Genomic DNA, 57,671 nt, shown 5'->3' with positions numbered 1-57,671 from the left:
CAGCACAGCTTGAAATTTAGCCCGCTATGGACAGGCTTTGCGCTCATGAGCAGTGCTTTGGTCACTGGATTATGTAGCCAGCCTGCGGGCAGATATCTGGATCGGTACGGCGCAGCAAAATTAATGAGTCTCGGCATGATTATCACAGCATTGTCATTTGCCTTACTGGCATGGGCACCAGTGCAAAATGTTTGGTTCATTATTTTTTGTATGGTGCTGCATGGTTTTGGTATGGGATTGTCTTATATGCCATCTACCACAGCTGGTCTAAATAGTTTGCGTCAACAGCAGCAGCATCTGGTGACACAAGCGGCGGCCTTAAACAACCTTTGCCGTCGCCTTTTTGCTGCTGTTGCTGTGGTTCTGGCCGCTTTATACCTGCAATTACGCGAAGATATTTTTCAGACGAGTGCTGCCCCTGAGCTGGATTCATTCAAGGGAATTCAGGAAATCTTTATCTTCTGTACTTTACTTATATTGTGCGCTTTGCCTTATGCATGGCGCTTTCCAGATCAGCACAAAATCAATGAATTAAATAAATAGGATTATCATCATGGGACAATTACACCCAGTTTTATCAAATACACACATTATTCAAAATACCTTTGATGCATGGCAAAAACCACAATCTGATCAAGTAAAACAGGTTGAGCAACGTGTAATTAAACAATTACTGCAAGCGCTCATTTTTGAAGAGATTATTTCTGCTGATCATGATGGGCAAAGTTTTGTGGTCGAGGTACAAGATCGACAACAGCACAAGATTCGATATATTGCACCAGGTCAGAGACAATACAGTTATAAGTTGGTTCGACTGGCTCGTGATCAGGATGTATTACGTCAGGATGAACATGGCAAGCAGCAACCAGCACGTTTAAATCAAGTGATTGATGAAATCTTGAGATTAATTGCTGATGCTGCAAAGGTTGAAGATTTTATTTTTGAATTAAAGCGAACCTATATTCATGACCTACAGTCACAGGTGTGCTTTGAAAACTATTCTTTGCCTGCCATTCAATATCCATATGATATTTTAGAATCATATTTAATGGATGGCCATCCATATCATCCTTGCTATAAGTCTCGTGTTGGCTTTAGTTTGCAAGATAATGTTCGCTATGGTGTAGAGTTTGCACAGCCTATCGCTTTGGTTTGGTTGGCGGTAGACAAGTCTATTGTTGCAGAAAATTATTCAAACAGTATCGAAGCAAAGCCGTTTTTTGAACAACAATTAAATGCGCAGGATTTAGAAAGATTTCAACAGTATCTCGCCAAACAAGAGATTGATACAGATCAATACGTTTGGATTCCTGTTCATCCGTGGCAATGGGAAAACCATTTAATTTCAATTTTTGCTGAAGAAATCGCAGACCAGAAAATTATTTATTTAGGACAAAGTCAGGATCGCTATTTGGCTCAACAATCTTTGCGAACTGTGACCAATTTACAGCATCCAGAAAAACCTTATATCAAACTTTCGATGAGTTTGACCAATACATCTAGCTCAAGAGTTTTGGCTAAACACACAGTCATGAATGGCCCAATCATTACCGACTGGCTGCAAAGTTTGATCGATCAAAGTGAAACTGCTAAACAATTAGATTTTGCAGTGCTACGTGAAGTATATGGTTTGAGCGTGGACTTTACCCGCTTGCCAACGTCGCATGCGCAGCAGGCTTATGGCACGATTGGTTGTTTATGGCGTGAAAGCGTACATCAATATTTACGAGAAGGTGAAGATGCCATTCCATTGAATGGGGTCAGTCACATCCAAAAAGATGGGCAAGCCTTGATTGCACCATGGTTACAGCAATATGGGGTTGAACAATGGACACGCCAGTTGCTGAAAGTTGTGATTACACCACTGATCCATTTGCTTTTTGCAGAAGGTATTGCAACCGAATCCCACGGTCAGAATATTATTTTGGTGCACAAACAAGGTTGGCCAACACGTATTCTGTTAAAAGATTTCCATGATGGTGTGCGTTATAGCCCTGCACATTTAACACATCCAGAATTAGCACCTGAGCTAGATCAGTTACCGCCAGAACATGCTAAAACCAATAGTATGTCATTTATTTTGACGGATGATTTGAATGGAATCCGTGATTTTAGTTGTGCTTGTCTGTTCTTTGTCGCTTTGACTGATATTGCGATTTTTCTCAATCAAAATAGCAATCTAGTCGAACAGGATTTTTGGAAATGGGCTGCAGAGGTGATTCAAGATTATCAACTACAGCATCCTGAACATCAGGAGCGTTATCAAATCTTTGATGTGTTTGCCGAGACGTTGCGCATTGAGTCGTTAACTAAACGTCGCTTATTTGGTGATGGTCGTATCCAAATCAAATTTGTCGATAACCCATTAGCACCTTTTAAAGCTAAGGTGAAGTGAGGTTAGTTATGAATGCACTTCAACCTGTTTATCAATTGGTAGACCGAACGATTTTACAGGACTTTGTGAATGCGCTTCTGGTTGAGACATTGATTCCTGAGTCAGCAATCATGAATTCAACAGCAGCTCAAGCTGAGTTGTATCAATATGATTATGATTTGAAAAATCAGCCTGAAATCGGCTCTGATCAGCAATACTTTGTATTGCTGCCTGAGCAAAATCAGCAACGTTTAGTGATCTTTGCTGTAAAAAAAGGCATTGCTCAAGCATGGTGTTTTGATGCGGACTCTGAAATCCTGTTATTAGACCGAAGCCATGATCAAGTTCAGAACAATTCGATTGAGTTATTCGAATTGTTTGAGTATCTGCAAAACGCTGGGCTATTTAAGCACTGTCATGCAGATAAGCTACAAGGCTTTGCAAACCAGATCCAAAAATGCTTAAAACAATATAGCTTGTTATCACAGCATCAAGTTAATGCTCATGATTTGATTAATCAGAATTCGGCACAAGTCTTTCGTATTTTAGAGCAGTACGCGGGGTATCGTGACCGGCCATATCATCCTTTGTCTAAGCTTAAGGAAGGATTGAGCCAGCAGGAATATGTGCAGTATTGTCCAGAATTTGCACACGAACTCAGTATCCATTGGGTTGCTGTGCATAAAGATAAAATGATGTTTGGTGCTGGGGTAGATGACATTTTTACCCAGCAACCCAGCCAGATTTTTATTAACCGTACTGAACGGCATCAATTAAAGCAGGAAATGTTTCAGCGTGGGTTAAGCGAAACTCATATTGCGATGCCAGTACATCCTTGGCAATACCAACATTTATTTGATCAATTTTATGCGGATGATGTCACAGCTGGTATTTGTCAGCCTTTGAATTTCATCTCAAAAGGCATGTATGCCAGTGCTTCAATGCGTAGTTTACTGTCTGAAGAAATTCCACAAGAAAGTCTGAAATTGCCCATTGGGATTAAGGCACTTGGTTCATTGCGTTTCTTGCCTATCGTGAAGATGATTAATGGGGAAAAGAACCAAAAATTGTTACAGCAAGCACAGCAAATAGATCCTGTATTGCAACAAAAATTATGGCTCTGTGAAGAAACACAATGGTGGTCTTATTTACCTGAAAAGCAACAGGACAGAACGGCTGATAATGAATGGTTATTTGTGGAAAAACCAACGCATTTAGCTGCCCAACGCCGTCATATTCCTGTGGAATTATTACAGCAACCTTACCAACTGATTCCAATGGCGAGTTTGGGTCATAAGATTCAAGGTCAACCTGCAGTTTTTGATTATATTCTGCAATACCAGCAAATCGAGAATAGCCCTGAACATGTTCTGAATCAGTTTGCACGATTATGTTCATGCTTTTTTGAGGTGAACTTACGTTTGTTTCGTTTAGGCCTAATGGGAGAAATCCACGGGCAAAACTTATGTTTAGTACTTAAAGATGGACAATTTGATGGTCTGATGTTTAGAGATCATGATTCCTTGCGTATTTATTTGCCTTGGGTTCTTCAAAATGGTTTGCATGATCCTGACTATTTAAGTCCCCATGATTTTAGAAATACGCTTTATCATGATTCGGTTGAAGCGTTACTGTTTTATATCCAGACTTTAGGTATACAGGTTAATTTGGGTTGTATTGTTGATACTTTGGCAAAGCATTACCAAATTGTAGAACTAGAACTTTGGCGCGTACTGGCGGAGCAGTTGCAAGATGTACTCGCGAAGTTAGATTTCCCACCTGAGATCCAAAGTCAATTACAGAGCTTATTATTTGAGTCGCCCCAGTGGCCTTATAAGCAGTTACTTAGACCATTACTGGAGCAGGATACACGCATTGGTAGTATGCCATCTGGGATAGGGGAAACCCAAAACCCATTATGGCAAATCTCAGCCGATAGAGATTAATCGCTGATGAATATGTGTAGTCATTTTCAAGCAGAGTTAGCAAGTTCATTTGCTGTGATACAGCAGCAGATGAACTTAGAGATTCGATGTCTGGACACGAATCATATACAGCTGGCTGAATTACTTGATGAGTCTGTCTGTCAAGAAATTCTGCATGATTTTGCTACACGTATTCATGCTAAGAACTTAACCTGTGCGAGTTCACTTTTTATTAAATATTGGTCAACCATTTGGATTTTGCCTTTTTTGTATTGTCAGGCAGCTGCTGTGCCATTTGTGAAATGGCAAAGCTCTGCCTTGGCAGTCAATTTACCAGAAGGTTGGTATTGGGACAGAACATTACAATTGGTTGATTCAAAATCATTATCTCTTCAAATCATGACGCTGAAAGATATTGAAAGCATGTTGACGTATTTTAATTTGCTATTTATAAAAATTGCCAGAGTTGGGCGGGTACCCTATGCATTACTTTGGGAAAATGCAGCTGTTCGAGTCGTGCAGCTCTATCGTTCTTTGGCTCAACAAAATTTGACGAAAGAGATGCAAGATCGTTTGCAACAACAGCAGTGTTTACTCAGATCAAGATCGGCCAGCAGTTTTAATTTGACTGAAAACCCTTTTCTACAACTTTGGAATAACTGGCATCCTGAATTTAAAACCTATATGAGAAAAAAGTGCTGCTTTTATTTTCAGTTGGAGCAAGCTGAGCAAAAATTATGTAGTAATTGCCCTCTGCAGGTAAAAGATTTAAAAGAGAATAAATTATGAATCAAATTGATCGCTCAGAAGAACTTGTCGCAGCTTACAAAGAAATTGCGACATCGACAATTGGCCATGTATTAGATGTTGGGCATATCCCGCATGTTTTTCCAATGTCACCTGAGCAACGCGTCGTTGGCATTGTAAGAACAGCAAGGCTTGAGTCAAAGAATGCAAGCAACTTAAGGGAGGTACTCATGAGTTGTCAACCAAACGAAGTGCTTATTATTGATGCCAGATTTGATTTACAACGTGCCTGTTGGGGAGAGCAAAGAAGTGTGGCGGCGATTCATTGTGGTCTAGCTGGTGTTGTGGTATTGGGAGCGATTACTGACCGTCAGGCATTATTGAAATTGAAACTACCTGTTTTTGCACATGCGATCAGTTGCCTGACGACTCGAAATGAAGGCGAAAGCCTTGTTGAAATAGATACAGAAATTTCTATCAATGCATTTGAAGTACGATCAGGGGATTTATTAATTGCTGATGCAGATGGCGTTTTTGTTTTAAAAAAAGATATCGCTCATCAGTATTTGGAGCAGTTCCAACAACTCGAACAGGCGGAAAAAAACAAGAAAGACAATTTTTTTATTCATGAGAGGATAGAGGAATATTATTTTTAATAGAAATCATTCTCATCAAAGTTTAAATTTAGTATGATGGCCTGCCTTTTGGATATTTTTTGAGTGATATTAGGGCTCTGGAGAAACGAGAAAATGAAAGTCAATAATGAGTTTAGAGCAAAACAAGTACTTTTTAAAATGACACCGTGTTGTCTCGCTGTCATGGCAATGTTTGCACAGCAAGCTTATGCAGAAGAAACTGTTTCAGGAAACGTAGCTGTCACAGGTGAATCGGTACAAAAGCCAGTGACACAATTAGAAAAGATTGTTGTAACAGCGACACGGACACCAAAAAATATTGCTGAAATTGCAGGGACTGTCCAAACTATTGAGCAGAAGCAAATCGAACAACAAAGTGGAGCAGGTCGCAAGGTTGCAGATATTTTAGCGCAACTTGTTCCTTCTCTAGCACCAAGCAGTGGTACAACCAGTAACTACGGTCAAACCATGCGAGGTCGTAATGTCTTGGTTATGATTGATGGCGTATCACAAACGGGTTCACGTGATGTTGCTCGTCAGCTGAATAGTATTAGCCCAAGTATGATTGAGCGTATTGAGGTTATTTCAGGTGCTACAAGTATTTATGGATCAGGTGCAACGGGTGGTATTATCAATATCATTACCAAACGTGGTGATGCTTCAAAACCTTTAAGCTTTGAAACTAAATTAGGAATTACCTCTTCTGATACATTTAGAGGAGATGGTTTAGCCTATGAAGTTGGTCAATCTGTTTCATTCAATAAAGACAATATAAATGGCTCCTTAGGCGCAAACTTTACTAGTCGTGGTTCACAATTTGATGGTCATGGCGACCGTATTGCTACTGATCCATACCAAACAAGTCGTGAAGATACCGATACCATTGATGTCAATGGACGTTTAAACTTTGATTTAACCGATAATCAAACATTAAGTTTCGGTGCTCAATATTATAAAGATAAACAAGATACCGAATATGGCCGTGATTATACGGGCGATGTCGTGAATAACCCCTCGTATAAAGCGATTAAAGGGCTAAAACTTGATAATCAACCATTTACTGAGCGTTATTTGGTAAATTCTCAATACCAAAATAAAGATGTTTTAGGACAGACACTAAACTTAGAAGCTTATTATCGTAAAGAAAAAGCACGTTTCTTCCCTGTATATGCATTGAGCAATTTTGCAAGCCAATCTGAATCGAATGTGGAAGTTGCAGGATTACGTTCAACACTTCAAAAAGATCTCACAGTTGCTGACCGTCAATTGAAGCTCACGTATGGTGTGGATTATGATCATGAAAAAGATAGTCAGTTCTATGATTTACTGAATGCTTCAAATAATGGTCTAACTTATACAGATACAGGCAAAAGCTATGGCGCTGGTCCTGATACGACGATTCAAAACCTTGGTGCTTTTTTACAAAGTGACCTAGCGTTAACTGATCGTTTAAATATTCAGGCTGGTGCTCGTTATCAATATATCAAGGCAGAGACGGATGCATATCTTCCAGCGAGACAGGGGCAGCGTGCTGCACAAGGGCAGAGTGCAGATTTAACCCTTGCCCCAAGTGATTCGACAAGTGATAGTAAGGTCTTATTTAATCTTGGTGCAGTTTATAAACTCACAGATGTTCAGCAAGTCTTTGCTAATTTTTCACAAGGGTTTAGTTATCCAGATGTACAACGCATGTTGCGTGATGTTGCAATTGTAAGTGTTTCATCAGCAAATATTGAGCCAATTGCAGTGAATAGTTATGAACTAGGTTGGCGCTTACAAGAGGATCAAGGCCTTAATCTGGGTATTACAGGCTTCTATAATACATCAGATAAAGTCGTACAATTTAGTGCGGATCGTTCAGCAAGTTTAGCAGATACCGATCAACGTGTTTATGGTACAGAGTTGACTGCAAGTTATCCATTTATGGAGAGCTTTAAAGTTGGTGGAACTTTAGGCTATACACGCGGGCAATATAAAGATGGTGCTGGTAAATGGCGAGAGCTAAATGCTTTTCAAGTTTCTCCAACCAAAGGTACCGTATTTGCTGAGTGGGATAATGATGAGGGGTATGGTGTACGTGTACAAGCTTTAGCAGTGAAAGGAACGGATGAAGCATTTAAAGATGATCAGTTTGCCGTGAATAATAATAATGTTGTACCGAATAAGGCTGCTGATATCAAAGGTTATACAACAATGGATGTATTAACTCATTTTCCTGCTGGGAAAGGGCGTGTAGACTTTGGCGTGTTTAATGTATGGAATAAAGATTACCGTACAGTTTATAGTCAGCAATCGGCCATTACGTACGCAAAACTTTCTAGCCTTCCTGCTGAAGGACGTACTTACGGACTAAGCTATACGATTAATTATTAAAACGTATAGCGTAAAGAAATATCTGTATTAATATGGATATTTCTTTACCTTTTCTGTTTTGAAATCTCAAGGCGTTGCAGATGAGTCAGTTAGAAAAACCAGAAAAATTTAACTTTACTTATCGCAGAGTGTTTTTCATCTGTTTTGCTGCCTATTGTTATAGTTCTTGGTTGAGTCTGGTTTTAGCGGATTGGCTTCCATTTGCTAAAGCAGAAAATGTCTATTTTGCCGTTTTTCTTAGTTTTATCTTTTTTATCTTTTATGTCATTTTTATCAGTGCAGTCATTTCTAAACTTTGGTTTTGGACAATAAATAGTCTAGGTTTGGTTTTGCTGTTAGGCTATTGGTTATTCAGCAAACAAGGAATTGTTTGAAATGAATTTTCGTCAGATACAAGCCGTCCTACATAGCTGGTTTGGCATCGTTGTTTTATGGGGGATATTTTTTATATTTTTAACGGGATCAATTGCTTATTTTCGAACTGAACTAAATGTTTGGGCTCAGCCTGAAGCGATTAGCAAAATCCAATATATTCCTTCAACACAACAGTCAGCTCAAACCGCTTTCGACTATTTAAATCTGCACGCATTTGATGCGAAACGTTGGCGTGTAACAGTTGCGAATGAACGTATGCCTGTTAATTTACTGCAATGGCAGGACAAAGAAGGAAAGCATCAACAATTACAAAATCCAATAACAGGCGAGTTATTAACCCCAGTGCGTGATACTTTGGGTGGTGATTTCTTTTTCAAATTGCACTATACCTTGTATCCTTTGCCGAGCAAGCTGGGTAGTTCTGTTGTTGCAATCATTGCGATCATTTTTTTAATTAGTCTCATTACGGGCATTATTACGCATAAAAAAATTCTTAAAGAGTTTTTTGTTTTTAGAGCATATAAAGGTCAACGTTCTTTACTTGACCTGCATCATATAACTGGGGTGATTACATTTCCTTTCTATTTGGTGATGGGATTTACTGGGTTACTGATCTTGTTCTATTTAGTTTTACCTTGGGGGCTGTCAAAACATTATGGCGAGGCAGGAATCCCTCAGTTCTATAATGAAATGCAGTTTTTAGAAAGAGCAAAGTCCAAATTAGAGTCTTCTGCAGAGACGATGCGACCATTTAAAAAATTTATAGAACAATTGCCAGAGCGGACACCAACAGGAGCGGTTTTAGATAAATTTGAGGTCCAAAAGCCGAATACGCCTGATGCAATCATTACATTTGAATATAACTATAAAAATATTATTACATTAAATACGCCGCAATATATTTTTGCTGCCAATACAGCTGAACCACTTGATCAGCCGAGAAATCTAAGTGCGATTGCTCAATTGGCCTCATCAACTTACGGGATTCATCTGGGATATTTCTCATCTATGTGGATGCGTTTTATTTTGGCTTGTCTTGGTATGATCGGATGTGTCATGTTGGCAGCGGGCGCTTTGTTGTGGCAGAAAAAACGGATCAAACAACAGAGCCAATTTAGTTATAAACTGGTACAACAGTTAAATCTTTTTACCTTTCTAGGACTGCCTTTTGCTGTGGTTACTTATCTATTGATTGGTCGGCTATTCGCTGCAACATTTGAAGCTCGAAGTCGTTATGAAGTCATGGCATTCTATTTTGCGTGGTTACTGGGTTTTGGTATTGGCTTAGTCTGTAGGGTGCATAAAGCTATTTTATTCTTCCTTCTAAGTACTGCATTGCTTTTGTTCATGATCCCAATCAGTACTTTCATTACAGTTCCCGAAGCATCGTTATTCAATAGCTTAACTCACAGGCAATGGTCGCTTGCAGGTGTTGATCTTACCTTTATATTTATTGGATTGATGTATTTCGGAGCCAGCTATTTTTATTACAATAAATTTTTCTCTAATGGAGAGACCAAATGAGTTTAGCAGCATTATTTTGGGCGATTGCTGCTCTAATACAATGCTGCATGCTAAGCCAATTTGGACAAAAGCAACTTCAATATCAATGGTTAAATGCAAGTCGAAAAACGGCTATGTCATGTGTGACCGTTATATTTTTAGGACTTTCATTTGTGATGAACCGCCTTTATGAAGGCACATCGGTTGGCCCCTTAACCTGGTTATTTATAATAATACCAACCGCGTTCTTTATACAAGTGATTAGCTTTTACTTGTTGAAGGGAGCTCTTATCTTCATTTGGTTAGGCTCTATCATCTGTGCCTTAATTTTCACCATTGTCGAATATATCAACTAAAGCATTACCTTGAGAAAGGTTCTATTTTCAATTGAATTTTACTCGCCGTGAAACAATTAACAAAAAATAAGAAAAATAAACTTTTTACTTTAATAAAATTGATTATCATTATCATCTGTTAATAAAAGCAAGGATCTCTCAATGCTTACATTGTCACAAAAACTCCCCGATTATTTTGAATACTATGAAGATGGGACACAATATTATTTACGCCAAGTACAATACCCACAAGACATTCCGTTATTACATCAATGGATGCATGAACCGCATGTAATTCCACAATGGCAGCTCAATAAATCTGAACTTGATTTACAAGTTTATTTCGACAAGATGTTGGCAGATGATCATCATCGTTTATTAATTGTGGGCATAGATGGTAAAGATGTCGGTTATACCGAGATTTATGAAGGAAAACGAGATCGTTTAGGGCGGTACTACGATGGCGATGACAATGATTTAGGTTGGCATTTGTTATTTGGGGATAAATCTGTTTTTGGTAAAGGCTTTTTACGTCCGACTATTCGTTTACTCAGCTTTTATATCTTTGAAAACTCTGCGGCGAAAAAGATTGTGGGTGAGCCAGATCATACGGTGAAACCTTATGCGGCTGTGGTCGCGGAGCTTTGTTATGAGAGTCAACGCTTAATTCCAATGCCAGAAAAAACGGCAATGCTGTACTACTGCTTTAGAGAAACCTTCTATGACAAGTTTGGAGAACATTACCAAGCGTCACAGCAGCAACGAGCAAACCAGCAGGCTAAAGATCTTAGTATGAGTTAAGTTTAAGATTTAATAAAAAAACCTCAACTTTTGTTGAGGTTTTTTTATTGTCTAATGGTCTTGTCAGAAATAAATAATATATTGTTTTATAAATAAAAAATTTTACATTAACAAAATAAAAATAGTGTTTCTATATATTTTTACATATAACGTAAATAGATTACAAATTAAGTAATTTTAAATTATGAATAATGTGTAGAGCAACATGGAGAAGGGATCACCATGAAAGAAGTTGCATTAAATGATTTGATTGACCAGCAAGTGATAGGGCGTTATCAAAAATTTATTCTGTTTACCTGTTTATTACTGATGATCATGGATGGCTATGACATTCAGGCAATGGCGTATGCGGCCCCGATGATTATAGGAGAATGGGGCGTAGAAAAAACCATGTTAGGGGTCGTGTTTAGTGCCAGTTTATTTGGATTGTTTGTCGGGTCATTTGTTTTAAGTTCGCTTTCAGATCGTTTAGGACGTCGTCCAATCTTATTGATATCGACTTTAGTATTTTCGGTATTGATGTTAGCGACGCCTCATGTCAGTAATATTGAACAGTTAGCTACTATACGCTTTGTTACGGGTATTTTTTTAGGTGGGATCATGCCCAATGCCATGGCTTATAGTTCTGAAATTGTGCCGCATAAATATCGTATTTTGACCATGATGGTGATTTCCTGTGGTTATACTGTCGGCGCAATGTTGGGTGGCGGTATATCTGCTTTACTAACGCCCTTAGGAGGATGGCAGGCAATCTTTTATTTTGGCGGTATTATTCCTTTAATTATTTTCTTTATTATGCTGTTTAAGTTGCCAGAGTCATTGTATTTTTTAGGCGAAAATAAAAACAATGAGAAAACAATCGTATTTTGGCTGAAAAAATTTTATCCAACTTTAGCACTCAGCCCAGCAACGAAAATAATAGGAAGTACAGGTCCTAAAATCAAAAAATCTCCACTAGAATTATTTAAAAATAAGCGTGCATTTTTTACTTATTCGATCTGGGTGATCAGTATTTTAAACATGATCAGCTTATATTTTCTTGCCAATTGGTTGCCGACCTTATCAAAAGAAGCGGGCCTCTCATTGAATCAGGCATTGATGATAGGCTCAACCTTACAATTGGGTGGCACAATTGGCACTATCGTGATGGGACTAAAAATTGACAAGATTGGTTTTTATAAGGTTTTAATTCCAGTATTTATAGTAGCCGTTGTTAGCGTAGCCTTAATTGGTTATTCGGTCAGTCATATTGTCTTACTCTTTATGGTGGTATTTATTGCGGGTTTTGCCATAGTTGGAGGACAACCTGCGATTAATGCGCTATCTGCAAGCTATTATCCCGTTTCATTACGTACAACTGGGGTGGGTTGGAGTATCGGTATTGCCCGTCTCGGTTCTGTAATAGGACCCTTATTTGGGGGATATTTGGCAAAATCTTTGCTCATCAGCCATTTATTTGTTATTGCTGCAATCCCGTCCTTATGCGTGATTGTGATGCTCATGGTTCAGGCAAAATATAAACAATCCGCTTAAGTTTCGAGGCCGCTTTATGCGGCTTCAATCCATGTTTTATCCTACCGTTTATATGGATATTGAGTATTCAAAAAATATTCCATTTCTTTGTTTTGGAACTTATTCATTGAACATGTACTATGCGGTTATATCCTATAAAGTAGAAAATAATGGATAAAAAACATTCATTTTTTTGGTTGTGATGCAAGTAATCTTTACAAAATTAGTCAACTATAAGCTTTAAAAAGCAATAATTGATGGTTTTTTGATCAAATTTATTTCATTTATTAACGAGTCGGATTCTCGCCTCTTTTTTGAGTACCCTATAAAGCGTCATAACAAGATCAAAGGAGTAAAGATGCTTATTTTTCATGATTATCCTGTTCAAGGAGCACTTTTTGACATGGACGGAACAATGTTTGATACCGAGCGATTACGCTTCCAAACATTGAAACAGGCATCAAAAGAGCTCATTGGACAGGAGTTTTCAGATGAATATTTGATGCAGTGTTTAGGGTTGAGTGCGAAAGCATCTGAACAGCTGGCACAAAAGTTTTACGGTGCAGATGTTCCTTATGCCGCAATTCGTAAACGTGCGGATGCAGTGGAATTAGAATCTGTTCGTAATAATGGGGTACCGATCAAAAAAGGTTTGATTCAAGTTTTAGAGCGCTTAAGAAAATCAGGCTTAAAAATGGCTGTTGCGACGTCCAGTCGTCGGGCAATTGCCGAAGAATATTTAATAAATGCCAATGTCTATAAATTTTTTGACTTATTGGTCTGTGGGGACGAAGTTGAAAAGGGTAAACCCCATCCAGAAATCTTTTTAAAAGCCGCACAAAAATTAAATTTGCAGCCTCAACAGTGCTTGATGTTTGAGGATTCAGAAAATGGGATTTGTTCAGCGCATGCCGCTGGCGGGATTACGATTTTATTCAAAGATATAAAAGAACCCAATGACAGCATGCTTGCCAAAGCAAATTTCTATTATCAGGATATGTATGAGTGCCTGAATGCTTTGGATCAATATATTCCTGAAATGGGAATGCCACAATTACAAGAATTATTTCCACAAAGTTCGAATCAATTGACGGTGGGGATTCATGGTTTTGGTGCAATCGGTGGTGGTTACATTGCACAAATCCTATCGCATTGGGATGGTTATACGCGACCCAAACGTATTTTGGCATCGACCCGAAATCGTCTTTATTTGGAATCTGTGAATAGTTTTGGACGTTACAGCATCCGGTATGGGCAATCTTCTTATGATGAGCGAATTGAAAATCTAATCGCGATTGATGCAGATAATGAACAGCAGATGCTGGAAATGTATATGCAATCGAGCTTAATTGCCTTGTGTTTGCCTGAACAGGCGATTCAGGCTGAGGCGAAAACCATCGCCAAGGGCTTGCTCGCTCGGTTTATGTCAGCAGACGCAGAGAATAATGAACCGATCACTTTTTTGATTATTTTAAATAAAGTCTGTGCCAAATATCTGGTGCTAAAACATATTCGTGAAGCTTTGCTGGAAATAACAGATGAAGATATTGCAGAGCATATTTTAAGTGAACATTACTTTTGCGATACCGTGGTCAATCGAATGGTCTCCAAGCTCACTGATCAAGCCTTATATCGTCAGCTTAATATTAAACATAACTTGTTTAAGCAGTACCAAAATGAGTTAAATCCTGAAACGATTGAGCTGTCAGATGAGACAGCCTTAACTGAAAAGCAGGAACAACAGATCACACACTGTTTAGAAGACATGCGCGGACAATTTCAAACAGGGCAATTCTTGCAGAATATGGATTTAATTTTGTTCCATAGTGAAACAGATATGCCGATTTACGTTGAAAATCGCAGTCCATTGCTCAATAAGATGCGACAAATGATTTTAGTCGATCAGATTTCTGAGATTCAAATTATCAAAAATCGGTTATGGAATGGTTGCCATGCCATGGTGGCTTGGTATGCCAGCGCGCTTGGACATGAAACCATCGGTATTGCTATGGCTGATCCAAACATCATGAAATATGCAGAACGAGTGGTAGACGAAGTAAAATTAGGTCTGGCAAATCTGATTCCTAATCAAGCCAAAGAATTGGACCGAATGGCCGAAAGTTTTCTACACTCATGTCGATCGGCTTATAAAGACCCTTGCGAACGTGTGGCACGTGATCCGCTTAGAAAACTCAATTTAAATGAGCGGGTGTTAGGCAGTTTAGAATGTCATGTGCAGCAGCAGCTTCCTTATCAAAAGCTGATACAAGGTGCAATTTATGGTTATGCTTATGCGCTGAAAATGCTTGAGGTCGATGAAATTAAAATCGTCAAACATATTCAGACCAACATTGAACATATGGACATCAATGAGAGTCAAAGGAAAGCATTATTAAATCAGCTTTATAAAGGGATTCAGGCTGAACTCGATGACGATGCGTTCTTATCACAACTCGATGAGTTAAAACCTCAGTCCGCTTAAGTCTCTATAATTGGTGGTAAAGAAGCCTTAACTTCTCAATTGCTTTATGTTTGAATAACACAACTTTAAAATGATTTAGACGTTGTGTTATTACAAGCAGCAACTGAACTGATTGCAACAGAAGTACGTGATTATCCTGAATGGCATTTCGGGCGTTCAAACTATGCTTTGTGGTATATCGACGTTGATCAACCTGAGTTGATCGAATATTTGGATGAAATCCAAGCTCAGTTTTCAGATCTGCTTCTCCCAAATCCACAACGTCAATTTCACATCACGATTTTTGTTTGTGGTTTTTTGACTTCCACTATAAAACAATACGATGATGACTTTCAGATTCAACAATTACAGCAACATATAGAATTAATTGAAGCATTGCAGTTTGCACCCTTTGAGTTAGAAATTACTCAGATCGATAGTTTCAGCAGTGCTCTATTTTTGCAGATTAAAGACCAAGATCACGTGCTGGCTCAGATACGTCAGCAACTCGTTCCAGTATCAAATGAAATAGCCGCACTTGAGTATTGTCCGCATATTACTTTAGGTTTGTATCGCCAAGCATGGCAGAGTGATGTGGTGTTAGAGCGAATACAACGCTTGCCGATAAAAAACCTCAAGATTCAGGTCAAGAAATTAACTTTCGGCTATTATAAGGCACAGATTTTACAAGGATTACTGTATCCTTATCGGCAAATTGAATTAGGTTAAATATGTTGCAACTGATTTTAGGTGGCGCACGCTCAGGGAAAAGTCGTTTGGCTGAACAAATCGCCAAAGATTCTGGTTTGGCAGTTGTGTATATCGCGACAGCGCAAGCATTAGATGAAGAAATGCAGCAGCGAATCGAGCATCATCGACAGCAACGTCCAGAACATTGGCAAGTGTGTGAAGAACCGATTTATCTTGCCGAGCAAATTTTGCAACTCGATCAACCCAATCAGCTGATTCTGGTCGATTGCCTGACTTTATGGTTGAGCAATTTGTTGTTGGCTGAAGACATAAATTTGCAGCAGCAACAGATGCAAAAACTATTCGATATATTACCTCAGCTGCAATCCCGAATAATTCTAGTCAGCAATGAGACTGGGCTTGGGGTCGTGCCGATGGGGGAAATCAGTCGCCGTTTTGTCGATGAAGCTGGGCGGTTGCATCAGACCTTAGGTCAACTTGCTCAGAAAGTTGTATTTTGTGTGGCAGGCTTTCCAATGATTCTAAAAGATGAGAAATAACATGACTGAACAACAATGGTTTTTAGCCGCCGTTCAACAACCTAATTTAGCTGCGAAGCAACAAGCCGAACAACGACAACTCGAATTGACCAAACCAACCGGCGCTTTGGGAGAGCTTGAACAGATTGCAATTCAATTGGCAAGCTTACAAGGCACGGTACATCCGCAGATTCAGCGGCCTTGGATTACCATTTTTGCTGGCGATCACGGTGTGGTTGCTGAAAATATTTCGGCTTACCCCCAAGCAGTCACTCGCCAAATGCTACAAAATTTTGCCTTAGGCGGTGCAGCGATTAGTGTGATTGCCAAACACCATCAAGCGCATTTACAAGTTATTGATTGCGGCACGGTGGGTGATGCCTATGATTATGCTGGTGTTGAACGGCATTGTATTCGTGCCGGTACTGCCAATTTTGCTCAACAGGCAGCAATGACGGAACAGGAGTGCTTAGCGGCTTTACAACTGGGTAAAGACAGTGTTGATCAAGCCAATGCACAAGCTGCTGATATTTTTATTGCAGGAGAAATGGGCATAGGGAATACCTGTTCTGCTTCAGCATTGGCTTGTTTATTATTGAATGAAGATGCTGCACAACTAACCGGTGTGGGTACAGGAATTAGCAATCAACAGCGACAGCATAAGATCAAGGTGATTGATCAAGCGGTAAAGCTTCATCATACAAAAGTTAAAAATGATGCCTTAAACATTCTAGCAGCCGTTGGCGGTTTAGAGATTGCGGCAATGACCGGGGCTTATTTACGATGTGCACAAATTGGCTTACCGATTGTGGTGGATGGCTTTATCAGTTCAGTGGCGGCTTTATGTGCAGTCCGTATTCAACCACTGAGCCGTGCATGGATGTTGTTTGGACACCAATCAGCAGAGTATGGCCATCACCGTATTTTGAATGAGTTAAATGCACAGCCTATTTTAAAAATGAGTTTACGTTTAGGTGAAGGCAGTGGTGCAGGTGCAGCATTGTCGATGATCGAACTTGCATGTGTGTTGCATAACCAAATGGCAACTTTTGCAGAAGCCGCTGTAACGGGTGACAAAGTTGCACCTTGATTTACTGCGCCATGGTGAAACCACACTCAGCCATACATTACGTGGGCATCTTGATGATGCATTGACTGAACAAGGTTGGCAGCAGATGCAAAGCACTGTTCAGCAGCATTTGGATAACCAGGTAAAATGGGATGTGATCGTTAGTTCACCATTGCAACGCTGCCAAGCCTTTGCACGCAAATTGGCCAAACAACTTGAATTACCTGTGCTGCTGAATGCTGACATCAAGGAAATGTATTTTGGTGATTGGGAAGGGGTTTCTACCCGAAGCATTTATGAAACAGAACCTGAATTATTGGCAAATTTCTGGCAATTTCCGACGCAGTTTCAGGCACCAAATGGAGAGTCTTTACTGGAATTTCAACAAAGGGTTCTAGTCGGCTTTGAGCAGATACATATGCAGATGCTGCGGCAAAACTGGAATAAGGCCTTAGTGGTGACGCATGGTGGAGTAATTAAATTGCTGACATGCATCGCACGTCAGAGAAGTTTGGATGACTTGCTCACAATGCCTGCTGAGCTTGGAAAATTATATTCACTTGAACTGACTCATCACTGTGATGAGATTCAATTTGTAGAAAAATCTGCGAATGGAAAATGATAAAAGATCGTTTCATTTTTTCAGTATTCATGAGCGTCATATCGATGTAATCGAACTGTCATTAGCACTGCCTATGATACAGGTCAATTTCTTGACCTATAATCAAATCAATCATGAATATATTATTGAAAAGTAGTGTGTTATGCGCAAGTATTTTATTAGCAGCATGTAATAATGATGACCAACAACAGAATCAGACCTCATCTGAAACCATTACCGAATCAAAATATTATCAAACCAAAACACCCTACCAACCACAACAAGACCTGAAGAAATACGAAGCCATTCCGCAAGGTTTCCAGCCTGTATTTACTGAGTTGGTTGCACGTCATGGTTCACGCGGTTTATCCAGTATCAAATATGATCTCGCACTATATAACCTATGGAAACAAGCCAAAGCAGAAAATGCATTAACACCATTGGGTGAAAAACTTGGTGCTGATTTAGAAAGCATGATGAAAGCCAATATCTTGCTGGGCTATAGCGTGGAAGGAATTCGTCAATTTGGTTATGGCAATGAGACTATGACTGGGATTCAGGAACATCGTGGGATCGCAGATCGTTTATTACAGCGTTTACCAGATTTATTTAAAACAGCTTCGACTCAGTCTGCATCAATTTTAGTGCAAAGTTCAGGCGTCGATCGCGCAGTAGACAGTGCCAAGTTCTTTACCGCAGAATTGATTCAACAGCAGCCTCAACTGAAAGCGAACATTACCCCAATGTCATACACCAGTTTAGCCAGTAGCAGTGTGCCAACGGTTGAAGATGGTGGGGTTGATCGATTTAAACTGTATTTTCATAGTTTGAATAAAGAGCAGGATTTAGCAACACCATTATCGGCATCTCAACAAGCCATTTATGATGCGAGTCAAGCTTATCAAAAGTTTGAAGAAGATGATGCCGAACTGATCAAAAAACTGAATGAGCTTGCAAAGAATACACAGGCTGAACAAATTGCAATGCGTGTACTGAACCCACTTTTTAAGCCTGAATTTATTAAAAAACTCGGAACTACAGGTTATATCTTTAGTAATACGGGTTCATATACGGTTACTGCTCCAAATGGCGAAAGTATCACTGAAAAAGGTAAGGGAAAAAATAGCATTGCCAGCGCTGTAGATGCGGCTGCTTATGTCTATGAGTTGTATTCGATTTCAGGTGGAATGAAAACTGAATTGAAAGGGATTGATTTTGATCAATATATGCCTTTAGATGCGGCAAAATTCTATGCTGAATTTAATGATGTCAACGATTTTTATAGCAAAGGACCAAGTTTTACTGAATCGAAGAATGTCACCAGTGCAATTGCGCAAGGTTTGAAACAGGACCTATTTAAACAGGTTGATGCGATGGTTGATAAGCAACAATCGCATCGTGCGGTATTACGTTTTGCTCATGCAGAAATCATTATTCCTTTAGCGACGAGTTTAGAGTTGCATAATATGATGCAGCCTTTACCTTTGCGCCAAACCTATAATTACAGCAATAGTGCTTGGCGAGGTGAGCTGGTGTCACCAATGGCAGCCAATTTACAGTGGGATATCTATCAAAATACCCAAGGCACGACTTTGGTGAAAATGTTCTATAACGAAAAAGAAACCTTGTTTAAGTCAAGTTGTAACTACGCGCGATATAGCAATAATAGTTTTTATTATGATTATTTAAAGCTTAAACAATGCTATCAAATTCAATAATCTAAGATATTCAATCTTTTCATTCGGGAATGGCTTGCTATTCCCGATTTTACTTCTTCATAATTCAAGCATGATAAATCTAATGTGATTGAGAGTTTGCATGACGCCTTTTTGGATTGCCTTGCAATTTTTGACGGTTTTGCCAATTGAACTAAAAGCCATACCAACTGCAAAGCAAAACGGTCAGGCCTTACTGTTTTATCCTGTGGTGGGCGTATTGATTGGGCTGATTTTATTTATAGCGACCATGATGTTTGCGAAACTTCCGATGATGTTGAGTGCTGGCTTGATTTTGGTGCTCTGGATTTGGCTAACAGGAGGACTGCATTTAGATGGTCTGGCAGATACAGCTGACGCATGGGTCGGAGGATTTAGTGATCCTGAACGTACGCTGAAAATTATGAAAGATCCTGCTTGTGGTCCAATTGGGGTGCTTAGTTTAGTCGCGGTATGCTTGCTGAAATTTGTGGCTTTATATGTCTTGCTTGAACAACAAATGACAGCCTTTTTAATTGTATTGCCCATGCTTGGGCGAAATGTACCGCTATTTTTATTTCTCACTACACCTTATGTCCGTACGCAAGGGCTTGCAAGTTCATTCATTGATAATTTACCACGAACCGCAATATGGATTGTATTTGTCATTACATTAGCATTGCTTTGTGTGTTTTTACTCTCTGGATTCGTTGCTTTATTGATCTTTTTGATCATTGTTTTCTATTTACGCGCTGTATTTATGAAACGTATTGGCGGGATTACGGGTGATACGTTGGGTGCTGCGATAGAGTTGAGCGAGACAGCTGTATTACTCGGTTTTGTGATGTCTTCATTTTATATTTAAGCAGTCAAAGAATGAATTTAGTTGATTCCCCCTAAGCAAGGAGGAATCAATATGGGTTTAGAATCGTTTTTTGACTTGTACAAGAAAACCGAGAACAACAAAGAGTGCAACGAAGCTCGCTATGCTTCCAAGCAAAATATCTCTCAGCGTTTTATCAAGGGGTAACCATGTCCATTTGTGCAAATAAGCAAAACTGAAACCTTCTAAGGCGTCTTGTTGAGTGATTTGCGCAGCAATAACACCACTACTAGGCTCAATATACAATCTAAGTTGATTCTTGAGATGGGTTTCGACTTTGATTACTGGGAGTCGCTTATGAATAAAACCATATTCTCCACCAAAACTTGTTACCCATGAGGCCTGATGCACTTGTTCGGGTTTCAACGCTAAATAACTTGCAGCCAATCGTTTACTTTGTTCAAGAATATCCAGCTTTGTAGCATGATTGGCATCAATGAACTGAATCATTGGTGCAGTCGTTTTCTTATTTTGGTGATGATCATGTTCTTTAACTGCGGTCATACTGCCTTGTAACTCAACTTGCCCAAGTGGCTGTATCATCCAAGCAGCCTCTGTTTGAGTTGGATTTAGTGAAATAGGAACCAAATCTAAACGCTGTAAAGGTTGTTGAATGACATATTGCCATGCAGCAGGATTTAATGAGGCTGTATAAAAGACGGGTTGAACATTTTCAATATCAGCTTTCTTCTGCCAAAGATGATAAAAACCACTGATGATCCAAAGTAAAATAAATACACTTAAACAGATCCCGAGATAGCGGTGTAGAAAACGAATTGGCTTTTGACCTAGACGATGATTATGGCGGTTTTGAATTTTAAAAAATAATCCAATTCCCATAACACTGAGAACAAAAATACCGATCAGCGCAATTTGCATGAGCAGCTTTTGTCCACTCCACGGTTGCTCGCCCCAAGTCCAGGTATGACCTAAACGGAATATCTTTGCCATCCACATCTTTTGGTCATTCGATAGGGTCGCAAGTCTGGCTTGTGAGGGATCAACATATGCTCTTAGGCCATTATCAAAATTGACACGCCAGACTGGGAGTAAACGATTTACACTCGGATAATCATCGCTAAATGCTGTAATGAGTTGGGCAGAAATGATTTGTTGCTCTAATAATCCTGTATACCAGATTGCTAAACGTTTTGCATTTTGCTGTTCTGCATTTTCAATGGTTTGACCTGTTTGACTATTAAAATACTCAGCAATATCTTGATGTGGCAGTTGCACCCGATAAGCCACTAAGTTGGGTTGTAGTTCAACGGTTTGTAATGCGGAAAATTGGTCTATCTGTTGCTGTCTTAAAATAGACGCAACAGGTAAGGCATGTTCCAGATTAAATTGTTGTGATGGAGGCATTCGTTTTACAGGCTGGGGTTGTGTTGCACTCATAATGGGATGCAATACACCCGTTAAGGCCCAAAATAAAACCAGAATGCCGAGCACCATCCCAAAACTACGGTGCGATGACAGTAGTTTTTTGAGTTGTTTGGCATTCATTGATTATTTTCCAAAATGATAGCGTAAGCCTAATAAATAAGTCCGTGGAGCAGCTGGTGTATAACTGACTTGGTTATTACTAAACGAGGTACTTTCTGCATAATGCACATCTGTCGCATTCAAGATCTGCCCAAAGACCTCATAGGCATTTTTACGATAGTTGGCACGCAAATTTAGTAAGGTATGTCCATCATATTTTTCTGTATTGGCATCGTTGATCCAGTATGAGCCCACATAAACACCCTCAGCCGAGAGTAGGAGTTCTGAAATGGGCTTGATTTGATATTCAACAGTACCAAAGGTTTGAGGTGCATTGGGCATGGTATTGCCACTGTAATCTAAAACACTAGAAGGTTGGAATTGCTTATACTCATGTTTTGCAACGCTGCCAGATAGTTTTATACGTTGATCATAAATATCGCAGAGTTTCCAAGTTCCCCCAATTTCAATACCTTGATGTAAGGTTTTGCCTGCATTACGAGGTTCACGGGTGTTATCAGGTTTAGTATAGTTCATCACTTCATCTTCACCTTTTAAGCGATATAAAGTGATTTCACCGTCTAAGCGTTCATTAAATAATTTAAAGCGCAGACCTGCATCGATATTATTAAATGTTGCTTCTTTTAGGTCTGGCGTGACCAGATTCGCACCATATAAGCTGCTGACTTCTGGTGGGACAAAACCTTGTGACCAATTGCTATAAAGATCAATTGCAGGCGTGATATTCCAGACAAAACCGACTTGAGGACTGGCCTTGTGGAAGTCACGTTTTTCATTCGGCGCCCCTGTGGTTTTTGAAGGCGTTAACTTATTCTCATAGTCATAGCTGATCCAATCATATCTAGCGCCTCCAACTAAATTTAAGTTTGGTCGCACTTGCCAATTGGCTTGTGTGTATAGGGCCTGATTATTTACATCGACATTAAAATCACGCAGTTGTTGACGTTGTTTATAACCTGTATAAACCAAGGTATTTGGATCACGGAAGACTTCTATGTCATTGGTTTTAGCTTGATTTGGAGAATGATCAGCCATCGCCCCCACAATCAATTTCACCTGATCTAGATTAATAGAATGTTGTAAATTGAGACCATAAGATTGAAAAGCATTATATGTGGTTTGTCCGCTATAGGTGCCTGTAGGTTTGCCATTTTGAACATCGGTACGGATGTTATAGCTTGGGTTTTGTTCGGTGGTATTGTCACGGTAATACAAGGTGACTTGGCTTTGTTGCTGATCATTCCATTGATGGCTAATTTGAGAAGAAAGCCGTGTGGCATCGACTTCACGATAGGTAAAGGTTTGATAGCTGTATCCTGGGCGTTTATTATAATCCTCTAGATTTAAACTACCCGTCATATCCGCTTTAAGGTGATTGTAGCTGATAATGTTTTTGATCTGGGTTGCATCAGAAATACGCCAATCATGTCTTAATGTCAGACCTTGTTTATTGCTTTCCGCGTGATCTTGCCAGCTATCGCCACGGTCACTGGCATAGGCAGAGAGTCTTAAGCCTTGTTCGCCAAACTCACTATCAAAAGTATTGGAAGCACCGACGTCCAAACGGCGATAACCTTCTGAACTGGCGCTGATGCCAAGGTCTACGGTAGGCGTTGTACTAGGTGCTTTGGTCAGGAAATTAATGGTTCCACCAATTGCATTGCTTCCATATAAGCTACTGGCAGGACCACGTAAAATTTCAATGCTATCCACACCAGCCAAATTCACTTCATACAAAGCATTGTGGTTAAACACACCCACAGGACGAATCGAAATACCATCTTCTAAATATTGATAAACAGCTGCTGTAGTGATGGGCTGGCGAATGGACATCATATGCTGTTCATTGCCCAAATCATTCATCAGCACGCCCGGTGTTTGATTGATGATTTGTCCAATAAAAGTTGCATGTTTATCTTCAATGTCTTTGCTGTTAATTTTACTAATCGCAGCAGGGGTATTATTAATCGATTCACCTTCACGACTTGCGGTTACAACGATGGTGGCTAAGGTTTTGGTTGTATCAGACGGCACAGTTTCAGCAAAAGCAACGGAGTTATAGCTGACAGAAAGGCAAGCAGCCGCTAATACAGACAAACGGAATTGAGTATTCATTTTGAACTCTATAAAAAGCAATACATAAGGACGCGCCGCAGTTGTAACTGGGCACGAAGTAAAATTTGCGATTTATAAAGCGAGTGGCGGGGCTTGTTTGGTTGGGAAAATATAAAAGATACGGGCAATGTGCAGATCTTCTGTCCATGAATAGCAGAGGCAGCGTACACGACTAAACCAAGCCAGTAGAAATATAAGTACAAATGCAAGCAGTGGGACAATAGCAACCGCATCCAAGCCATGGGAACATAAAGGACAATGTTTCATAATTTGGCTGGCAAGCGCATAAACTTCATGTGCATACTCACTCAGCTGAGTATGTTTAGAAGATTGCAACTGCTGTGCGTGATGCATGTCATGTTGATGATGACTTGAATGTGTTTGTGACATCAACGATACATTTTGAATTTCTGTGACTTGGCAATGGCTTGGCATTGCATAAAGTGCAGGTACGACGCCTGTGTGGACCATCGTTGGTAAGAAGATATGCCAGAGTAAACAAAGCAAAGTAACCGCGCCAAGACTGGCACGCCACTTAAGCAAATGTTGACGAAAACTGGACTTCATATCAGCGATACGTCGTAGGAGAAATGTGGCAGCAGTATAATCAAAATATGACTTATAGATCAAAGTAAAATTGCGGTATTCTGAGACTGCCGAATTGAAATTTTATAGGTAGATCGGTGTGTCGAAATTATCAAATTGTTCAGATTGGATGGTAAGGGCTGCTGATCATGATCACTTAGAGAGAATCGAGGCTTTCTTTTCCGATCATGCATATGAGTCGCATCAACATGATACTTTTGCGATTGGACGAACTTTGTCGGGTGTTCAAAGTTTTCACTATCGTGGGGCGCTTCGACATAGTCAACATGGCATGACCATGGTGTTGCATCCAGATGAGAAGCATGATGGTAGTGCAGGGACTCAAGATGGTTTTCATTATAAGATGATGTATGTCGAGCCTGCATTGATTCAAAAGATCATGAAAGGCAAGCCTTTACCTTTTTTTAAGCAAGGATTGAGTGATGATCCGCGGCTTTATCGAGTAACCCATACCTTATTACAAAATATGCATGATCCACTAGATCGGTTAGAAGAGGAAGATGCCTTATATGATCTAGCGACAACTTTGTATGAAGTTGCTGGCCAACCATTCAGTACTCGGCAAAGCTATGATTATATTGCGGCCGAAAAAGCCAGAGAGTTTATCCATGCTTCACTTGATCAGAACATCAGTTTGGATGATTTAGAACAGAATATAGGACGTGACCGATGGAGTCTTTCTCGAGACTTTCGATTGCTATTTGGTACCAGTCCACATCGTTATATGACCATGCGTCGACTGGATATCGTGAAAAGATGTCTGATGTATGGAGAGTCGCTGACTCAGGCGGCCATCATTGCTGGTTTTTTTGATCAAAGCCATATGACTCGGCATTTCACCAAAGCCTATGGAATTACCCCAGCAAGATGGAAACAGATTTATTCGCCTCAGCAATAAATTGTGCTTGGGAATTGAGACTAAGTTTAAATAAAATGCATCCTTTTTAAGAAATCAGACAACATCAATAGACCTGAAATGATCAAGAAAATTCCCAATATTTTATTGAGGCGGTTAAGCCAAATTGGATTGCTTAGTTTCTTGCCAATGACTGATCCTGCCAATGAATACAGCAGTGGTGCACCTGAAGCGCCAACAGAAATGAAGAAGGAAACAATGAGAATCAAGCTACCTGTGATATGCGCAGCAGGATACATAATCGTGGTCACAGGTAAAATTACCAAAATTGCTTTAGGATTTAGGCTTTGAATCCAGAAGCCATTCCAAAAACTTAGTGCTTTATTGTGGGTTTGATCTGTGTCGAGTTCAGTATGTGCCGTCATCATTTTATAGGCTAAATAAAAGGTATAAAGTGCACCGATTAAAGCAATAAAATGTAGATAATCATGTGGAATCAAAGCTGCGCCTGCATAACCAAACACAATGAATAACACCAGCATAGAGCAGCCAACACCTGCAAAAAATCCCAATGTCCGAGAGAATTGTCCATTCAGTCCGGCATTTAATCCCATAAAATTTACAGGGCCAGGGCTGTACATCACACTTAAGGTATAAAGAAAAATTTCCATGATTAACCTAAATGAATCAATAACAAAGGATAATCAAAATAGAATAAAGTGAGGCGGGCTGTATTGTACGTTTGTGCAGATTGATCAAATCTATAAATAAAAAAACAGGCTCATAAGAGCCTGTTTTTATGATGAATAAAAGATCAAATTAACGCGTTGGTAATACGTCTTTTAAGGCTTCATGCATTTCAAGTAATGCTTTTTCCGTGGTTTCCCAATCGATACAGCCATCAGTCACTGATTTACCATATTCAAGATCACACAGATTTTCAGGAATGTCCTGACGGCCACCTTTCAAGTGACTTTCCACCATGATCCCAACGATTGATTTGTTGCCATCCAGAATTTGTTCAGTGATGTTTTTCAAAACCAAAGGTTGTAAGTATGGGTCTTTGTTTGAGTTAGCATGGCTAGTATCAATCATGATCTTATTGCTAACTTTGGCTTTTGCCAAAGCAGCTTCAGCTTCTGCAACTGAAGTTGCATCATAGTTTGGCTTACCATTACCGCCACGTAACACGACGTGTGCATAAGGGTTACCTTTGGTATTGATAATCGCAACTTGACCATTTTCATTCAGGCCCAAAAAGCTGTGACCATGTTTAACAGATTGCATCGCGTTGGTTGCAACCGTTAAGCCACCATCTGTACCATTTTTAAAGCCAACAGGTGAGGATAGGCCTGAAGACATTTCACGGTGTGTTTGGCTTTCTGTAGTACGTGCACCAATCGCAGACCAAGAAATCAAGTCTTGATAGTACTGTGGTGAGTTTGGATCCAATGCTTCAGTTGCACATGGCAAACCTTTTTCATTTAAATCGATCAATAAGCCACGACCGATATGTAAACCTTTTTCAATATTGAAAGAATCGTTCATATCTGGATCATTGATTAAACCTTTCCAGCCCACCGTAGTACGTGGTTTTTCAAAATAAACACGCATCACCAGATACAAAGTATCTTTAACTTTTTCGCTAAGGACTTTTAGACGATCAGCATATTCATGCGCGGCTTTGGTATCGTGGATTGAGCAAGGGCCAATCACAACAAACAAGCGCTTATCATCGCCATCTAAAATGTTGCGTACAGTTGCACGTCCTTGTAACACAGTTTGAGATGCAGCATCAGATAAAGGAAGATCAGCTTTCAGTTCTGCTGGGGTAATCAAAGTTTGAATGCTTTTAATATTAACGTCGTCGATATCTGGCTGAGAAACTGGATTTGACTGTAGAGTATTCATTGCTGTCACAAATTCAATCGAAAGAAAAGGTTATTTTGTCTACGAATATAGCATGAAATGCCGATTGATTAACTAGCGATAATCGCAATTTATACGGAAATAATCGGCATTTTAAGGGTTAAACAGTTGTTGTTGAATGGTTTGTCTGCTGAATCACGATCGCGTGTTGGGTTTCAACTGGTTTTGGTTTCGCCTTGATCGGGTTCACCATAAAGTTTACACCCAAGGCGAATAGAGTAATACCTAGAATTTTACGGATCAGTCTTTCAGGCATACGTGAGCTAATCAAAGTCCCGACAATAATCGCAGGAATTGAACCAACCAATAGCCACATTAACAAGGTGAAATCCACGTTACCCGAAGACATATGGCTTAGACCTGCAACTGCGGTGAGTAATACAGCATGAACCACGTCTGAACCAATAATACGAATCATCGGTAAATTCGGGAACATTAAAACTAAGGCCATGATACCGAAAGCACCAGCACCGACTGATGATAAGGTCACAAAGATGCCTAATACCACACCCATAATGACAATGTAATGACGTTTGTGTTGCAAAGCATGTTGTTCGCTTTCCATATCGGCTTGTTCACGGTTACGGAAACGATCAAACAGCTTTTCAATTTGCGTACGGAAAACAATAGACACACCTGTTAAGGTCAACATAAAGCCCAAGACCATAGTCAATACAGCTTTATAGTGCGTTGACTGGCTTAAGTAATGTTCAAGTACCCATGAGGTCGCAAAAGATGCAGGAATACTGCCTAGAGCAAGCCACAGTACAATTGGCCAGACAATATTCAGTTTTTTGGCATGAACGAATGAACCGCAGAATTTTGAAATTGAGGCATAAAGTAAATCAGTACCAATCGCGATGTGTGGTTCAATTTTGAATAGACTAATCAGGATCGGGGTCATTAATGAACCACCACCTACACCTGTGATACCGACACAGAAGCCAACCAATACGCCAGCCATAATAAATTCTATAGGACCAAACATCGACAATATGCCTAATTATGCAAAAAACAGCATATCTTATGCTTTTTTAAGATAACTCGTTGTGATGAATAGTGATTTGCTTATGCATAAAAAAGCTAAAGAAATCCGAAACAATCGCTTTTTACTCATCAATTATCACGATTATCTTGCTTTAGTGAGCATGCTTGGTTTATTTTGAAGGCTGTACAAGGACTGTATTGCTGATTATCTTCATATTTATGTCTATTTTCATTCGAACCATCATTTCATTGCTGATCGCTATGTGTTTTATCACCAATAGCTATGCAATGGCTGTGTCTATGAATGAGGTTGATCAAAGTAATTTACATCAAAGCATACAAAGCCATAGTCCAGAGATGGATTGCGGAATGCCAGATATGGGCAAGCATACATCTATAAGCCTTGAGAAAATGGATTCTTCTCATTGTCAAAAAAGCCTTTGCTGTGTGGCAGTGACTTTTGTACAACGTGATCAACCACTTCAACGAATTCTACAATTCACAACGACGATGGATTCAGAATATCTGGATGAACTCACTTTAGGGGTTTATCAGTTACCTTACCGTCCTCCAAATCGTATCCTGTTTTTATAAATTCAAATTTCTTATTTTTATTTAAAGGATACAATCATGTTAAATTTTAAAACTTTATTAGTTTCAACAATCTTACTCGCAACAACTGTACCAGCATTTGCAGCAGGTGATTGTTGTAAGGAAAAAGATGCAGCTAACAAGAAAGAATGCTGTGAAAAAAAGATGAAATGTTGTGATGATAAGGATAAAAAAGCAACTCAGGAAGATCATAGCCATCACGGGCATTAATTTTTAAGTTGTGCAGCTATCCTTGGCAGAAGTTGAGGATAGCTGTTGTATTCAAGTGCATTTTATTTTTTCGATGGTTTGAGTTCATTGACCCATAACACCAATAGAAAGGTCACAGGAGTTGCAAAAATCCACCAACTGATAAAGCCAATAGAACTACCATATTTTAAACAAAGCAGGCTACCAGCTAGCAAGAAAAAGACATAAGCCAAAACTTTAAGGTGTGTTTGATAGCGAATAAAAAGCGGTTGTTTGGTTTTGTTGATTTGTTTTGAACTGCATTTATATAGCAGTAGCATCCCAATCAATATCAATACAAGGCTCAAAATGATCATGCTTTCACCTCATTTTTGGCTAATTTTGCTTTGATTTTTTGAGCTGATTTTTGTTGAATCGGTTGAATATTTTTAAAAATAAACGCGGCAAACAGGGCGCAGATTAATAGGAATAAATCAATACGCAAGAACAGCCAATAACTTTGCAGATCTGTGATCAGCTGATGATTGATCAGATAAAGCAAGTTATACACAGGTAGAATCAAGGCAACTAATCCAAAGATAAAAACCTGTGATTTCCATAAGTATTGTTTTTTCGTGAATAGTGCGATGATGAAACTCAGCGCCCAGATACTAAAAAATGTATAGATTTCATAGTTAGGTGTGGTCTCTGTCACGTGTACCAATCGATTGGCGAAAAGATAGCCGAGCATGGCTGTTGGAAGGCCAATAAATGCCGCGACATTTAAACGGTCAACTAAATAATAGCCAAAGTGGAATTGATCAGACTTGTTTTGAATCTGGCGTTTTAAACTCCAGAGCAATAAACCTGAAGCAATCATTAAACAGCCTAAAATACCCGAACAAAAGAAAGCAAAGCGAAGTACGGGCTGTGCGAAGGTCGCCATATGTAAGCCATAAACACCTGAATGTAAGGTTGCGACAGTACTATTATTACGGGTATTTCCGAGAATTTTTCCTGTGCCATCAAAGGTGATTTGTGCCTGATTTAAGGTGATCGATCGATCTTCTAACTGCTTAAAGGTAATCACGGCCTGGTCAGTATTGGGATTTTTAACTTCAATTGAAGCCAAAGCTTGTTCACCCCATTGCTGTTTTACTTTTTCTAATAAGGTGTTGATCGGCAACATTTCAGCTTTATTAGGAGGTGTGTTGGCTAGTGTCTGATTGACGGTTCTAATTTCAGTAAAAAATTGAAAAGGATTGTCTGGATAGACTTTTTTCATTCCCCAAGGGAGATAGAGGTAAAAGAAAATCGCCAAGCCTGTAAAGGTAATGGTCAAGAAAAAAGGCAGTGCTAGTACTGAAGATACATTATGAAAATCTAACCAGGAACGCTGTGACTTAAATGTTCTGAGGGTAAAGAAATCGGTAAAAATCTTTTTATGTGTGATGATGCCTGACACCAAGGCAACCAGCATAATAAATGCAGCGAGACAGGCAATCAATCGCCCAACCATGATGGGCACGCCATACAACTGGAAATGAAAATTGTAAAAGAAATCCCCACCTTGAGTTGCAGAGAGTTGAAGTTCTTTACCGGTATTGGCATCTAAACTACGGCTTTCGTAGCCACCACTGGCTTTCTCCCAATACATTTTATTGACGGGTTCTTCATGATTGGCAATGCTGAGATACCATGATTTTGCATCTGTGGCATTTTTGGCTAAATAATCTGTTGCTGTACGAATAGCAGTATCTTGATTAACTTGATATTGCGCCAGTTGTGGTTGCATCCAGAGATTAATCTGATGACGATAATATGAACTGGTCCCCATCAGAAAAATGGCAAATAAAAGCCAACCAAAAATCAAGCCTGTCCAAGCATGTAACCATGCCATCGATTGGCGAACGCCTTTATTTTGCATTTTTAATTTAAACCTACAGATAAGCCAAACAAAGCAGCTGTTAAAATCAGGCTGATCATCGTGAGTTTGAGTAAAGAGTTTGCACAAAAACTGATAATGATGAAGGCCAAATAAAACAGCGTCGCAATAAAGGCTGCTAGATAAACGGCTTCCGCTTTATCTAAGACAGCGGTCAATATCATGGTCAGGCTAATACTTAAATACATCATACAAAGATAGCCAAGAGCAAAGGTCAATACAAAGCGATAGAAAATGCTCAGTCGATAGACAAACGGAGTAGATGTAGATTTGGCCATAAACGGTCTTGGTGCAATAGGAGGGAGAATAAATCACACATGGAAATGATTCTTGTTAATATTAAATCTTAGCTGGATTGCAATCAATTCTTAGCTCATCGTAAATCTAGATTGAATTTTTAAAAATAAAAGTCATTTTAGATACTATTTGATGTTCACCAATCGTGAACAAATTGCATTGTTTGTTTCGATTCGGTGTAAAATCATTCTGTTAGAATCATTTAAATATTTCAGTGGGGCGTGAGTCTTGTTAAAGCAAAAACTAAAAATTGGTATCGTGGTGGGGGAAGTTTCTGGAGATACTCTAGGGGTGAAACTCATGCGCAGTTTTCGCGAACAGGGCATTGATGCTGAATTTGAAGGGATTGGCGGCCCACAAATGATTGCAGAAGGATTTCATAGCTATTATCCGATGGAGATTTTATCGGTAATGGGGATTGTTGAAGTTCTCAAAGACTTAAAAAAACTGTTTGCTGTCCGCGATGGGTTAATTGAACGTTGGACTGAGCATCCCGTTGATATTTTTATCGGTATTGACGCACCCGATTTTAACTTACGTTTATCCAAGACCATTAAAGAAAAGAATTTACCTATAAAAACCGTGCAATATGTTAGCCCATCGGTCTGGGCTTGGCGTCAAGGCCGGGTACATGGCATTAAACGTAGTGTTGATTTAGTTTTATGCTTATTTCCATTTGAAAAAACATTTTATGAAAATTACGAAGTACCCGCTGCATTTGTTGGGCATCCTTTGGCTAAGCAGTTACCTCTAAAAAATCCAATTACTGAGGCCAAGCATCAACTTGGGCTATCGGCACATAAAACACATGTTGCTTTATTACCAGGAAGCCGTCGTGGTGAAATTGAACGCTTATTGCCTTTATTGACGGGGGCTGCTGAAATTCTTCACCGAAAGTATCCGAATCTGGAATTTTTGATTCCTGCGATTAATGATGCGCGTAAGCATCAGATTGAACAAGGGGTTCAAAATCTAGATGTGAGTTTAAAATCAAAAATTCATATTTTAGAAAATACAGATGCCGAGTCAAAAATTGGTCGCATCATCATGAATGCCAGTGATATTGTCGCACTTGCTTCTGGTACTGCAACGCTTGAAGCAATGCTGTTACATCGTCCAATGGTGACTTTCTATAAGTTGAATTGGCTGACATATATTATCGTTAAATTATTGGCTAAAATTCCTTACTATTCGTTGCCGAATATTATTGCAGGCAAGAAAGTGATTGAGGAGTTGATCCAAGCCGATGCAACACCACAACGCTTGGCCACTGAAATTGAAAAATTAATGGACCATGAAACGGCACATATTCAAATGATGCAACATTTGAGCATGCATAAACAGCTTATTTCAGGGAATACCGAAGATCCAGTACACGCCATTCTGAATTGTCTGAATGCAAGCTAAATAAAAAAGGTGGCTTAATCGCCACCTTTTTTATTGAAGTATTTTAGGCACGAAGGATCAGTTCATAACCGGTATATTTACGGATATTGATGACACCAATATCGAGTAATAAATATTGGCCTTTAATCCCTTGCAATACACCACGAATTTTTGGTGTTTTATCTAAATTGAGCGATTTAATCTTTTCAGGATAGTGTTCTACTGGATAGATAAATTCTCGCGGTGTTTCATCCTCTAAGAATTCCAAGTCTTCATTAAATTCTAGGTTTTGACTGAATTCATCACGAATGCTTTGAATTTTCGGAGCAAATTCTTCAAGAATTTGATCGCGCTGTTCAAGCAGGTTCAACGGTTCCGCTTCACCTTTGAGCAATTTGCGCCAGTCAGTTTTATCGGCAATTTGAGTGCCAATTAAGGTTTCTAAATGCCCAGACAAACGACGAGAACCAACTTTCAAGATCGGTAATGCTTGTGTTGCACCTTGATCTAACCAACGGGTTGGCATATTGACGATACGGGTAATCCCGATTTTTAAAGCACTAGAGTTCGCTAAATACACAATATGTGGCTGGAAACAAACGTCATGCGCGAATTGATCTTCACGGCAGGTGCCTAAATGATAATGGCAGGTTTCAGGTTTCATAATACAGAGGTCACATTCGGCTTTGGTTTTAAAGCATTTGAAACAGTGACCTTGTGAATATGACTTCGGTGTTTTTGCGCCACATGAGGTACAAAAAATATTGCCTGTCCATTCAATCTCTAATTCCTGACCTAAAACGAAGGGTAGGTCAGTTTCCGAACGATCTAGTATAAATTTATATTCAACATTTGCCTTGCTTGTTGGTTGATCAGTTACACTATGCGTTTTGAGCGCTGCATGCATTTTATGACAAATGCCTTGTAGTTCCATTAATAAACTCTCATCTTTTCAATCAAGGGTTGCAGTTATGGCTGAACAAAATGTCATCACTTCTATGCTAGACGATTTATCTCAAGAACAGCCCATTCATACTGCACTTTGTATAGGTCAGCAGATTGACCAAAATGCTTCAATTCAATGGCATTATTTTAGCGTAACTGACTTTTTAAGTCTGCCATTTACGCAGCGTTATGATTTAGGTTTTGTATTATTTGATACAGATGAAATGCAAAACATCAATCAAACGCAAAAAGCACAGCTATTGGTGAAGCTACGAGACCTCATGGCAAAACGAATTGTCGTGGTCAGTAAACTGGATGATGAAAAACTCTTACGTTCGCTTGGTTTCACTCAATTGATTGATAAAACCCAGCACAATAGTGATTTTGCATTATGGCAGTTTAATATTTTGACCTATAAGCATGTCCCAGATTGGTTCAACTCCAAATTTTGGGCGAATCCAGAAAACTGGAATAAATTTCGCTGGTAAGTCCCCAATTGTTTGGTTTTTGAGTAAATACTGATTACTTGAAGATGGGTTGCAAGTTCTTGCAAAATTTAACAATTTAACTTTGTTTTGTATTTTCAAAGCAGCGTATGCTTTTCGGATAAATATTCCAAAAGGAACGTGTAGCTCATGACAGATTTAACCAACATTGTTGAAATTTTAGCAAAGCAAGCTTTAGGCGGTCAGCAACAATCAGGACAGGCTGGTGGTTTAGGTGGCATTTTAGGTTCTGTCTTAGGACAACTTGGTGGACAGCAACAAAATACGCAGAACCAACAAGGCGGTTTAGGTGGGATTCTAGGTTCAGTATTGGGCCAATTGAGTGGTGGAAATACGTCAACTCAAAGTAATGCGACGGGTGGTGGTAACACAGCACAAACCTTATTAATTGCAGTGTTACCTTTGGTTTTGGCTTGGATTCAAAAGCAAGGTGGCCTACAAGGGGCTTTGGATAAACTGAAAAATGCAGGTTTGTCGAGTCAAGTGCAAAGTTGGGTTGATCCGCAACAGCAGAATGCCGCTGATGTTCCAGAACAGAACATTCAAAGCCTATTCGATGACCAAGATGTTGAACAAGTTGCGCAGCAAACTCAAGCACCTAAACAAGCGATTTATGGTGCAATTGCTTCTGTACTACCGCAAGTAATTGATTCTTTAACTCCACAAGGCAGTAGCACCAATCCTCAAGAAGCCAATCAAGATATTCAGCAAGTGTTGAATTTGGTCAGTGGTTTCTTAAAGAAATAAAAAACAGCAAAAATAAAAGGGCAGATTGCCCTTTTATTTTTTGTATGACTTGAACTTCAAATTAGAAGTTGTATTCCATACCTAAACCGATGGTTGTTTTCTTATCATCTTTTACCAACCAATCACGTTTTTGTTGACCTACAACACCGTAGAAACGTGTTTGTTTGTTGATTTGATAGTCAGCGCCTACACCGTAAAGGTCTTGTTTACGATCATCACGACCATTCACTTCAGTTGTTGCAGAAATATATTCTGCTTTTAACTTGATTGGCGTTGATGGAATAACATATGCAGCTGTTACACCATACGCATCTTCTTGTAAACCTTTATAAGAAGTCACGACTGCTGGAGTGCCACTTGTCGTTACTACAGTGTCATCAGTTGGTTGAGTTGTTTGCCATAATGCACCAAATACTAAACCATCAACACCAGCAGGTGTTAAGTCTAATGAGCCGGTCACACGAATTGCATCTGAGTAAATATTTCCACCTAATTCGCTGTTATAAGCATTGTATTTAGATGCAACGCCAAAGTTACCAGCAACAGCAGCAGCTAAACCATAGTCTTTGTTTTCATATGTGATCGAGGTTGAAACGCCATCACCAAAGCTGTCACGGCTACCTTTCTGACCTTTTGCATTATTCGTTACAGTAGACGATTCTTCACCTTGTTGGAACATGATGTTGAATGCTAAACCACCTAGTAATTTTTTATCAGTTTCAAAACCAATCACATTCTTTAAGCGATCTTCACCAGCTAATACAGCTGTCATATCTAGCTCGTTGTGGTCGTTAAAAATATCTTGGTTGTTACCAGCAGCATTTTTAAAGTAAGAATCGAATTGACCAACTTTTAAAGTACCGATTCCATCAGATTTAATACCTACATAGCGGTTACGGTTACTGAATACATCGCCATCACCATCTGCACTAATTTGCCATTCAATCAAGTAAACTGCAGAAAGGTTATCCGTCAGTTTTTCTTCGCCTTTCACCCCAATACGAGAAGCGTTTGAATTTACTTTTGTTACGCTTTCATCTTTAAAGCCATTTTTATCAATTTGATCCAAAGTCACATTGAGCTTACCATACAATGTTGGTGCTGCTTGCGCTGCATTCATGGCTAAAGTTGCTACAGTAGCAGCAAGAAGCAATTTTTTCATTGAGATTTCTCCAAAACACTTTTTGTAAATGGCTGATGCCTTAGTTACTGTTATGAGCTTGCTTATGTACATAAAGTTACATAGCTCACTGACTTGTATGCAGTATCGGTAAACTTTGTGACAGAGAAGTGAAAGATAAATGACAGTTTGATGACGATTCATATTTAGTAATAATTATATTTCTTATTATTTTTCATTTAATTAGAAAACAAAAAAACGGAGTAAAAACTCCGTCTTTTTAAAAATCAAAAACTAGAGTACAGCTTTGATTTTTTCAGCTAAAGCTTGAATCTTTTCTTGATCACCCATTTTCGCCGCATGGCGACCAAGTTCATGTACTGAACTTGGAATCAAATGAAAGTGTACATGAGGTACCGTTTGTCCAGCAGCTGCACCAGACAACTGCATTAAAACAATCCCTTTAGCATCTAAAGCTGTTTCCATTGCTTTTGCAATTTTTTGAACAATTTGGATGGTATATGCTGCTGCATCAGCAGATAGATCCAACAAGGTCACAGCAGGTGTTTTAGGAATTACTAAAGCATGACCATCTGCTTGGGGCATAATATCCATAAAAGCGAGAACTTGATCATCTTCGTAGATTTTGATCGCAGGTAATTCGCCGCGTAGGATGCGTGCAAAAATATTTTGGTCATCGTATGCCATGATTCATCCTTTAAATAGGGCGTAAGCTTTAAATTGGTGAAATGCTCAGAGTGATACGGAGCATCAAACTCCGTAAGAGGCTTGATTATTTGCAGTTCAGCTCTTTTTGGCGAGCTTTGATTTCATCAAGACGTTGCTGTTCTTTGTCTGAGAATTTTGGTTTAGTGGTATGGCAGTTTTCATTACCAAACTTTGCTTTAGCATCTGCATCTTTGAAGCAAAAGCCCTTAGAAGCATAGATCAGGTTATAATCGTCCTGTAATTTTTTACATTCTTGTTCTGGTGCTGCAGCTTGTACGCTAAAACCTGTCAGGGTAACTAAACCGGCGAAAACTGCAACCATTAACTTATTCATGAGGTGTTCCTCTAATCAAAAAAGTATAAATCAAAGCTGTATGGAATCTATTCATATGGCACTTGATTGCTACGTATATACCAATATAAGGTTAATTAATAAAATTTCAATGAAACTATATAGTACGAGTGTAATTTTACTCCATAATTTATCCATATAATACAGAAAAACCTTATATATCAATAGCTTTATTATAATTCTTTATAAAACAGATAATTATAAGGATTAATCTTTTTAATAATTTTATTTGGTTTCATGATATTTCACTCTGTTACGGTTTATTTAACCTGATTTGCTAAACAACTCAAGACATTAATTTTGTGAACTCTGCTCGGTCGTTGACAGTCAATACATGATACCCTCAAAATATCGAACAGAAATTCATATCCATTGAAATACCTGTAGTAACGGTCACAAAAAATAGTTTATTTATTCAAACATTCATATGTTTTGTGCTAAAAACAGATGAGTGAGATAAGAGCTATTGTGCTTATACGAGTAGTAAGACTGTTTATAAAAACTGAACTTATTGATCCTTATTGTTTGAATTTTAAATAATTTTTTAAAAAATAAAATTTAGTGAGGCCTTTTAAACTTATGCTGATTATCCTCAATGGAAAAACAATAATATTGCTTAAGAGCAAGATCGTATAAATCAGCGCGATGCAAATATAGTCAAAGTGTATGAAAATTAGGCAAATATTTCTAACATGAGTCCTATTGCAAGATCTCCGTATCTGCTGATAAATCATCAATTAAATTCATTGCAGAAGGCGGCCCAAATTGGAGGAGTAATTCCAGGTCGAGGCGATCAACAGAAAGTTATACAGCAAAATCATATGTTTTCGGTGCAAAGAATAGCCAGTTTAAATTTCTGTTTTTGTAGCGGAGCGTGATCATTTGTTTGAAAAGCTCACCGAAAGGTGAGGAGCATGTTACTTTTATTATATTGTTGAACTTTAATGGTAAAACATGAATTTATACGAATTTAATATAAATAAGTATGCTTGTACTTTAAACAATGCTTCGAATGATCTAGACATAAGATCTTTTAGTAAAACTTTAAAATGTTATCAAAGTACGTAGAATTTTGTTGATTTGCGTCACACTTTTGGCTATATTTGCGTTGTTGTTTCATTATAACTAAACAACAATAACCTTCATTCAGCGCAAAAGAATAAAGGGGAAGCCCACTCTGTAGAGTGGGCTTTTTAATTTCTGAGAATACGCATATAAAAAGATCCAACTTAAAGTCTGAATGTCCTGTCTCAAATGGGATCACAGATCAAGATTGTTTTCTCACTAAGAATTGTTCTTTATCAATTAATGAGTTAGCTATTCATTTCCCTTTGCCAAAAGAGGAGATACAAGCACGTCACTCTGTTAGGACTTATATCTAGAAAGAGTGAGATGAATAAAATATGATTTAAAGCTTTATAGAAGGGAGTAAAAGAATATTTACTCCTACAGCCAATTGAATTTTAATAATTTTTTTTAAGCACATAGATCGATAATTAGAATTTTCTCTTAATATTTTCTTATGTTTTAAAGATTAATCTTGATTTAAATGTGTATATTAAATTTTAGATTGATTTAGACATATATTTTTTTAATTTAAATACACATTTGATAGTTGAACCTAAGAGTTGATTAAGGTTGCATTATAGTTTTTATTTTTAATTAATACATAAGTTTTGAAAATTCTTTGTTTTATTTGTAACTTATTAAAGTTGTAATAAATTTATTTTATTGTGATTGGTTTGATGAAGTCATGCAGAAGAATTGAACCAGAAAGCCTGCCATTAGTTTATGGTAGGCTTTTTAATTTTGGAATGGGTTTAATACTTTTTCTAGTTATTTAATTATGGTTTTAAAACCTTGTAAAAATATTTTTTATACTTAAAAGTTAGATTGGGTAACTAAAATTATCTGTTGGAAATAACTAGTCAAAAATTCAAGGAAAATTAATGAAAAATATATTAAATGGGTTGCTATTGCTTCTTATATCTAACCACATATATGCTGCTGTAACGTGTGGTACATCCTCGTCAATATTGCCAAATTTGAATAGTGTTTATAAGTCAGGGGAGTTTAGGGTTTTTTACTCATCAGATCCAAGTAATACTGACTATATCCCAGACCAAACGGATATAAATCATAATAATATTCCAGATTATGTCGAAAATGTAGCTATTCAAGCTAGTGCAACTACAGAGGCGTTATCGAGCCTTGGTTTTATTCATCCCTTGAGCAGCGATAGATATGCCGGTGCTGCCAAATACATCGATATCCATTTAACCGCACTATCTGGTAATGGAGTCGCTTATGAAAATCCATCTGTATTTATAAATAAACCAACTAAAGAAGGAAAATGTGCTCTTAATTTGTATATCCGAAACAATTTAGAAGAATTTCCTGGAAATTATTGGACTACAGTGACGCATGAGATTTTTCATCTTTATCAATATGGATATAATCAATTTAAAGGTGGTTGGTATCTAGAAGGAATGACGAATTGGGCTGAAAGAGTTTTACGTCTAGGAACTCAAGGTGGCAATGGCTTAACTCCGCTGCCAGCTACACAAGCTCAATTAAATACAGATGTTTATGATGTGGCATATAATCAATTGTGGCATCGTTTAGCTGTACTTTCAGATACCACAAATGGTCAATTAAACCTCTCTCCAAGTCTAGTGAATAAAACCTATACGGATGGTACCAAGGTGTTTAAGGATGAGAAGTTAAAAGGATATTTGTTTATTAAAAAGACACTAGAAAATTTGAAAATTAGATCAGATCAAATATCATCACAAAATGGCTGGAACCCTTATAATTGGGAGGAAAGTGAGCAGTCTAACCCTAACAATAGATCATATATGTTAAAAGCAATTCAAGATTCAATGTTACAGTTTGGAATGAATCAGACATTAGAAGAAAAAGATTTTTTACTTTTGCATTAAAAATTTAGTTCACAATAGTTTTTGTATTTTAAGCCATCCTCGGGTGGTTTTTTTAATTGCTAATATTTATCAATGAAGCTAGTTTTGTTATCAAAAATTTTCATATCTTTTTAAAATAATTTGAATTACAGAAGCCCATATTTTATATCTGGTCCATAAAATATGAGAGTTGATTAGATAAATTTTTCTTAGGTCTAAAATTACGTTGTATAGCATTAAATAAAATAATTTTAATTTTTATCAATGCTTTATGGTTTTAAGTTGGCTTTGCAAAATAAGATTGCACTTATTACCTCAGCTGGAAAATTCATAATCATGCAAAGGTTGAGTGAAGTATAGATATAAGTTCAACAAAAAAAGTTCGGCTTGGTACTAGACGATGTTATTTAAAAACCAAGATTGGTTGGATGTACACAATCAAAAGGTTGATTTTTAATATTGACTCTGCCATTTTTAAACTTTGAGAGTTGTACGATAGATTGCAGAGTAGTTTGGTTTAACCGAATGATGGATAAAAAGATAGGTGAGGAATAATGAGGACTATCGTCGACTTTTTGCGTAGACTCAGTAGTGGAAAATTGACTCAAAAACGCAACGATGCTGCAGATAAAAAATTTAATATAGCGACTGCCTATGATGTAGTTGATAAACTAGGCGTGGCGATTGATCCTAGAATGTCCATAAGTTCGATCGGTATTAATTTGATTACGAACTTTGAAGATTTAAAATTGAAAGCATATGACGATGGCGCCAATGTGTGGACTATTGGCTTCGGTACCACAGTTTATCCGAATGGTGTTAGGGTTAACAAAGGTGACTCTTGTACTAAAGAGCAGGCAATATCTTTTTTCCAATATGATTTAAGACGCTTTCAGAAAGCCGTACATGAGGTGGTAACTGTTCCACTTTCTCAAAAGCAATTTGATGCACTCGTTTCTTTAGCATATAACATCGGCACCAATGCGTTTAAAAGTTCCACATTGGTGAAATATCTGAATAGTTTAGATTACAGAAATGCTGCTGATCAGTTCCTTGTTTGGAATAAAAGTAATGGCAAAGTATTAAAAGGACTGGTTCGACGACGTGAGGCTGAGAGACACCTATTTCTTAAGCGTTAATTTATAAAAAGCCCTCATTCGAGGGCTTTTTTATTACTTTGACTAGCTGGATGTCACTTTCATCAACACAACACCAAATATGATGGAGGCGGCAGCTAAAATACGTAAAAAAACCATTGGCTCGTGTAGAAAAAAGATACCAATCAGGAATGCACCTACAGCACCGATACCGACCCAAATTGTATAAGCAGTACCTAGAGGCAAAGTTTTCATAGCTACGGCGAGTAAACCAAAGCTTAAGATCATAAATACAATAGTAATAACGCTAGGGGTAAGCTTGGTAAAACCATCAGACATCTTCATTGAATATGCCCATACGATTTCAAAAATACCAGCCAAGATAAGATAAGCCCAAGCCATTTCGACACCTCTTATTAATATTTTTAGGTCGTCCTAAAGCTTGAAAAATTAAACAAAGAGGTCGTCCCCTTCGAAAGATATATAAGCACTACTCGGTAATAAGTTCAATTTCTTTTTGTTAAATTTTATTCATGTATCCAACAAGGTACCTTTAACTATAGATACCTTTTTGATCTTCACGTTAGATGAAAGATAGTTTATTCACGAAAGATAAGCTTGTACATCGTATTCAGGTTCACCCGCTAATACAGAAACGAATTTCTCAACCGTCTCTGCTGTAAGCAGATAAGGGTTGAATTCTTCTAGATGATACTTCATAAAAAAATCTGAAATGTTCTGATTAATAGGTGAAAATTTCATGGACCACTGTGAGAAAAATTGATTTTCGCATTGAGTGTAATAGAGAATTTCACAATTGATATGACGTTCATCTTTCACAATTTTGTTATAAAACAAATCATCAATCGTATGCTTTTGACCTTCTAAGCATTGCACAAAATAGCCATGGCCATAATATAAAACGCCTCTAATATCATTGCGATAATTAAAATCAACTGCCTCATCGAGGATTTTAATCAAATCTTTTTTTAAGTTTGAGTCAATATTCTTAATTTTGCTTACGTATAAAAGTCTAACAGACTCCATTGAATATGCTCATTTTTGCAGGTTGATATCTTGTTATATAGAAAAAACAATAGTTTGTATACTTTCGTCTGTAACAGGACTCGCGAATGCCACAAATCAACACTGCCTTATGAAAGCTCTATGAGCTTGAATGGTGAAGTGGCTAACTAGTAATAATTTGCCAGAGAGGTACGGTAGATGTACTCGAAATCTGATCTATGAATTCTGATTAGCAATCCAAATTTTAGCTGTACTATAATGTTGCTATCTATATGGAATTATTAATAAAATGTGATTTTAATCACAGGTTTTTACTCGTGTGTTAAGTTTATATCTAAAATTTATATATGTTTAACTTTTTGATTTTTAAGATAAAAAAATAAAATAAATATTTTTCGTTACAACCATTTTGTCGACAACTGATGATCTATTTTGCCATATTGCGTTTGCGAAACTTAGCAGAGGTATTTGTCCATGGTGTCATTTCTGTTTATTGGTTTGATCATTACTATCTTACTAACACCAGGTCCAACGAATACATTATTGGCTTCGTCTGGAATCCAAACAGGTATTAAGCGTTCACTGAAATTGATCCCTGCGGAGGTGATCGGTTATTTTATTGCCATTACAGCATGGGGCTTTTTACTTGAGTCTGTTTCACACTATGTGCCTTGGCTACCACCGCTAATTAAATTGCTCAGTGCAACTTTTATTATCTATTTGGCCATTAAACTATGGATTACTTCAACTAAAGAATTAGATCTAAACCAATCTTCGATTAGCTCTAAAGCTTTATTTGTAGCAACCTTACTAAATCCCAAAGCTTTATTATTCGCTTCAGCCATTTTTCCACATACTGCTTGGCTCAACCTGCATGAATATGTTGTTCATATGGGGATGTTCCTAGCATTAATTACCCCAATTGCTTTCTTATGGATCGCGTTTGGATCTATTTTAATTTCCAACAAAATTTCTTGGCTGAATCAACGTAACTTACAACGTTCAGCAGCATTTGTTTTGACTTTCTTTGCGATGCCGCTGGCTTATTCAGCAATTTCATCGTTCTAAATTTCGTTTTGCTGTTGTATTTAAAATTTAAAAAATTGGAGTTTTTAATGAAGACTATAAAAATTAAGGTGAAGGATCAATTTGAGGCCGAAAAGATTGCCACTGCGAAAGTAAAAGATGTGAATGATCAAGACGTCCCACTGTTCAAACGCATTGAACATATTGAAGTAGAAGGTGAAATTCTTTTGCCTAACATGGATTTACTTTTTGAAAACCCTAAAAATGGGTGCATTTATCGATATGTCGAAGCTGTTTAAATTCATTTAGCTGAGACTTGATAAAACCTCCTTCGGGAGGTTTTTTATATTCTTATAAATATTAGTCATGAGATATCGCTGTAACTATTCGCTAATTTATGTGATTTTTATATTATTTAGAAGTACTCATAAATAAATTATGAGTCGCAATTAAATTGGGGGTATGGATCACAGCTTGTGCATCCATAGACCATGAAAATACCTGTAAACCACCAATCGTTTCTAAGCATGAATCGAGCGATAAACTTTAAAAGAAAGGTGAGTAAAAGGATTTATTTTAATGACTTAATTTAAACCATTTGGTAAATCATACTAATAATAAATGGCTTATAAAATGAAATATATCATTGTTGGAATAATTTCAGTTTTAATATCAACAACTACATTGGCTAGAGAAACAAACTCAATGCGCTCCTCCTACGAGCTTGTTAATGTAGGGGACATTGAAAGTGATTTGCTCAGAAAAATGGGAAAAACTTACCCAAGATATTTCATTCATAAAGAAGGTCGTCGCTCCTGTGATGCGACAGAATATGTTTATGAAATTGATATCCAGATATATACCGTTTTGGTTTGTAATGGGAAGATTTTTAAAATTGATGTGAATACGAAATAATCAAAACTTAGATATCTGATCACAATTTGCTTCTAAGGAAAAGGTCATCTCAACTCCGCTTAATATGGTTGATGCACTGATTGTTGTAGATGTACAAAATGCTTTTGTATCAGGTACAGAAGCTGTGCCTGCATCTAAGCAACTGATAGCTTCAATTAGTATTTTACTTGCCAAAGCGAGATTAGCTCATGCGCTTGTCATTTTTCTACAAAATGATGGCGAGTTAGGTTGTTTAGATGAGCCTTATCAATTTGGTTGGGAGTTATTTTTTCCTCCACAGCCAAATGAGTTTGTGGTGCGAAAAAGTGAAGATAATGGTTTTAAGGGAACATCACTTCAACATATCTTGAATGATCATCATGTTAAGTCTTTGACCATATGTGGTGTTCTATCAGAAATGTGTGTTGCTGCGACTGCGCGTGCAGCTTTGGAGCTTGGTTTTGATGTGTTATTAGCACATGATGCGCACGCAACATATGATGTACCCGCAGGACCAGGATCGCAAGGTGTACCTGCTGCTATGGTGGCTAGAGTAGCGGAATGGTCACTTGGTGATGAAATTATCATTTGTGCATCGGTGAATGAGGTTAGTTTTATTTAGTAAGAGAAAAATGTCTCATGCTGAATTTCCAGATTCAAAAAAATAATAAAAAGCCATTGCTAACAAGCTCATGGCATTTTATACAAGGCATAACTTTGATTATTCAATTTGCATTTAATCAATCTTTATAAAATGGATCACTTCATTTGATTGAATTGGCTGCTCTGCAAATGGAACAATCACAATACAATTTGCAGTAAGAAAAGGTTCTACCTGATAGGGGTGCTGTTGTTCAATGACCTCTAATGAATATTGACCATCATCTTGTAGTTGATATTTGCCCCATAATAATTTCTTTTTATTTTGGTCAGTTTCAATTTTTTGTTTGGCATGACCTTTTATAAATATTTTGTTGAGAAAATCGGGGTCATGCTTATTTAAAATATACTTCACCATGAAATGCATGAGTAAGGCAATATCTTGAATATCACCAGGTAAATTGATGATCGTCGTCTTATCTTCTGTGATGATGACTTTTGAGCCTTTATGGTTTCCCTGATCATCGTACAGTTGAACCGTTTCACGTATAGGGGGTGTTCTAGGCATACTTCTAATGATGCTCATTTCATTCGCAGGGATAGAGCGTGTTTGGAAATTTGAGGTTATACTACTTGGATCAAAGGCAGTTAGTCCACCGATTGAAAATACTGAACCACCAATGTCCTTATGAGAGCACAGAATCATCACATCAAAGTTAGGAATATGATCCTCAAAAAATTGATTATAGTCCTCCCAATTGGTAGTTAATGTATCATCTAAAGTAGGATCTCCGTTTTTCTTAAGACTATTAAATGCTGAATCATAACGCTGTGGTTTAAGTAGTTTTATCTCGACGTGGTGATAGCCCCACGTTTTTAATAAGTCTTTAACGTACAAGCTTTCTTCACAAAGTGTATGCTCACCGTCAAAAGTATGCATGCTTACAACGAGAATTCGTGGATCTCTATAAATTGTTAGTTCTTTAATTCCAGCGCGCCTTAGAGCAATCAATTTTTCTGGTGAGATTTTCTCATTTTTAGCCAAGATCAGATCACCTTGTTTAATGATACTTCCTTGCTGGATCACGCCTTGCATCGAAGATATTGGCGCTATAATTTTTTTATTATCATAATTAGAAATGTCTAAACGCTCATCGTCTTCTGGAATAATGGCATCAATAGATTCAGGTAATTTCGTATATTGTGGAATTCTGAGTAGATTTTTACCGCTTAGATTCAGCTTATATGGGTTTATTGATCGATACAGTTGTCCTCCCCAGCAGTATAAGCTATTGATTAATACAGGGTGCTGTTTACTTGCAGTTTGAGTCGACTCAGAGTGAATGGACCAACCTGTGTAAGCTGAAAGATTATTAGCTGGATAATATTGTAAGGCATAAACATCACTTGCATTTACTTGATTAAGAGCATCTTCTAAATTCACAAGATCTTTTAATTCACCTTGAGGAAGCTGCACAAAAAGGCGATAGTAAATTGTAGTCAGATCATATGGAAGATTTTCTGGTACTGGAAGTTTACGCATAAAGATATAAGTCCAAGAGATAGCTCTAATTCGAGATACCTATTTATCAGGAATTAAAAAGAATAAAGGGTCATTTAAGATTAAAAAAATTACTGATAAACAGTCATAATGTTAAGAGAAGTGAGATTTCTTTTATTAAAATTTAATATCAAGAATTTTAAGTAAATTAAGCATTTTGAACAATCTTAATTTGATGTAAATAAGCAGAATATTAATATAAAAACCGCTCAAAAGAGCGGTTTTTATATTTTATAGATAAAGTGCTATACAGAATAAACCCTATTTCAGCGTGATTTTACTCCACGATTCATACAATTTAACTGCTGCGGAGAAGTCGCTATTTGGTTCAGCCGTTAAGCTTGCTGCTTGAATTAAACTTTGAGTTAAAGACAGAATTGGCGCAGGAAGTTTTGCATCCTTGACTAAATCAAGCGCAATACCTGTATCTTTTGCGAGTAATGGCAAACCAAAAGTTACGGGAAACTCACGACTCAGTACACGTTGTGGAAAAATGGTTTCAGTTACTAGGCTCTTGCCACTAGAAGCATTAATACAGTTCAGTGCTGCATCCAGATTGACACCATGTGCTTTTAAAGTACTAAAACCTTCTGCAACAGACCATAAATTCACAGCAAGCAACATATTGTTGATCGCTTTTACTGCAAAGCCTGCACCAGATTCCCCGACATGTTGAATCAATTTACCCACTGCGGCCATTGCAGGGTAAGCGTTTTCAAATGCATTCACATCACCGCCAACCATGAAGGTTAAGGTTGCATTCTCAGCACCAATGGTTTGCCCACTGACAGGTGCATCCAGAAAGTCTACATTTTGTGCTTTCAATTTTTCAGCTAAACGGCGTGCAGTTTCTGGCACGCCACTGGTACAGTCAATCCAGATCGAACCAGATTTAATTTCCACACCTTCAATTATTGCTGCAACGTCATCGCTGGTCGGCAAACAAGAAAAGATAATGTCGGCTTGGACTGCTTGAGCAAGCTCAACCGCTGTGGTGCCATATTCTGCTGCATGTTGTTCTGCTTTACTAAAATTTCGATTCCAGACATAAACGTTTTCGAAATATTTAGGAAGATGCGCTCCCATACGATAGCCCATAGCGCCTAAACCAATAAATGCAACAGATTGAGTCATACTTTACCTTTTTATTTGCGTCGATCGTTCGGCTAACCATGTCGCCAGTGTTGGCCAGAACTCAATTGAACTGTTTTGACTAGACATTAAACCTAAGTGCCCGCCAGGGATAAGAGTAAACGTGACATCTTGACTGCTTGTCAACTGGGTTAGCGGAAATGCTGATTCTGCCGTCACCAATTGATCACCTTTGCCTGCACCTATCAAGAGTGAGCAATTGATCTTTTTTAATTCGATGGTTTTGTTCTTGAGCTGGATGACACCATTTTTTAATGGATTTTGCAGCCAGACATTAAACAGCATGTCCTGATTCACACCGCCGGGATAATCAATCATGTTATTCAAGAAGTGACTCAAGGTTGCATCTTCTTGTACCAGCTTCAGATTATCCAAGTTTTTTAATAATTGGATATTGCCATCAATCCAGCCTTTAGGATCTAACAACTTGAATCCAAGAGAATTTAGAAAACCTGGAGAATGGATCATCAGCTTTGGTAAACGATTGTAGATATAGTCTTTAATGGTTGGGTTGCGGGTCGTGAGATACGCCAAAGTCTTATAGAGTTTGCCAATATAACCCGAAGCATAGCTGTCGATTGGGCTGCCTAACACCACCAGGTTTTTGACAACACTTGGTTGATGGCGTGCGGTATAAAGCGTGACAAAAATACCTGCCATACTCCAACCATGCAGCGATATTTTTTCAGATTTTGAATGCTGCTGAATGGCTTCAATACATTTTGGAATAAACTTATCAATAAAAGATAGAAAGTTAATTTGATAATTTTTATAGGTGAGTTTGCCCCAGTCGATCAGATAAACATCAAAACCACTTTCCTGAAAGTATTTGATCAACGAGCGATAAGGATATAAGTCATAGATATCCATATTGATTGCCAATGGTGCAACAAAAACCAAGGGCTCTTTATAGCGTTTATTTTCTGATGCGTAGAAACGCACACGAGTTTGTTGGAATTGCGCAATCACTTGATATGGTGTTGATTGGGACAAAACCAGTTTGTCTGCATCGAATACACGCATAGCCAGATGTTTAAAATTTATTTTTTGCTGTTCCACAAGCGATTTCATCTTAGAATGTCTCATCATGAGTCAAGATTGCACGAAGTCTAAGCGATAATTTCATCTTATGCCTTGACCTTAAATACCTTAGACGCTCAAAATATTGGCATATTTCCACATTATGATCATAAGGCATACAAAACGATGAATCCAAGCGATGATTTAGAATACCAATTAGAAACACTGGCAATTCGCACAGGGCATGATCGTACATCTGAAGGTGAGCATAGTGAGCCGATTTTTTTAACGTCATCATTTGTATGTGAAAGTGCTGCTGATGCCGCTGCAAAATTTTCAGGCCAAATCGCAGGAAATACCTATTCACGTTATACCAATCCAACGGTTCAGGCATTTGAAAAACGTTTAGCTGTGTTGGATGGCGCAGAGCGTGCAGTTGCAACCAGTTCAGGCATGGCTGCGGTACATGCGATGTGTATGGCGTATCTAAAAGCTGGCGATCATGTGATTTGTTCTCGTGCAGTATTTGGTTCAATCATTGCTTTATTTGAAAAATATGTAGCGAAATTTGCGGTTGAGGTGACCTTTGTGGATCTAGACGATCTTGAGGGCTGGAAACAGGCGATTCGTCCAAATACTCGTATCTTATTTATTGAAACGCCGTCTAATCCTTTGGCGCAAGTGGGTGATATGCAGGCGATTGCCGATATTGCACATGCCAATGGCGCTTTATTCGCAGTGGATAACTGTTTCTGTACACCAGTATTACAACAACCGATTAAGTTTGGTGCAGATTTAGTACTTTATTCAGCAACCAAGTATATCGATGGGCAAGGCCGTGCGCTTGGTGGTGCGGTGGTTGGGAAAAATGATCTACTCGAAGAAGTCAATGGTGTGATCCGTACTTTGGGCAACTCAATGAGTCCATTTAATGCATGGATCTTCTTGAAAGGCTTGGAAACACTCAGCATTCGTATGAAGGCACATTGTGAAAGTGCGCAAAAACTTGCTGAATGGTTACATCAACATGAAAAAGTTGAAAAAGTGTATTACGCCGGTTTAGCTGATCACCCAGGACATGAGCTGGCGAAAAAACAGCAAAAAGGTTTTGGTGGGGTTGTGTCTTTTGTGGTGAAAGGTCAACGTGAAGGTGCGTGGACAGTGATTGATAACACACGTTTCTTGTCGATCACCAGTAATCTAGGTGACGTTAAGTCAACAATTACACATCCAGCAACCACCTCGCATGGTAGAATGTCGGCTGAAGCTAAACAAGCCGCAGGAATTGAAGAAGGCTTGATTCGTGTGTCTGTTGGTTTAGAAGACATTGATGATATTATTCGCGACATATCACGCGGTTTAGATTTAATTTAACGAGAGAAACTTATGAACATTAATATGCTCATGCAGCAAGCTCAGCGCATGCAAAAAGATATGGAATCAAATCTTAAAAAAGCCAAAGAAGAGCTTGCAAAGACTGAAGTTCATGCGGAAGCAGGCGGCGGTTTAGTTAAAGTGACGATGACTTGCCGTAATGTGGTTAAGCGTATCGAAATTAGCCCTGAGTTGTTACAAGACGAAGCAGATATGATTGAAGATTTGATTGCTGCTGCGATGAATGATGCTGCACGTCAAGTTGAAATTATTTCTGAAGAAAAGTTACAAGGTGCAAATACAGGTATGGGCTTACCACCGGGTCTGTCTGGTTTATTCTAATTCAAAACACCCTAAGTCTTTAGATTGAGCACTTGGGGTGTCTTTTTTATCCATGATCGAGTTAATTTGTGTTTAGTGAAAGATTTGAACAATTAGTTCAAGCATTGCGTATTTTACCAAGTGTTGGTCCTAAATCAGCACAACGTATGGCATTACATTTGTTAATGAAAAACCGTGAAGGTGCATTTGCGCTCTCGCATGCTTTACATGAAGCGTCTAGCCATATCCATGAATGTCATATTTGCCATTCCTTAACCGAAAATGAAATCTGTGATATTTGTGCTTCTGCAGAACGCGATGAACAATTGTTATGTGTGGTTGAGTCACCCGCAGATGTGATGGCAATTGAGCAGAGTGGTAGCTTCCGTGGCAAGTATCATGTTCTAGGTGGGCATTTATCACCGCTAGATGGCATTGGTCCTGAAGAAATCGGGATTCCTTATCTGATTCAGCGGTTAAGCGCAGGGCAGATTCAAGAAGTCATTTTGGCGACCAATGCGACTGTAGAAGGACAAGCCACAGCACATTATCTGGTTGAAGCGACCAAACATTTACCGATTCAGATGACCCGAATTGCTCAAGGCGTGCCACAAGGTGGTGAGCTGGAGTACGTGGATAGTCATACACTTAGCCAAGCTGTACACAACCGTATGCGAATGAAATAATAGGCTTCATTCGCATTTTTTTATATTTATATTAAATTCATGCTGTTAATTTAAACAAATAATTAAATTTTACATTTTGTCTAACATTATCGTAGATCTATTTGAGATGTTTTGTGGCACTATGAGCGAGCGAAAAGGATTTTCGTTTTTTGATAAATGGAAGAGGAGTGATTTCATGTTATGTATGTGGAATACCAATTAATTTTTTGTATTTGATTTCAGTTGAGCAAGGACTGGTATTAGACCGTTCTATTGCACAGGGTTCTATATTCTTTTTATTTGAGCAAACATGTTTCAGTTTATCCAACAGCAAAAAGATTTAGCTGTTCTCCTCAGCCAGATGGAACAATGTTCCACTTACGCACTTGATACTGAGTTTATTAAGGTCGATACCTTATATCCCAAACTTGGTGTCTGCCAAATCAATTTAAACGGTCAGATTGTATTACTTGATGGTGCAAGCTTGGATTTTACCGAGTTTTGGCCAAAGATTTTTGCTGCACAGCAGAACATTTTCCATGCCTGTGGTGAAGACATTGATTTGATTTACCACTACGCAGATCAAAAACCGTTAGCCAATGTATTTGATACGCAAGTCGCATTAGCATTTCTAGGACACGGTTTACAAGTCAGTTATCAAAATGCACTGAAGACGTGTTTGAATATTGAGATTGAAAAAGATCAAACGCGTTCAGACTGGTTAGCTCGACCATTGACGCAAGAGCAGATGTGTTATGCAGCAAATGATGTCATCTACTTAACCAAACTTGCAGACACATTGAAAAATGATCTGAAAGTGAAGGGGCTGTATCAATACGTGTTGGAGGATTGCCAGAATCTCACGAAAGAGATTGCAATGGAAACCCCACTGGCAGAACTGTATACCGATATTGGCAATTACCGTCATTCACGCCGTGAGTTGATGCAACTACAGCAATTGAGTATTTGGCGAGAGCAAATTACCAAGGCATTGAATCAGCCACGTAGTTTTATTCTTAGAAACTCCACGATGATTGATTTGGTAGAAAAGAATCCGCGTAATAATTTTCAGCTGGCTCGGATTAAAGATATCCGTCCACATATTGTTCGTGAGCATGGCAAAACCATTTTGGATTTACTCAAATTTTTACCGCCTGAGGATGAGTGGCCATTGCGTATGGCACGACCTGTGAAGAGTAATTCCAAGGAAATTGCACCGAAAATTGATGCTTTGATTGAAAGTGTAGTGCTGAAAACAGGGATACCCAAAGAAGTGTTGCTGCGTAAAAAATGGATGAATGCCATTTATGAGCATGTAGTATTTCATTTGGATGAACAATCATTACCTAATTATTTAATGGGTTGGCGTTATGAGCTTCTCACTCAACCATTGATTGCACTGCTGCGAGAAGATATTGAGTATTTAGCCAGTCAAATGAAGATTGCACGTTAAAATGTTAAAAAGAGCTAAACAATTAGCTCTTTTTTTTTGCCTTAATGATTAACATCATTGGACGTCTGAGTTCATTTTCCCAGCCCATTTTTTTAATCATTTCGGACGGCGGTGTTGGCTCAATAAGTGCAGTGATCTCAAATCCTGCGTTAATTAGCGCCATCACGTGAGTTTCGATAGTTCGGTGATATTTCACCACATTTGCATCCAAAAAATGGGTTTCTCTTTTACCTTCTTCGAAATAATGATCGACAGGCCAATAGATAGGTTGTTGGTCTGCAGCATAGATCCAGTCTTGCTGTGCGCGTGCAGTGAATATCGGATGCTCTACGGAATAATATAGCTCACCTTGCGGAACCAGTAATCGTGCCGAGTTTTCAAAGAAAGGCTCTAAATCTTGGATGTAATGTAAGGCGAGAGAACTGATTATGACGTCAAAACTGGCTGTATCTGCGGCAAAGTCTTCAATCGCGGTGTGTTGATAATCCACGTTTTTGGCTGATGTTAGTTGACGTGCCTTTTCAAGCATTTTAGAGGATAAATCAATCCCGATCACTGAACGAGCGCCTTGTTCAGCAGCAAACCGGCAATGCCGGCCATAGCCACAACCTAAGTCCAAAACTTTTTTGTCTTTTAACGCTGGCATATGGGTTTTAAATACTGACCACTCACCCGCGGCATTTAGCCCATGGATTGAGCGAGACATTTTTGAATATTCAGTAAAAAAGTGTGGATCGTCATATTTATTTTGTGACATATAAATTTTCGCATGAGTTTTATCGCTGGATTATGACATTTTGATTTTATAACCGAAAGTTGCTTCGGTTATGCAGCGTTAAAAAGACGACTCTAGCGTTAACAATCCTTAATGTATCCATTTTTATTTTCATGTATGCTGTCTTTGATTGTTAATAGATGTGAGTAAACATGCACTGCGATATTTATAGATCGAGCAAGAAAGATGAAATGTATATGTATATTGCCCGTCCAAATTATCCTGATGACAAGGAACAAGAAAGCCCATTTGAAGGTGTTCCAGAAACAGTTTTACAAGCATTTGGCAAAGCGACCTTTGTGATGCATTTAGAACTTCATCATGAACGTAAACTTGCACGTGCTAATGTTCTACATGTTTTAGATTCATTAAATACCAAAGGCTTCTTTATTCAAATGCCGCCAGAAGGGTTGATCAATCCGAATGCGGTAGAACCAGAGGGCTTACGCGGTGCTTGAAACTTTAACAGCAATTTGGTCAAACATTCTTTCAGTACTGGATCAGTTTCCTGAAGAGAATGTTGCGATCATTGTTTATGTTACAGGGACGCTAATTGCATTGTGGTGTTGGTATCGCTTGATGTCACGCCTACCGAATCCAATTGGTGGAATCCTATGGATTGTGGCCTTTGCCATTCTTGCAACACCAACAATTTCTGAAGGTCCAAACTCGGCCTTAGCACCAGCAATTTTTGGCTTACTTTTTGGTGTTCTAACCAAAGAGCATGTCTTAATCTGGTCAAACTTATCATTGATTTTGTTTGTCATTGGTTTGGGGTTGCTGATCGGTTTCTGCTGGTCAAAATACACTGCAAATAAAACTGCACGTTCAGTTTAGATACGATGTTAAATATAGAAAAATAAGGTTTTTTTAAATGTCTGCTGATACACAACACTTTACTGGTACAGATCAATATATTGCGACCGATAGCTTAAGACTTGCAGTGAAAGCTGCACGTGCCTTACAAAAGCCACTGTTAGTTAAAGGTGAGCCGGGTACAGGTAAGACCTTGCTTGCGGAGCAAGTGGCTGAAAGTCTGGGTTTAAAGTTGATTACGTGGCATATCAAATCGACAACCAAAGCTCAGCAAGGTTTGTACGAATATGATGCAGTTTCGCGTTTGCGTGATAGCCAGTTAGGTGATGATCGTGTCTACGACATTAAAAACTATATTAAGCCTGGTAAATTGTGGGAAGCATTTACCAGTGAAGAGCGTTGTGTATTGTTGATTGATGAAATTGACAAAGCGGATATTGAGTTCCCGAATGACTTATTACACGAACTCGACAAAATGTCATTTTATGTTTATGAGACAGGCGAGACCATTACCGCAACACAACGCCCGATCGTGATTATTACTTCAAATAATGAGAAAGAGCTTCCAGACGCATTCTTGCGCCGTTGTTTCTTCCATTATATTGAATTCCCTGATGATGCAACCATGCGTGAAATCATCGCAGTTCATTTCCCGAATATTTCAACAACGTTGGTGAGTGAAGCTTTACAGGTATTCTTTAAATTACGTGAAATTCCGAATTTGAAAAAACCGCCATCAACTTCTGAATTGATTGACTGGTTAAGCTTATTGATGGCAGATGATATGCCTGAAGATGTGTTGCGTAACCACGATAAATCTAAAGCGATTCCACCATTGTATGGTGCCTTGATTAAAAATGAACAAGATGTGCAATTGCTTGAACGTTTAGCCTTTATGTCACGCCGCTAAGAGTGTTTAAAAATGTTTGTGCGACTGTTTTACACCTTACGCAAATATGGCGTACCTGTAACAACACGTGAGCTCATTGATCTTAATCAGGCGGTAGCTTCGGGTCTTGTGTTTGCAGATCAGGACGAGTTCTATCAACTGGCTAAAACGGTTTTAGTCAAAGATGAACGCTTCTTTGATAAATTCGATCGGGCCATGAAAGATTATTTTGATGGTATTGAAACTTTTGATTTGGATGAATTACTTCGACAAGTGCAAAAGTTACCTCAAGACTGGTTTGATCTTGAACTGTTAGAGAAGCATCTTACGCCTGAGCAACGTGCAGAATTGCAAAAAGCGGGTTCTCTCGAAGAACTGATGAAAATGTTGGAAGAGCGTTTACGTGAACAACATAAAAAGCATCAGGGTGGCAATCGCATGGTTGGCACTGGGGGAACTTCACCATTTGGTGCTTTTGGTGATCATCCAGAAGGTGTCCGCATTGGTGGGCCAGGACGTAAACGTTCAGCGGTAAAAGTTTGGGAACAACGTAAATACCAAAATCTTGATGATGATCAAGTGTTGGGAACACGTCAGATGCAAATTGCTTTACGTCGTTTGCGTAAGTTTGCTCGTCAAGGTGCAGCTGAAGAGCTGGATGTCGATGGCACCATTCGCGAAACGGCAAAGCAAGGTATCTTAGATGTACAGTTGGTTCCTGAGCGTCGTAACCGTATCAAAGTTTTGATACTGTTTGATATTGGTGGTTCAATGGATGCGTATATTGCGGAATGCGAAAAACTATTCAGCGCAGCCAAATCAGAATTTAAAACTCTCGAATACTTCTATTTCCATAACTGTCTGTATGACTATGTCTGGAAAGATAACCATCGCCGTAGCTCAACACGTATGAATACGTGGGATCTGTTCCATACTTATGGACGTGATTATCGTGTCATCGTGGTTGGTGATGCCAGCATGGCGCCGTATGAGTTAAAGTCTGCGGGTGGTTCAGTTGAATATATGAATGAAGAATCAGGGGAAGTTTGGCTCAGACGTTTACGTCAGCATTTTGATAAAACGGCTTGGCTCAATCCTGAAACGGAAGGTTATTGGCATTACACTCAAACTATTAACTGGATTAAAGAAATTTTTGAAGATCATATGTTTCCAATGACTTTAAAAGGCCTTGAGGACATGACCCGCTATTTATCGCGTTAAAATTTTATATAAAGACTTTATAAGAACAGGAAAATACATGGAACATCAAATTAATGGCGTTGCTTTGCCGAATGAAGCTGGTTTCTTTGGCAGTTTTGGCGGTCAGTTCATTCCACCGCATTTAAAAGAAGCCATGGATGAAATTAATGCGGCCTATGAAGAGATTCGTCACACGCCTGAATTTAAAGATGAGTTAAACGACCTATTCAAAAATTATGTGGGTCGACCAAGTCCGTTATTCTATGCCAAGCGTTTGTCAGAACAACTTGGTGGCGCGCAGATTTATCTGAAACGTGAAGATTTAAACCATACTGGTGCACATAAGATCAACCATTGTTTGGGTGAAGCTTTACTTGCTAAATACATGGGCAAAAGCAAAGTGATTGCTGAGACGGGTGCTGGTCAGCATGGTGTCGCTTTGGCGACAGCATGTGCTCTGGTTGGTATTCCGTGTGAAATTCATATGGGACAAGTGGATATAGAGAAAGAACATCCTAATGTCGTGAAGATGAAAATCTTGGGTGCAAAACTGGTTTCAGTAACACAAGGCACAGCGACATTAAAAGATGCGGTGGATAGCGCTTTTGAAGAATATTTAAAAGATCCGAAAAACTATATTTATGCGATTGGCTCGGTCGTTGGTCCACATCCTTTCCCGAAAATGGTTCGAGATTTTCAGTCAATTATTGGCAATGAAATCAAAGCTCAATCCAATGAGCGTTTTGGACAGAATCCAGATTATGTGGTGGCTTGTGTCGGTGGTGGATCGAATGCGATTGGTGCATTTACCGCATTTTTAAATCTGCCCGAAGTTAAATTGGTGGGTGTCGAGCCTGCGGGTCATGGCCTAGATACAGATAAACACTCAGCGACTTTAACTTTAGGCAAACCGGGTCAAATTCATGGTATGGCCTGTTATGTTCTTGAAGATGATAAAGGTGAACCTTTACCAGTGCATTCTATTGCTTCTGGGTTGGATTATCCGGGTGTCGGACCACAGCATAGCTTCCTTAAAGAGTTGGGTCGTGTGCAGTATGAAACAGCGACTGATCAAGAATGCTTGGATGCCTTTATGACACTTTCACGTGTAGAAGGCATTGTACCTGCGCTAGAAAGTTCACATGCGGTTGCTTGGGCTTTGCGTGAAGCGCCTAAAATGGATAAGAACATCAAGATTGTGGTTAATCTCTCTGGTCGTGGTGATAAAGACTCAGATTATGTGGCTGAAAAATTAGGCTTATAAGTTTTTTACCTGATATTTGAAATTAAAAGACCGCTTCTGCTAGAGAGGCGGTTTTTTTATTGTTAAATCGACCTTAATCCCGTTAGAATAAAGCGTTTTGCAATTAGCACTTTTGGAGACGCCTAAGTGGAGCGACCTACAATCAGCCCTGAACATATACAAGAAGCGGCTGAAAATTTAGTAACCATTCGAGATTTTATCCGTTTTGGTGTAACCGCACTCCGTCAATACGACGCGCACTTAGGTCAAGGTACTCAAGATTATTTTGCAGAAAGCTCTGCACTTGTTTTGCAA

The 57,671-nt window shown here is 38.5% G+C and carries 59 protein-coding genes (2 of these 59 running past the window's edge); 40 read left to right on the top strand and 19 right to left on the bottom strand.

Annotation, left to right across the window (positions count from 1 at the left end; all coding sequences use genetic code 11):
- The 18 genes from MMO42_RS02090 to MMO42_RS02005 all read left to right on the top strand — a co-directional run.
- Positions 1–543, top strand: partial view of a DHA2 family efflux MFS transporter permease subunit gene (locus MMO42_RS02090; protein ID WP_241319010.1) — the end only. Its footprint begins 897 nt before the window's first position; the window shows 543 of its 1,440 coding nt (coding positions 898–1,440); its start codon lies beyond the left edge, outside the window; the stop codon is at positions 541–543.
- Between the two features lie 10 nt (positions 544–553).
- Positions 554–2,395 carry an IucA/IucC family protein gene (locus MMO42_RS02085; protein ID WP_241319009.1) on the top strand — a complete coding sequence of 614 codons (1,842 nt, stop codon included), beginning with the start codon at positions 554–556 and terminating at the stop codon, positions 2,393–2,395.
- A gap of 8 nt (positions 2,396–2,403) precedes the next feature.
- On the top strand, positions 2,404–4,320 hold the full coding sequence (locus MMO42_RS02080) for an IucA/IucC family protein (protein WP_241319005.1): 1,917 nt from the start codon (positions 2,404–2,406) through the stop codon (positions 4,318–4,320).
- Positions 4,321–4,326: 6 nt separating this feature from the next.
- Positions 4,327–5,088, top strand: a complete 762-nt coding sequence (locus MMO42_RS02075) for a (2Fe-2S)-binding protein (protein ID WP_241319004.1) — start codon at positions 4,327–4,329, stop codon at positions 5,086–5,088.
- Entirely contained in the window at positions 5,085–5,702 is a 618-nt protein-coding gene (locus MMO42_RS02070) for an RraA family protein (protein WP_241319003.1), read from the top strand. Before MMO42_RS02075 ends, MMO42_RS02070 begins: the two co-directional genes overlap by 4 nt.
- A gap of 93 nt (positions 5,703–5,795) precedes the next feature.
- A complete protein-coding gene (locus tag MMO42_RS02065) occupies positions 5,796–8,054 on the top strand; it encodes a TonB-dependent receptor (protein WP_241319002.1) in 2,259 nt (752 codons plus the stop codon).
- An 80-nt stretch (positions 8,055–8,134) separates the two neighbouring features.
- Positions 8,135–8,428, top strand: a complete 294-nt coding sequence (locus MMO42_RS02060; protein WP_241319000.1) for a hypothetical protein — start codon at positions 8,135–8,137, stop codon at positions 8,426–8,428.
- A gap of 1 nt (position 8,429) precedes the next feature.
- A complete protein-coding gene (locus MMO42_RS02055; RefSeq protein WP_241318998.1) occupies positions 8,430–9,953 on the top strand; it encodes a PepSY-associated TM helix domain-containing protein in 1,524 nt (507 codons plus the stop codon).
- On the top strand, positions 9,950–10,288 hold the full coding sequence (locus tag MMO42_RS02050; RefSeq protein WP_241318997.1) for a hypothetical protein: 339 nt from the start codon (positions 9,950–9,952) through the stop codon (positions 10,286–10,288). The genes MMO42_RS02055 and MMO42_RS02050 overlap by 4 nt, the downstream gene beginning before the upstream one ends.
- 141 nt (positions 10,289–10,429) lie before the next feature.
- The gene (locus MMO42_RS02045; RefSeq protein ID WP_241318996.1) at positions 10,430–11,068 is read left to right on the top strand and encodes a GNAT family N-acetyltransferase; all 639 of its coding nucleotides are present in this window, start codon (positions 10,430–10,432) and stop codon (positions 11,066–11,068) included.
- A gap of 222 nt (positions 11,069–11,290) precedes the next feature.
- Positions 11,291–12,601, top strand: coding sequence for an MFS transporter (locus MMO42_RS02040; RefSeq protein ID WP_241318995.1), 1,311 nt, complete (start codon positions 11,291–11,293; stop codon positions 12,599–12,601).
- A gap of 337 nt (positions 12,602–12,938) precedes the next feature.
- Entirely contained in the window at positions 12,939–15,062 is a 2,124-nt protein-coding gene (locus tag MMO42_RS02035) for an HAD family hydrolase (protein WP_241318994.1), read from the top strand.
- A gap of 84 nt (positions 15,063–15,146) precedes the next feature.
- The gene (locus MMO42_RS02030) at positions 15,147–15,770 is read left to right on the top strand and encodes a 2'-5' RNA ligase family protein (protein ID WP_241318992.1); all 624 of its coding nucleotides are present in this window, start codon (positions 15,147–15,149) and stop codon (positions 15,768–15,770) included.
- A gap of 2 nt (positions 15,771–15,772) precedes the next feature.
- Positions 15,773–16,291, top strand: a complete 519-nt coding sequence (gene cobU, locus MMO42_RS02025; RefSeq protein WP_241318991.1) for a bifunctional adenosylcobinamide kinase/adenosylcobinamide-phosphate guanylyltransferase — start codon at positions 15,773–15,775, stop codon at positions 16,289–16,291.
- Position 16,292: 1 nt separating this feature from the next.
- Positions 16,293–17,360, top strand: coding sequence for a nicotinate-nucleotide--dimethylbenzimidazole phosphoribosyltransferase (gene cobT / locus MMO42_RS02020; protein ID WP_241318989.1), 1,068 nt, complete (start codon positions 16,293–16,295; stop codon positions 17,358–17,360).
- A complete protein-coding gene (locus MMO42_RS02015) occupies positions 17,350–17,961 on the top strand; it encodes a histidine phosphatase family protein (RefSeq protein WP_241319574.1) in 612 nt (203 codons plus the stop codon). The genes cobT and MMO42_RS02015 overlap by 11 nt, the downstream gene beginning before the upstream one ends.
- Positions 17,962–18,074: 113 nt before the next feature.
- A complete protein-coding gene (locus MMO42_RS02010; RefSeq protein ID WP_241318988.1) occupies positions 18,075–19,658 on the top strand; it encodes a histidine-type phosphatase in 1,584 nt (527 codons plus the stop codon).
- A 100-nt stretch (positions 19,659–19,758) separates the two neighbouring features.
- On the top strand, positions 19,759–20,499 hold the full coding sequence (locus MMO42_RS02005; protein ID WP_241318986.1) for an adenosylcobinamide-GDP ribazoletransferase: 741 nt from the start codon (positions 19,759–19,761) through the stop codon (positions 20,497–20,499).
- A gap of 57 nt (positions 20,500–20,556) precedes the next feature.
- On the opposite strand, the gene MMO42_RS02000 is transcribed toward MMO42_RS02005, so the two are convergent.
- The 3 genes from MMO42_RS02000 to MMO42_RS01990 all read right to left on the bottom strand — a co-directional run bounded on the left by MMO42_RS02000 (position 20,557) and on the right by MMO42_RS01990 (position 24,705).
- Positions 20,557–22,023, bottom strand: coding sequence for a PepSY domain-containing protein (locus MMO42_RS02000; protein WP_241318984.1), 1,467 nt, complete (start codon positions 22,021–22,023; stop codon positions 20,557–20,559).
- Between the two features lie 3 nt (positions 22,024–22,026).
- Positions 22,027–24,138, bottom strand: coding sequence for a TonB-dependent receptor (locus MMO42_RS01995; protein ID WP_241318983.1), 2,112 nt, complete (start codon positions 24,136–24,138; stop codon positions 22,027–22,029).
- A 72-nt stretch (positions 24,139–24,210) separates the two neighbouring features.
- A complete protein-coding gene (locus tag MMO42_RS01990; RefSeq protein WP_241318982.1) occupies positions 24,211–24,705 on the bottom strand; it encodes a hypothetical protein in 495 nt (164 codons plus the stop codon).
- A gap of 118 nt (positions 24,706–24,823) precedes the next feature.
- On the opposite strand from MMO42_RS01990, the gene MMO42_RS01985 reads away from it, so the two are divergent.
- Positions 24,824–25,642: an AraC family transcriptional regulator gene (locus MMO42_RS01985; RefSeq protein ID WP_241318980.1), complete on the top strand. Its 819-nt coding sequence runs from the start codon at positions 24,824–24,826 to the stop codon at positions 25,640–25,642.
- Positions 25,643–25,668: 26 nt separating this feature from the next.
- Here the strand turns inward: MMO42_RS01985 and MMO42_RS01980 are convergent, their stop codons facing one another.
- The 3 genes from MMO42_RS01980 to MMO42_RS01970 form a co-directional block, all read right to left on the bottom strand.
- On the bottom strand, positions 25,669–26,271 hold the full coding sequence (locus MMO42_RS01980) for a LysE family transporter (protein ID WP_241318978.1): 603 nt from the start codon (positions 26,269–26,271) through the stop codon (positions 25,669–25,671).
- Positions 26,272–26,419: 148 nt separating this feature from the next.
- A complete protein-coding gene (locus tag MMO42_RS01975) occupies positions 26,420–27,511 on the bottom strand; it encodes a 3-deoxy-7-phosphoheptulonate synthase (RefSeq protein ID WP_005293898.1) in 1,092 nt (363 codons plus the stop codon).
- A 118-nt stretch (positions 27,512–27,629) separates the two neighbouring features.
- Positions 27,630–28,517, bottom strand: a complete 888-nt coding sequence (locus MMO42_RS01970; protein WP_241318977.1) for a sulfite exporter TauE/SafE family protein — start codon at positions 28,515–28,517, stop codon at positions 27,630–27,632.
- 218 nt (positions 28,518–28,735) lie between these two features.
- Here MMO42_RS01970 and MMO42_RS01965 point away from each other — a divergent pair, with 218 nt between their 5' ends.
- Both MMO42_RS01965 and MMO42_RS01960 read left to right on the top strand, forming a co-directional pair.
- Entirely contained in the window at positions 28,736–29,110 is a 375-nt protein-coding gene (locus tag MMO42_RS01965) for a hypothetical protein (protein WP_241318975.1), read from the top strand.
- A 36-nt stretch (positions 29,111–29,146) separates the two neighbouring features.
- On the top strand, positions 29,147–29,338 hold the full coding sequence (locus MMO42_RS01960; protein WP_241318973.1) for a hypothetical protein: 192 nt from the start codon (positions 29,147–29,149) through the stop codon (positions 29,336–29,338).
- A gap of 62 nt (positions 29,339–29,400) precedes the next feature.
- On the opposite strand, the gene MMO42_RS01955 is transcribed toward MMO42_RS01960, so the two are convergent.
- The 3 genes from MMO42_RS01955 to MMO42_RS01945 are packed head-to-tail and all read right to left on the bottom strand — an operon-like array spanning position 29,401 to position 31,519.
- On the bottom strand, positions 29,401–29,673 hold the full coding sequence (locus MMO42_RS01955) for a DUF1634 domain-containing protein (protein ID WP_241318972.1): 273 nt from the start codon (positions 29,671–29,673) through the stop codon (positions 29,401–29,403).
- A complete protein-coding gene (locus MMO42_RS01950) occupies positions 29,670–31,223 on the bottom strand; it encodes a PepSY-associated TM helix domain-containing protein (protein ID WP_241318970.1) in 1,554 nt (517 codons plus the stop codon). Before MMO42_RS01950 ends, MMO42_RS01955 begins: the two co-directional genes overlap by 4 nt.
- Positions 31,224–31,225: 2 nt before the next feature.
- Positions 31,226–31,519, bottom strand: coding sequence for a hypothetical protein (locus tag MMO42_RS01945; RefSeq protein WP_005293917.1), 294 nt, complete (start codon positions 31,517–31,519; stop codon positions 31,226–31,228).
- 247 nt (positions 31,520–31,766) lie between these two features.
- Here MMO42_RS01945 and lpxB point away from each other — a divergent pair, with 247 nt between their 5' ends.
- Positions 31,767–32,945, top strand: a complete 1,179-nt coding sequence (lpxB, locus tag MMO42_RS01940; protein ID WP_241318968.1) for a lipid-A-disaccharide synthase — start codon at positions 31,767–31,769, stop codon at positions 32,943–32,945.
- 43 nt (positions 32,946–32,988) lie between these two features.
- Here the strand turns inward: lpxB and MMO42_RS01935 are convergent, their stop codons facing one another.
- Positions 32,989–33,858: a DUF2797 domain-containing protein gene (locus tag MMO42_RS01935; protein WP_241318966.1), complete on the bottom strand. Its 870-nt coding sequence runs from the start codon at positions 33,856–33,858 to the stop codon at positions 32,989–32,991.
- A 37-nt stretch (positions 33,859–33,895) separates the two neighbouring features.
- Here MMO42_RS01935 and MMO42_RS01930 point away from each other — a divergent pair, with 37 nt between their 5' ends.
- A complete protein-coding gene (locus tag MMO42_RS01930) occupies positions 33,896–34,357 on the top strand; it encodes a DUF6231 family protein (protein WP_241318964.1) in 462 nt (153 codons plus the stop codon).
- A 147-nt stretch (positions 34,358–34,504) separates the two neighbouring features.
- Positions 34,505–35,122, top strand: a complete 618-nt coding sequence (locus MMO42_RS01925; protein ID WP_241318963.1) for a YidB family protein — start codon at positions 34,505–34,507, stop codon at positions 35,120–35,122.
- Positions 35,123–35,183: 61 nt separating this feature from the next.
- Here the strand turns inward: MMO42_RS01925 and MMO42_RS01920 are convergent, their stop codons facing one another.
- The 3 genes from MMO42_RS01920 to MMO42_RS01910 all read right to left on the bottom strand — a co-directional run bounded on the left by MMO42_RS01920 (position 35,184) and on the right by MMO42_RS01910 (position 37,305).
- The gene (locus tag MMO42_RS01920) at positions 35,184–36,284 is read right to left on the bottom strand and encodes a porin (RefSeq protein WP_241318961.1); all 1,101 of its coding nucleotides are present in this window, start codon (positions 36,282–36,284) and stop codon (positions 35,184–35,186) included.
- Between the two features lie 252 nt (positions 36,285–36,536).
- Positions 36,537–36,950, bottom strand: a complete 414-nt coding sequence (locus tag MMO42_RS01915; RefSeq protein WP_241318959.1) for an HIT family protein — start codon at positions 36,948–36,950, stop codon at positions 36,537–36,539.
- 85 nt (positions 36,951–37,035) lie between these two features.
- Positions 37,036–37,305 (bottom strand): YARHG domain-containing protein, encoded by a 270-nt coding sequence (locus tag MMO42_RS01910; protein ID WP_241318957.1) that lies wholly within the window; start codon positions 37,303–37,305, stop codon positions 37,036–37,038.
- Positions 37,306–39,272: 1,967 nt separating this feature from the next.
- Here MMO42_RS01910 and MMO42_RS01905 point away from each other — a divergent pair.
- Together MMO42_RS01905 and MMO42_RS01900 are read left to right on the top strand one after the other, a co-directional pair.
- Positions 39,273–40,265, top strand: a complete 993-nt coding sequence (locus MMO42_RS01905) for a hypothetical protein (RefSeq protein ID WP_241318956.1) — start codon at positions 39,273–39,275, stop codon at positions 40,263–40,265.
- Positions 40,266–40,798: 533 nt separating this feature from the next.
- Entirely contained in the window at positions 40,799–41,383 is a 585-nt protein-coding gene (locus tag MMO42_RS01900) for a lysozyme (RefSeq protein ID WP_241318955.1), read from the top strand.
- Positions 41,384–41,425: 42 nt separating this feature from the next.
- Here MMO42_RS01900 and MMO42_RS01895 read toward each other — a convergent pair whose 3' ends face one another.
- Both MMO42_RS01895 and MMO42_RS01890 read right to left on the bottom strand, forming a co-directional pair.
- Positions 41,426–41,743, bottom strand: coding sequence for a multidrug efflux SMR transporter (locus tag MMO42_RS01895; protein ID WP_241318954.1), 318 nt, complete (start codon positions 41,741–41,743; stop codon positions 41,426–41,428).
- Between the two features lie 201 nt (positions 41,744–41,944).
- Entirely contained in the window at positions 41,945–42,388 is a 444-nt protein-coding gene (locus MMO42_RS01890; protein WP_241318953.1) for a BLUF domain-containing protein, read from the bottom strand.
- Between the two features lie 453 nt (positions 42,389–42,841).
- On the opposite strand from MMO42_RS01890, the gene MMO42_RS01885 reads away from it, so the two are divergent.
- From MMO42_RS01885 to MMO42_RS01870, 4 genes are all read left to right on the top strand, one after another.
- Entirely contained in the window at positions 42,842–43,435 is a 594-nt protein-coding gene (locus MMO42_RS01885; protein WP_241318952.1) for a LysE family transporter, read from the top strand.
- A 47-nt stretch (positions 43,436–43,482) separates the two neighbouring features.
- Positions 43,483–43,692: a hypothetical protein gene (locus tag MMO42_RS01880; protein WP_241318951.1), complete on the top strand. Its 210-nt coding sequence runs from the start codon at positions 43,483–43,485 to the stop codon at positions 43,690–43,692.
- A 334-nt stretch (positions 43,693–44,026) separates the two neighbouring features.
- Positions 44,027–44,308 carry a hypothetical protein gene (locus tag MMO42_RS01875; protein ID WP_241318950.1) on the top strand — a complete coding sequence of 94 codons (282 nt, stop codon included), beginning with the start codon at positions 44,027–44,029 and terminating at the stop codon, positions 44,306–44,308.
- A 64-nt stretch (positions 44,309–44,372) separates the two neighbouring features.
- The gene (locus MMO42_RS01870) at positions 44,373–44,909 is read left to right on the top strand and encodes an isochorismatase family protein (RefSeq protein WP_241318949.1); all 537 of its coding nucleotides are present in this window, start codon (positions 44,373–44,375) and stop codon (positions 44,907–44,909) included.
- A gap of 114 nt (positions 44,910–45,023) precedes the next feature.
- Here MMO42_RS01870 and MMO42_RS01865 read toward each other — a convergent pair whose 3' ends face one another.
- From MMO42_RS01865 to MMO42_RS01855, 3 genes are all read right to left on the bottom strand, one after another.
- Positions 45,024–46,430, bottom strand: coding sequence for a molybdenum cofactor biosysnthesis protein MoeA (locus MMO42_RS01865; protein WP_241318948.1), 1,407 nt, complete (start codon positions 46,428–46,430; stop codon positions 45,024–45,026).
- 279 nt (positions 46,431–46,709) lie between these two features.
- Complete coding sequence (locus tag MMO42_RS01860) at positions 46,710–47,582, bottom strand: NAD(P)-dependent oxidoreductase (protein ID WP_241318947.1); 873 nt, start codon at positions 47,580–47,582, stop codon at positions 46,710–46,712.
- 3 nt (positions 47,583–47,585) lie between these two features.
- On the bottom strand, positions 47,586–48,671 hold the full coding sequence (locus MMO42_RS01855) for an alpha/beta fold hydrolase (protein ID WP_241318946.1): 1,086 nt from the start codon (positions 48,669–48,671) through the stop codon (positions 47,586–47,588).
- Between the two features lie 135 nt (positions 48,672–48,806).
- Between MMO42_RS01855 and MMO42_RS01850 the strand changes: the two genes are divergently transcribed.
- The 4 genes from MMO42_RS01850 (at position 48,807) to MMO42_RS01835 (ending at position 52,433) form a co-directional block, all read left to right on the top strand.
- Positions 48,807–49,994, top strand: a complete 1,188-nt coding sequence (locus MMO42_RS01850; RefSeq protein ID WP_033134490.1) for an O-succinylhomoserine sulfhydrylase — start codon at positions 48,807–48,809, stop codon at positions 49,992–49,994.
- Between the two features lie 12 nt (positions 49,995–50,006).
- Entirely contained in the window at positions 50,007–50,336 is a 330-nt protein-coding gene (locus MMO42_RS01845; RefSeq protein WP_005293980.1) for a YbaB/EbfC family nucleoid-associated protein, read from the top strand.
- Between the two features lie 68 nt (positions 50,337–50,404).
- A complete protein-coding gene (gene recR / locus MMO42_RS01840) occupies positions 50,405–51,001 on the top strand; it encodes a recombination mediator RecR (RefSeq protein WP_241318945.1) in 597 nt (198 codons plus the stop codon).
- Positions 51,002–51,290: 289 nt separating this feature from the next.
- Positions 51,291–52,433: an HRDC domain-containing protein gene (locus MMO42_RS01835; protein ID WP_241318944.1), complete on the top strand. Its 1,143-nt coding sequence runs from the start codon at positions 51,291–51,293 to the stop codon at positions 52,431–52,433.
- A gap of 22 nt (positions 52,434–52,455) precedes the next feature.
- Here the strand turns inward: MMO42_RS01835 and MMO42_RS01830 are convergent, their stop codons facing one another.
- Complete coding sequence (locus tag MMO42_RS01830) at positions 52,456–53,190, bottom strand: class I SAM-dependent methyltransferase (RefSeq protein WP_241318943.1); 735 nt, start codon at positions 53,188–53,190, stop codon at positions 52,456–52,458.
- 170 nt (positions 53,191–53,360) lie between these two features.
- Between MMO42_RS01830 and MMO42_RS01825 the strand changes: the two genes are divergently transcribed.
- The 6 genes from MMO42_RS01825 to prmB all read left to right on the top strand — a co-directional run.
- On the top strand, positions 53,361–53,666 hold the full coding sequence (locus tag MMO42_RS01825; protein ID WP_277603235.1) for a YcgL domain-containing protein: 306 nt from the start codon (positions 53,361–53,363) through the stop codon (positions 53,664–53,666).
- Positions 53,659–54,045 (top strand): hypothetical protein, encoded by a 387-nt coding sequence (locus MMO42_RS01820; RefSeq protein ID WP_241318942.1) that lies wholly within the window; start codon positions 53,659–53,661, stop codon positions 54,043–54,045. The genes MMO42_RS01825 and MMO42_RS01820 overlap by 8 nt, the downstream gene beginning before the upstream one ends.
- A 37-nt stretch (positions 54,046–54,082) precedes the next feature.
- Positions 54,083–54,934 (top strand): MoxR family ATPase, encoded by an 852-nt coding sequence (locus MMO42_RS01815; protein ID WP_005152864.1) that lies wholly within the window; start codon positions 54,083–54,085, stop codon positions 54,932–54,934.
- A gap of 12 nt (positions 54,935–54,946) precedes the next feature.
- Positions 54,947–56,134: a VWA domain-containing protein gene (locus tag MMO42_RS01810; protein WP_005293992.1), complete on the top strand. Its 1,188-nt coding sequence runs from the start codon at positions 54,947–54,949 to the stop codon at positions 56,132–56,134.
- A gap of 37 nt (positions 56,135–56,171) precedes the next feature.
- Entirely contained in the window at positions 56,172–57,377 is a 1,206-nt protein-coding gene (trpB, locus tag MMO42_RS01805; RefSeq protein ID WP_241318941.1) for a tryptophan synthase subunit beta, read from the top strand.
- 126 nt (positions 57,378–57,503) lie between these two features.
- Positions 57,504–57,671: the 5' portion of a 50S ribosomal protein L3 N(5)-glutamine methyltransferase gene (prmB, locus tag MMO42_RS01800; RefSeq protein ID WP_005152873.1), read on the top strand. The gene runs 843 nt beyond the window's last position; only the first 168 of its 1,011 coding nucleotides appear in the window; it begins with the start codon at positions 57,504–57,506; its stop codon lies off the right edge, out of view.

Origin of the sequence: Acinetobacter sp. ANC 3882 (assembly GCF_022549545.1) — a bacterium.
GTDB lineage: Bacteria > Pseudomonadota > Gammaproteobacteria > Pseudomonadales > Moraxellaceae > Acinetobacter.
Note: the sequence above shows the minus strand (reverse complement) of the source record. Positions and strands in the feature narration are given on the sequence as shown.

Coding starts and splice junctions, on each gene's coding strand:
- MMO42_RS02045 (WP_241318996.1), top strand. CDS start 10,430: ATGCTTACATTGTCACAAAAACTCCCCGATTATTTTGAATACTATGAA.
- MMO42_RS01900 (WP_241318955.1), top strand. CDS start 40,799: ATGAGGACTATCGTCGACTTTTTGCGTAGACTCAGTAGTGGAAAATTG.
- MMO42_RS01955 (WP_241318972.1), bottom strand. CDS start 29,673: ATGATCATTTTGAGCCTTGTATTGATATTGATTGGGATGCTACTGCTA.
- MMO42_RS01895 (WP_241318954.1), bottom strand. CDS start 41,743: ATGGCTTGGGCTTATCTTATCTTGGCTGGTATTTTTGAAATCGTATGG.
- MMO42_RS01945 (WP_005293917.1), bottom strand. CDS start 31,519: ATGGCCAAATCTACATCTACTCCGTTTGTCTATCGACTGAGCATTTTC.
- MMO42_RS01980 (WP_241318978.1), bottom strand. CDS start 26,271: ATGGAAATTTTTCTTTATACCTTAAGTGTGATGTACAGCCCTGGCCCT.
- MMO42_RS01960 (WP_241318973.1), top strand. CDS start 29,147: ATGTTAAATTTTAAAACTTTATTAGTTTCAACAATCTTACTCGCAACA.
- MMO42_RS01825 (WP_277603235.1), top strand. CDS start 53,361: ATGCACTGCGATATTTATAGATCGAGCAAGAAAGATGAAATGTATATG.
- MMO42_RS01815 (WP_005152864.1), top strand. CDS start 54,083: ATGTCTGCTGATACACAACACTTTACTGGTACAGATCAATATATTGCG.
- MMO42_RS01885 (WP_241318952.1), top strand. CDS start 42,842: ATGGTGTCATTTCTGTTTATTGGTTTGATCATTACTATCTTACTAACA.
- MMO42_RS01830 (WP_241318943.1), bottom strand. CDS start 53,190: ATGTCACAAAATAAATATGACGATCCACACTTTTTTACTGAATATTCA.
- MMO42_RS01935 (WP_241318966.1), bottom strand. CDS start 33,858: ATGGAACTACAAGGCATTTGTCATAAAATGCATGCAGCGCTCAAAACG.
- MMO42_RS02050 (WP_241318997.1), top strand. CDS start 9,950: ATGAGTTTAGCAGCATTATTTTGGGCGATTGCTGCTCTAATACAATGC.
- MMO42_RS01860 (WP_241318947.1), bottom strand. CDS start 47,582: ATGACTCAATCTGTTGCATTTATTGGTTTAGGCGCTATGGGCTATCGT.
- MMO42_RS02010 (WP_241318988.1), top strand. CDS start 18,075: ATGAATATATTATTGAAAAGTAGTGTGTTATGCGCAAGTATTTTATTA.
- MMO42_RS01850 (WP_033134490.1), top strand. CDS start 48,807: ATGAATCCAAGCGATGATTTAGAATACCAATTAGAAACACTGGCAATT.
- MMO42_RS02060 (WP_241319000.1), top strand. CDS start 8,135: ATGAGTCAGTTAGAAAAACCAGAAAAATTTAACTTTACTTATCGCAGA.
- MMO42_RS01915 (WP_241318959.1), bottom strand. CDS start 36,950: ATGGCATACGATGACCAAAATATTTTTGCACGCATCCTACGCGGCGAA.
- MMO42_RS02080 (WP_241319005.1), top strand. CDS start 2,404: ATGAATGCACTTCAACCTGTTTATCAATTGGTAGACCGAACGATTTTA.
- MMO42_RS01910 (WP_241318957.1), bottom strand. CDS start 37,305: ATGAATAAGTTAATGGTTGCAGTTTTCGCCGGTTTAGTTACCCTGACA.
- MMO42_RS01810 (WP_005293992.1), top strand. CDS start 54,947: ATGTTTGTGCGACTGTTTTACACCTTACGCAAATATGGCGTACCTGTA.
- MMO42_RS01965 (WP_241318975.1), top strand. CDS start 28,736: ATGTCTATTTTCATTCGAACCATCATTTCATTGCTGATCGCTATGTGT.
- MMO42_RS01970 (WP_241318977.1), bottom strand. CDS start 28,517: ATGTTTGGTCCTATAGAATTTATTATGGCTGGCGTATTGGTTGGCTTC.
- MMO42_RS01920 (WP_241318961.1), bottom strand. CDS start 36,284: ATGAAAAAATTGCTTCTTGCTGCTACTGTAGCAACTTTAGCCATGAAT.
- cobT (WP_241318989.1), top strand. CDS start 16,293: ATGACTGAACAACAATGGTTTTTAGCCGCCGTTCAACAACCTAATTTA.
- MMO42_RS01950 (WP_241318970.1), bottom strand. CDS start 31,223: ATGCAAAATAAAGGCGTTCGCCAATCGATGGCATGGTTACATGCTTGG.
- MMO42_RS01890 (WP_241318953.1), bottom strand. CDS start 42,388: ATGGAGTCTGTTAGACTTTTATACGTAAGCAAAATTAAGAATATTGAC.
- MMO42_RS01995 (WP_241318983.1), bottom strand. CDS start 24,138: ATGAATACTCAATTCCGTTTGTCTGTATTAGCGGCTGCTTGCCTTTCT.
- MMO42_RS02065 (WP_241319002.1), top strand. CDS start 5,796: ATGAAAGTCAATAATGAGTTTAGAGCAAAACAAGTACTTTTTAAAATG.
- MMO42_RS01855 (WP_241318946.1), bottom strand. CDS start 48,671: ATGAAATCGCTTGTGGAACAGCAAAAAATAAATTTTAAACATCTGGCT.
- MMO42_RS01905 (WP_241318956.1), top strand. CDS start 39,273: ATGAAAAATATATTAAATGGGTTGCTATTGCTTCTTATATCTAACCAC.
- MMO42_RS02055 (WP_241318998.1), top strand. CDS start 8,430: ATGAATTTTCGTCAGATACAAGCCGTCCTACATAGCTGGTTTGGCATC.
- MMO42_RS01835 (WP_241318944.1), top strand. CDS start 51,291: ATGTTTCAGTTTATCCAACAGCAAAAAGATTTAGCTGTTCTCCTCAGC.
- cobU (WP_241318991.1), top strand. CDS start 15,773: ATGTTGCAACTGATTTTAGGTGGCGCACGCTCAGGGAAAAGTCGTTTG.
- MMO42_RS02000 (WP_241318984.1), bottom strand. CDS start 22,023: ATGAATGCCAAACAACTCAAAAAACTACTGTCATCGCACCGTAGTTTT.
- MMO42_RS02070 (WP_241319003.1), top strand. CDS start 5,085: ATGAATCAAATTGATCGCTCAGAAGAACTTGTCGCAGCTTACAAAGAA.
- MMO42_RS02035 (WP_241318994.1), top strand. CDS start 12,939: ATGCTTATTTTTCATGATTATCCTGTTCAAGGAGCACTTTTTGACATG.
- MMO42_RS01925 (WP_241318963.1), top strand. CDS start 34,505: ATGACAGATTTAACCAACATTGTTGAAATTTTAGCAAAGCAAGCTTTA.
- MMO42_RS01875 (WP_241318950.1), top strand. CDS start 44,027: ATGAAATATATCATTGTTGGAATAATTTCAGTTTTAATATCAACAACT.
- MMO42_RS01880 (WP_241318951.1), top strand. CDS start 43,483: ATGAAGACTATAAAAATTAAGGTGAAGGATCAATTTGAGGCCGAAAAG.
- MMO42_RS01975 (WP_005293898.1), bottom strand. CDS start 27,511: ATGAATACTCTACAGTCAAATCCAGTTTCTCAGCCAGATATCGACGAC.
- MMO42_RS02075 (WP_241319004.1), top strand. CDS start 4,327: ATGAATATGTGTAGTCATTTTCAAGCAGAGTTAGCAAGTTCATTTGCT.
- MMO42_RS01845 (WP_005293980.1), top strand. CDS start 50,007: ATGAACATTAATATGCTCATGCAGCAAGCTCAGCGCATGCAAAAAGAT.
- MMO42_RS01990 (WP_241318982.1), bottom strand. CDS start 24,705: ATGAAGTCCAGTTTTCGTCAACATTTGCTTAAGTGGCGTGCCAGTCTT.
- MMO42_RS02085 (WP_241319009.1), top strand. CDS start 554: ATGGGACAATTACACCCAGTTTTATCAAATACACACATTATTCAAAAT.
- MMO42_RS02040 (WP_241318995.1), top strand. CDS start 11,291: ATGAAAGAAGTTGCATTAAATGATTTGATTGACCAGCAAGTGATAGGG.
- MMO42_RS01865 (WP_241318948.1), bottom strand. CDS start 46,430: ATGCGTAAACTTCCAGTACCAGAAAATCTTCCATATGATCTGACTACA.
- trpB (WP_241318941.1), top strand. CDS start 56,172: ATGGAACATCAAATTAATGGCGTTGCTTTGCCGAATGAAGCTGGTTTC.
- MMO42_RS01930 (WP_241318964.1), top strand. CDS start 33,896: ATGGCTGAACAAAATGTCATCACTTCTATGCTAGACGATTTATCTCAA.
- MMO42_RS01870 (WP_241318949.1), top strand. CDS start 44,373: ATGGTTGATGCACTGATTGTTGTAGATGTACAAAATGCTTTTGTATCA.
- MMO42_RS02005 (WP_241318986.1), top strand. CDS start 19,759: ATGACGCCTTTTTGGATTGCCTTGCAATTTTTGACGGTTTTGCCAATT.